Raw genomic sequence first — 57,671 nt, 5'->3', positions numbered from 1 at the left:
ATCAACGTTATTGATAACAGGCAGTGCCGGCGTGTTGAACTCTAGAGCTTCCAGAGCAACCGCTAGCTTGTCTGCTGCAGGCTTCATAAGGGCACAGTGAGACGGCACAGATACTGGTAAAGGAAGAGCACGTTTAGCGCCCGCTTCTTTACATAGTGCACCAGCGCGCTCTACTGCTGCTTTGTTACCCGCGATAACAACTTGGCCAGGTGAATTGAAGTTAACTGGAGACACAACTTCGTCTTGTGCCGCTTCTTCACACGCTTTAGCAATCGCTTCATCATCTAGACCGATGATTGCGTACATTGCACCAACGCCAGCAGGAACCGCTTCTTGCATCAGTTGACCACGTAGCTCAACCAGCTTGATCGCTTCTTTAAAGTCGATAACACCCGCACACACGAGTGCCGAGTATTCGCCTAAGCTGTGGCCTGCTAAGTTTGCAGGTTGCTCTAGACCAAGCTCTTGCCATACACGCCAGATTGCAACAGACGCGGTTAGTAGAGCTGGTTGAGTACGGAAAGTTTCATTTAGATTTTCTACTGGACCATCTTGAACCAATGCCCATAGATCGTAACCAAGTGCTTCTGAAGCTTCAGCAAATGTCTTTTTAACAACATCATACTGTTCGCCTAGGTCAGCAAGCATACCGATAGCTTGAGAGCCTTGGCCTGGGAATACGATAGCAAATTTGCTCATTGTAATTTTCCTTTAAGCAAAGCAAAAAATTGAATAAGGCACATAAGTTATGTGCCTTGTTTGTTGATTATCGCTTGGGGTTAGAATTTAACTAACGCAGAACCCCAAGTGAAGCCGCCGCCAAATGCTTCAAGTAGAAGCGTTTGACCACGTTTAATTCGCCCGTCGCGAACAGCCTCATCAAGGGCCGTTGGTACAGTTGCTGCCGACGTATTGCCGTGCTTATCAAGAGTAATCACAACTTGATCAAGTGACATCGTCAGCTTTTTAGCGGTTGCCGAGATAATACGGTAATTCGCTTGGTGTGGAACTAACCAATCAAGCTCTGACTTATCCATATTGTTCGCCGCTAATGTGTCTTTAACTAGCTTAGAAAGCTGAGTTACCGCCACTTTAAATACTTCGTTGCCCGCCATGTGCAGCCATTTGTCCGCATCACCGCCACGCTCTGGAACTTCTAGGCTTAGAAGCTCACCATATTTACCATCAGAGTAAATGTGAGTAGACAAAATACCTGGCTCTTCGCTTGCGCCAACAACCACCGCACCTGCAGCATCACCAAATAAGATGATAGTAGAGCGGTCAGTCGGATCACAGGTTTTTGACAGTGCATCCGCACCGATTACCAAAACGTTTTTACACATACCAGTCTTGATATGTTGATCAGCAACAGACAGTGCATAGACAAAGCCAGAACACGCCGCAGCTAAATCAAACGCAGGACAACCTTTGATACCAAGCTTACCTTGTACCTGACATGCCGAAGACGGGAATGTATGGCTACTGCTGGTTGTCGCAACGATGATTAAATCAATATCTTCTTTGTCGATACCTGCCATCTCAATGGCATTCTCAGCAGCGTAAAACGCCATATCCGCAACAGTTTCGTTTTCCGCTGAAATACGACGCTCTTTAATACCTGTTCTAGCAACGATCCACTCATCGCTAGTCTCTACCATTTTCTCTAAGTCTGCGTTAGTACGCACCTGAGATGGCAAGTAGCTGCCAGTACCTAAAATTTTGCTATACATGAAGACTAATAATGCCTCTCGAGTAAAACCGCTTCCAAACGATCGCTAATGCGACTGGGGACTTGTCGTTTGACCTCGTGTACTGCCTCACCAATCGCGTTGACGACTGCAGACACATCAGCACTTCCATGGCTTTTAATGACAATGCCGCGCAATCCTAACAAACTTGCGCCGTTATACTGGTCGGGGTTCAAGGTTTTTAATTCAGTAAATAGCTCAGAAAACAACATTCTGGCGATCCAACCCTTTATTGTTGAAGCCATCATGCGCGTTTTTAGCTTATCAATAAAGAGCTGAGCCGTACCTTCACACGTTTTTAAGCAGACATTGCCCACAAATCCATCACATACGACGACATCAGCAGCATCTTGAAGTAATTGATTACCTTCAATATAGCCTATGAAGTTCACAGACTGAGTATTAGACAACATTTCAGCGCATCGTTTTACAAGGTCATTGCCTTTAATTTCTTCTGCACCGATATTCAAGATAGCGACACGTGGTGCGCGACCTAAATGTTGTTCTGCTAATGCACAGCCCATGACAGCAAACTGAAAGAGTGAATCTGCGTCACTAGAAACGTTCGCCCCTAAATCAAGCATCCATGTACGATTTCCGGATGCAGTAGGCAAAGCTGAAACCAATGCAGGTCTATCAATACCAGGAAGGAGTTTGAGTCGGAAACGAGATAACGCCATCAGTGCGCCGGTGTTGCCACCACTCACACAAGCATCAGCTTGTGACTCGGCAACCAGATCGATAGCAGCACGCATAGAGCTACCCTGACTGTTGCGTAGGGCCAGTGAAGGTTTTTCAGAATTGGAAATAACTCGATCACAATGCTGGATACTCAAACGAGAATCAGGCATTCGACCTAATGAAGATAATTGAGATGTGATCGCGTTTCGATCACCTATTAGAATGACTTTTAGCTCTGGGAAATACGACAGTGCCTGCACGGCGGCAGGCACTGTTACACGAGGACCGAAGTCCCCGCCCATTGCATCAAGCGCAACGGTTAGATTTTGCAAAGGTCAACCTTACTTGTTGATAACCTTTTTGCCGCGGTAGAAACCTTCGGCAGTCACGTTGTGACGTAGGTGAGTTTCACCTGAAGTTGCGTCTACAGAAAGTGCAGCTGTAGTTAGCGCATCGTGTGAACGACGCATGCCACGCATTGAACGTGATTTCTTGCTCTTTTGTACGGCCATTGACCCTACTCCTATGTAAATTCTTAAAGATACTTACTAATAAGTTACTTCTTTAAGTTTTTTAAAACATCAAATGGATTCGGCTTTTTATCTTCCTCAATTTCTTCAGGAAGTTCACCAAACACCAAGTTATTTGAGTTAACGCTACATTTCGCATCGTCGTGCATTGCTATTTGTGGCAATCCAAGGATGAACTCGTCTTCAACTAATTGAATCAGGTCTAACTCACCGTACTCGTTCAGATCTACCAAATCGTACTCTTCCGGTGCTTCCTCTTCACTTTTCTCGCTGTAAACAGGAGTATAAGTAAATTGGACATCGCACTCATGTGCGAAAACCTCATTACAACGTTGACACTCTAAATCGACTTCGACGTTAGCTTTACCAGAGATAACGACTAATCGTTGTTCATCAAGCCCAAATGACATTGAGACTTGCGCGTCACGTTTTACGCCTTCAGTTGTTTCGGTTAAACGCTTTAAAAGACTGACTTGAATGATACCATCCATATCGAGTCGTTTTTGAGCCGTTCTTGCCGGATCAACTGTACGCGGTATTTTTTCCTTTTGCATAGGGCGCGAATCTTATCTTCCAAATCGTGTTTAGTCAAAGGAAATGGCAAAAAAAATGTACTTTCCTACCTTTCCTGTTCAGAGCATTATGAATAGCAGGCTAAGTTACGTTATCCTGAACTAAATGCTTACACGAATTGTAAATTAAAATGAGAAATTACCAACTAGTTTTAGCTTCTACATCTCCATTTAGGCAAGAGATCCTCAAAAAACTACAGTTAGACTTTGTCACAACGAAGCCTGACTGCGATGAAACGCCACTTCCAGAAGAGACTCCTCAACAATTGGTAATGCGTCTTGCTGAAACCAAAGCCAAGTCTTGTGCTGTCGAACAACCAAGCCTAGTGATTGGTTCCGATCAAGTATGTGTGATCGACGAAGAAATCATTGGCAAACCTCATACTCGTGAGAAAGCGATTGAGCAATTGTCTCGTCAAAGTGGTAAGAGCATCACTTTCTATACTGGGATAACGGTATGGAACAGCGAGACCAGTAAAGCTGACACGCGTCTCGACACCTTTGTTATGCATTTCCGCGATTTAACTGAGCAACAGATCATTTCTTATGTTGAGAAAGAGCAGCCTTATTACTGCGCGGGCAGTTTTATGTGCGAAGGGTTAGGTATTGCATTGTTTAAACAAATGGAAGGTAAAGACCCAAACACGCTGATCGGCTTACCTCTGATCGATTTAGTCGATATGCTTGAGGCACAAGGAATGAACGTGTTGTAAGCGATACTTACCACTCTGTTGGAGATACCCTACTCCTTCCTTCGTCAGTCTAGGGAATGACGGAACGCGCAATTTTATCTAATCCGCTAATGATATAGAACGTGACCTTAAAAAGTCGTCATCCTCAAGAGCGAGGAACGAGCGAGTTGGGGAGCTTCTGCAACATATGAAAACAAAAAAAGGTTGACGATATTCGTCAACCTTTTCCATTTGATGCATCTGATACTCAATTCACGAAAAATCTCGTATCTTCTTAAAGCTTACGTAAACCAGTTAAGGCTTTCTCTAACCTTCTTTCCATTGGCGCCGAGATATCGATCTTCTCTTCGCTACCTGGGTGGGTAAACTTGATGTTGGCTGCATGTAAGAACAGACGATTCAGTCCTACTTTACCCGTATAAGCATCGAAACGACGATCACCGTAACGATCATCCCAAGCTATTGGATGACCAGTATACTGAGCGTGCACACGGATTTGGTGTGTACGGCCTGTAATTGGGCTAGCTTGAATCAACGTCGCCTCTTGGAATTTCTCTAAAACCTTAAAGCGGGTTTCAGAAGCTTTACCATTCGGGTTCACTCGAACAATGCTATTCACTTCATTTTTTAACAAAGGTGCGTTGACGACTTTACAGCTGTTCTTCCATTCGCCCATCACTAAAGCGAAATAGTATTTTTGAACCGTTTTTTCACGGAACTGTGCTTGAAGGTGTCTTAGCGCCGAGCGCTTCTTAGCAACAAGCAAAATGCCAGACGTATCTCTATCAATACGGTGCACTAACTCAAGAAAACGAGCATCAGGGCGAAGAGCACGCAATGCTTCAATCGCGCCAAACTTCAAGCCGCTGCCACCATGAACCGCAGTACCTGATGGTTTATTGAGAATCAGCATGTGATCATCTTCATAGATGATGCACTGTTCCAATTCCGAAACCTTATTGAGTTTCGTGCTCGGTACGTTCTCTTCCGTTTTCTCTTCAATAGTAACGGGAGGGATACGTACTAAGTCGCCAGCTTTTAGTTTGTACTCAGCCTTAATACGTTTCTTGTTAACGCGGACTTCGCCTTTACGCACGATTCGGTAAATCATGCTTTTCGGGATGTTTTTTAATTGGTTGCGTAAGAAGTTATCAATACGCTGACCAGCCATATCTTCGTCAATGTCGACAAATTGGACTTGGGTTCTAATTTCGCTCATTGGGTTATTGTATCACTGTCACTTTTGATAATTGAGATTTTCTTAACCCTATTCTGAACTTATTTATCTAAAATCCCTGCGACTCTATCCCTAAAAGGTCATTGAAGTTCTATATTTCTTTGATTCTTCGAACAAAAAAGCACCAAGCTTCCTGCAAATTAAAATATCAATTGATAAATTATTTATAGACAGTGAGTTAGAGCTATCAAAACCCAAACAAAAACTGTTTTTTTTACCGCATTACGACAAAGCAGATTGCTGTGTTTACCGACCACTGCTATAGTTCACAGCTGCTATCAATGGATTGACTAATATTTAAACAGCTAACCATTCATAAGCAAGTAAATGAGTAGATGACTCAGATTAGACAGTGCTGCAATCGGCGTAAGACACGGTCAACTGAGTTCCTTATCGCTCTACTCACGTACACTCATGTTGAGTATTCACCGCCACATCGCGGATCATAGGCTAACTCCCTATGATGACTGACGTGCCCCAGAGCATCCCTCTCCAGCCGGGAGGCTGCACCGATAAAGCCATGGGATCTGGCACCATGAGAAACGAACTAAAGCGATAAGACCAATGATGAAAATAAGAAAAGACAATGAGAATTTCTAAATGAAAAGAATGTTAATTAACGCAACTCAAAAAGAAGAGTTGCGTGTCGCTTTGGTTGATGGCCAGCGACTGTTCGATCTAGATATCGAAAGTCCAGGTCACGAATCAAAGAAAGCGAATATCTACAAAGGACGTATTACCCGTATTGAACCAAGCCTAGAAGCGGCATTTGTTGATTACGGCGCAGAACGTCACGGTTTCCTCCCTCTTAAAGAAATTGCCCGCGAATACTTCCCTGAAGGTTATACATACCAAGGCCGCCCTAGCATTAAAGAAGTGCTAAGAGAAGGACAAGAAGTAATCGTACAAGTTGAGAAAGAAGAACGTGGTAGCAAAGGCGCTGCACTGACAACTTTCATCTCTTTGGCGGGTAGTTACTTAGTTCTTATGCCAAATAACCCTCGCGCTGGCGGTATTTCTCGTCGTATCGAAGGTGATGAACGCACTCAACTGAAAGCAGCATTAAGCACTCTTGAGCTTCCTCAAGGTATGGGCTTAATTGTGCGTACAGCGGGTGTAGGCAAAAGTGCAGAAGAGCTAGAGTGGGACTTGAACGTTCTATTGAATCACTGGGGCGCTATCAAGCAAGCTTCTGATTCAAATGCAGCTCCTTTCCTTATTCACCAAGAAAGTAACGTTATCGTTCGTGCGATTCGTGACTATCTACGTCGTGATATTGGCGAGATTCTAATCGACAGCAATACTATTTTTGAACGTGCACAAGCGCACATTCAATTAATACGCCCAGATTTCATGAATCGCGTTAAGAAATACGATGGTGAAGTACCACTATTCAGCCATTACCAGATTGAAAGCCAGATCGAATCTGCTTTCCAACGTGAAGTTCGTCTTCCATCTGGTGGTTCTATCGTAATCGACCCAACAGAAGCTCTGACTTCTATCGATATCAACTCTGCTCGTGCAACAAAGGGCGGCGATATCGAAGAAACAGCACTTAACACTAACCTAGAAGCAGCCGATGAAATTGCACGTCAATTACGTCTACGTGACCTAGGTGGTCTTGTTGTTATCGACTTTATCGATATGACTCCGGTTCGCCACCAACGCGAAGTAGAAAGCCGTCTACGTGATGCCGTTCGTTTAGATCGCGCACGTGTTCAGATTGGTCGTATTTCTCGCTTTGGTCTTCTAGAGATGTCTCGTCAACGTTTGAGTCCATCACTAGCAGAAGCAAGCCACCACATTTGTCCTCGTTGTACAGGTACTGGTGTTGTTCGTGATAACGAATCTCTAGCACTATCTGTTCTACGTCTGATCGAAGAAGAAGCTCTAAAAGACAACACTGCGCAAGTTCTTGCTGTAGTCCCTGTTCCTATCGCTTCTTACCTATTGAACGAAAAACGTCGCTCAGTAAACCACATCGAGAAGAACCAAGAAGTTAAGATCACTGTAGTTCCTAACTCTGACATGGAAACACCGCACTTTGAGGTTATCCGTGTTCGTGAAGGTGAAGAGTTCGACCTACTGTCTTACTTGCTGCCTACCAAGCTAGAAGCTCTAAAAGAAGCAGAAAGCAAAGAGCCTGCAGAACAGACTATTCGTCCTAAGAAGATCGAAGAGCCAGCTCTTAAAGGCTTCGCAGCTCCTGCTCAATCAGCACCGACTCCAGCTCCAGCTCCTAAAGCTGTAGAAGAGAAAAAAGCTGAATCAGCAGCGACTCAAGAACCAGGTTTAGTTGGTCGTTTCTTCAAAGCTATCGGTAGCTTCTTATTTGGCTCTTCAACTCAAGAAGAGAAAAAAGAAGAAGAGAAGCAAGAAGAGAAGCCTAAGAACAATCGCAACAACGGCAACCGTCAACGCCGTGATCGTAACGATAACCGTCGTCGTAACCAACGTGGTGACCGTGGTGAACAACGTGGTGAGCGTGGTGACAATCGTAACGAAAACCGTGACAACAAACGCCGTCGTAAACCAGTTCGTGATGAGAAACCTGAAGAGCAGAAAGAAACTGCTCCACAGCAAAATCGCCAGCCTCGTAAGCCTAAGCAAGACCGTCGCAATAAGTCACGTGATGAGCAGAAGCAACGCGAAGAGCTAGCACCATCTAAATTAGCAGAAGAAGGTCTACAGCTAGCGGCAGAAGCTCAAGCTGATAAACTAGAAGCGCCTAAGGCTAAGCCAGAAGCGAAAGCAGCTAAGATTAAAGAGCGTCGTCAGCGTCGTAAACTGAACAAACAAGTTCGTATTAAAGACCAACAAGCTGAAGCTTCAGAAAACTCGTCAAATGAGTCTGCTGTTGCTAAAGAACAGTCTATTGCGAAAGAACAATCAGTAGCTCAAGAGCAAAAAGTTGCGGAACAAGTAGAAGCAACTCAAGTAAACGCTGATGAACAAACAGAACAGGAAGAGCCGAAGCAACGTCGCAACCGTCGTTCTCCACGTCACCTACGTGCAAGTGGTCAACGTCGTCGTCGCGGTCGTGATCGTCGTCCTAACCCATTCCGCCTACGTAAAGGTGGTGTAGCTTCTCCAGAGATGGCTATGGGTAAAGTGATGCCTCGCTTCATTCCAAAACCTCACCATAATCAGGCAAAACCTGAAGTGGCTGAAGTTCAAGTAGCAGTTGAAACTCAAGTTGCTGTACAGGAGCAAAACGTAGCTCAAGAGACGGCACCACAAAGTAACACAGCTATTGCTGGCGGCTTTGCATGTCCTGAACTTGCGATGGGTAAAGTCATTATCCGCCGTGAAGAAGCTGAAGCACCTAAAGCTGAAAGTGTAAAAGTAGAAGAAGCTCCTGTGGTAAAAGTAGAAGCTCCTAAAGCGGCACCAAAGGCAGCGGTTGCTAAAAAACAAGCAGGTTCACCAATGACTAAAGCTCCTGGTCCTCAAGAGATCAAAGAGATTCAAGTTGTTGCGGCTCCATTCCGTACTGAGCGTTTTGTATCGAAAGGTGCAGGTAGCCAAGCAGCGTCAAATAAAGCCGGCGCAGGCATGACTAAACCTCAATACTAATGAGCTTCGCAGAGTAATCTGCAGAGAACTATCTAAGGGCGACTTATTCATAAGTCGCCCTTTTTTTATATCCACAGTTCCGATTAGTTATAATAGATATATTACTCAAAATAGGGTTCAACCTTGAACTTAATCACATTTTTGGGTAGCATTCGCGCACTTATATTTTCGACACTTAGCTATTGCCGCTCTTTTTCATCACTGTTTGGCTACGCAATACATTCGTGTCGGTAAACCCATTTTAAGCATAGCTGAGCAAACATGTTCGAATTCCCACAATTTTCAAAGCACTCTGTAAAAAATGATGTGCTTTCAGGTCTTACCGTAGCCTTAGCTCTGGTACCTGAAGCCGTAGCATTCGCCTTTGTTGCAGGCGTTGACCCAATGGTTGGTCTTTACGCAGCATTCATCGTAGGTTTAATCACTTCTGTCTTCGGTGGTCGTCCAGGTATGATTTCTGGTGCAACTGGCGCAATGGCTGTTGTAATGGTTAGCCTAGTAGCAACCCATGGCGTTCAATACCTCTTTGCGGCAGTTATGCTAGCCGGCCTTCTGCAAATTGCAGCGGGTGTATTTAAGCTAGGTAAATTCATCCGTATCGTTCCGCACCCAGTAATGATTGGTTTCGTGAACGGTTTAGCGATCGTTATCTTCTTAGCGCAGCTTGGACAATTTAAAGCACCAGACGTAACAGGTGCCTTAACTTGGTTACCAAGCGGTCAAATGACACTAATGCTAGGTCTAGTAGCCCTTACAATGGCTATCATCCACTTCCTACCTAAGCTCACTACAGCAGTACCTTCTTCATTGGTAGCTATTGTTACAGTAACAGCTTTGGTTGTAGGCCTTGATCTTGAAACTCGCACTGTTGTTGATTTCCTACGTACTATGTCTGGTGACGAAGCAGCAACACTAGCGGGCTCTCTACCAACATTCTCTATTCCAGCAGTACCGTTTAGCCTAGAAACGCTATACATCATCCTGCCTTACGCAGTGATTCTTGCAGCGATTGGTCTAATCGAATCACTACTAACGCTAACCGTACTAGACGAAATGACAAACACTCGTGGACAATCTAACCGTGAATGTGTTGGTCAAGGTATGGCGAACGTGACGTGTTCAGTATTTGGCGCGATGGGTGGTTGTGCGATGATCGGTCAATCGATGATCAACGTAAACTCAGGTGGTCGTGGTCGTCTTTCAGGTATCGTAGCGGCAGTTGCACTACTGATGTTCATCCTGTTCGGCTCTGCACTGATTGAAATGATTCCTCTAGCAGCACTTGTGGGCGTTATGTTCATGGTTGTTATCGGTACGTTTGAATGGGCAACCTTCAAGTTGGCACGTCGCGTTCCTAAGCAAGACTTCTTCGTTATCGTCCTTGTAACTGTCGTTACAGTACTAACAGACCTTGCGGTAGCAGTTGGTGTGGGTGTTGTTGCTTCTGCACTAATGTTTGCATGGCAACATGCTAAGCACATCTACGCAGACACATCGGTTAACGCTGAAGGCTCTAAAGAGTACAAAGTTAACGGTCCAATCTTCTTTGGTTCAACCGCTAACTTCCTTGAGTTGTTTGACTCATACAACGATCCACAAGATGTTATCGTTGATTTCGCAAACTCACGCGTTACTGACCACTCTGCTATTGAAGCGATCGACACGATTGCTGACCGTTACGCGGCACTAGGTAAAACACTTCACCTTCGCCACCTAAGCCAAGACTGTGTTGCTATGCTGCACAAAGCCGGTAGCTTAGTTGAAGCGAACGTTGCAGAAGACCCAATCTACAAAGTAATGTCTAAGTAAGCTTAGTCATAGCTTAAAGCTAGATTTAGAAAGGCCGACATTCAATGTCGGCCTTTTTTATATCGATGAACCTTGATACTTTATCGCCCACCAAGAACACAGCCTCTACACTATATTGAACGCAGTATCGCTTCGCTCGACTCTTCGATTAAATCCAACACTAATTCAAAGCCATTCCCCTCACCATAATAAGGATCGGGAATTTCTTGATATTGTGACTCTCCAAAACTCAAAAATAACGCGAGCTTGTATTGGAGGTGAACTGGACACTGGCTCACTAAGTCATCTAAATTCGCCTTGTCTGCCGCAAGTATCAGGTCAAACTCTTCGAAGTCATTATCTACCACTTTACGAGAAGTAATCCCTTTAAAGCTGTAGCCTCGCTTCTCTCCTGCTGATTTTGAACGTGAGTCTGGCGCATTGCCTTGATGAAAGCCAATCGTCCCAGCGGAGTCGACCGTTACATTAATATCCATCTGCTGAGCTTTCTTTCTCAGCACCGCTTCACCTGTTGGCGAACGACAAATATTCCCCATACAAACCACGAGTATCTTTTTCATCCGTAATCACCTGTTCTTCCGATGGTTTTTGCTATCGTTAAGTTAGGCTATGATAGGCGTAATCACAACTTAAAAGGATTTGTTATGTCGACCGAAGACAACAAAGAACAACGCCACAAAGCAAGACAACAGAAAGTAAAAGAGCAAGTCGATGCACGTGTTGCAGCAGCGCAAGAAGTGAAAGGACTGTTATTGGTTATTACTGGCAACGGGAAAGGGAAATCGACATCAGGTTTCGGTACGATTACACGTGCAGTCGGTCACGGTAAGAAATGTGCCGTTGCTCAGTTTGTAAAGGGAACCTGGGATAACGGTGAAAAGAACGTTCTTCAAAAACTCGATGTAGAGTTCCAAGTGATGGGTACAGGCTTTACTTGGGAAACTCAAAATAAGGCGAAAGATATTGAAGCCGCACAGCGCGTATGGAAAGAGTGCCAACGCATGCTAGCTGATGAGTCGATTGATGTAATTCTGTTTGATGAGCTGACGTACATGGTGAGCTATGGCTACATTGAATTGGATGAAGTGGTAGAAGCTCTGAATAACCGCCCTAAAATGCAATCAGTGATCATCACAGGCCGTGGAGCGCATCGAACTTTAACGGACATGGCCGATACCGTGTCTGAAGTTCGTAACGTTAAACACGCTTTTGAATCTGGTGTTAAAGCTCTGCAAGGCGTTGACTGGTAATTGCATTCAACCAGAGATCCCCGACTCGGTCATTCTTCCCTCTCGAGGATGACGACCACTAGACTGTCACGCCCTTGAACAAGGCACTAATACCTATCGTCATTCCCTAATGCGAGGGGCGAGCTTCATAGGGAATCTCTCTTGGGTATTATCGGCAGCCAAACAAAAGCGCCATTCCTCGTAATAAGGAATGGCGCTATTTATATGCTATTTATTTAAAATGGCGATTAGTTAAACAAGCCTTTGAGTAAACCATTGACTGCATCTCTAGTTTTCTCATCTTTGATCTTGTCACCGTATTTTTCTTCAAGTTTCTTAATACCGCGATCAATCTCTTTTTCAGCTTTCTGTTTCAACACATCATCAAAAACAAGCCCAAATTTCGGGTCAGCCCACTGGCCGGTTACCTTAATTGGAATCGTCACATCTTTGAGATCATCAATGCTCTTACCACCCTGGCCTTCAAGCGAACCAACAATTGACGTGCGAACCAGGAAGTCGACCGTTTCATTGATGAAGTTTGCTTTACCTTGACCTGTCACGCGTAAAAGAGGCGACTGTGCCGATAAGTCGTTCGTTGAAACCCAACCTTTATCAACCTTGAGTGTTGCTTTCATTGCACTAAAATCTGTCTTTTGAGACTCATCTTTGCTTTCGACTTTTTCGCCTTTGATCTTAGCGTAGTTTTCTCTAATCAGTTGCGCGATGTTGATGCCATTAACCGCACCATCTTCAAAGTTAATCGCAATAGTACCTACCAAGTTCTTCTTGATTCCTGTTGGCGTCAAGCTCTTACCTTTAACGTTAACATCGATATTACCGGTACCTTCCAGCGTATCGTTGTTCGCTACGTCAACCAGTAACGGTTGTACTTTTACGCCTTTAATCTTTTTCTTAGCCGTGTAAGTCGCAGGCGTCTTGCGTGCATCTAATCGTGCTGTTGCCGAGATAGAGCCTTGGTAAAGATTCGAGGTAAACGATGTCAGATCTGCGATACCACGGTTAACTAAGAACGCAGTTTTCACGTTCTGCATTTTTGCGTTGTTCGCCTTGAACTTATCGATTGTGATATTACCTTTCACATCGAGCGTTTTCAGAGCTGACAGATCAGGTTCTACTTCTTTCGCAGGAGCCGAGTTATCTGAACTTGACGTCGAAGAAGCTGTAGTATTTGAAGTTGAGCCACCAGCAGAATCAGAAGGCGCAGCACTCGCTGTTTCTGATGTATTACCTAGGCCTAAAAACTCATCTAAATCGATGTTCGGGCTATGAAGAGAAAAACGAACCTTTGGTATTTCAGATAAAGTGATGTCCGCTTTACCGTCTAGTGCGATAGCGTTAGCTTGCAGCTTCTCTAGCACAAAGCTCAAGTGACTCTTAGTTAGATCAAAGCTTAAGTCAGACAGCATATCCACTTTCATTGGTGATTGAGGAAGCGTTTCACCTTTGAATGTTGAGTCTAATGTTAACTTGTTTAGTGTAACTTTTGAGATCGCGCTATCGACAGTTAAGTCACCGCCACCTTTAAGATCAAGGTCAAGACCAGCAGCATTACCAATCACCGCATAAGTCAATTGGTTAACCTTATCGAACTCAAACGTATTTAAGCCAATCTTCGCTGACTCGATCGACGTTGCTGGATCATTGAACTTCGCATTAAGGTCAATATTTCGTAATGCGTAGCTTGCAAAGCCTTCCGCTAATTTGAATTCAGCACTGCCATTTGCAGAGAACTTCTGTTGGTTGTTTTCACCAGAAGCCGCAAACGTCGCGGTCGTCCATGTATCAACGGCAAACTCAGAAAGACTCAAAGACACATCGTATAGCTTAGTGAATGAACCTGCTTGCTTGTCGTCCATCTCAAACAATGCGTTTGAGACAGTTACACCTGCAAGATTGATCGTCCAGCCAGATGTGTCTGTAGAAGTTTGCTCTTGAGGCGCCGGTGTTGCTTCAGAACTTGTATCCGCTGCAGGTTCAGACTCCTTAGGAGCAGACACTTGTGTGAGCGCATCGATGTTCTTGCGACCATCTTTAAGCGTTTCTAAATAAAATTCTGCACCATCTAGAGTGATCTTGCCGATCTCTAGTTGATTGCTAAATAGCGGAGTAACCGAAACATCAACGCCAACCGTATCAACCTTAAACAGGTTTGGTTGAGTGAACCCTTCAGGGTTACGTAATTCAGTTTGACCAAGTTCGAAGCCAATAGATGGGAAGAATTGCCAACTGATATCACCCTCGATCACGAGCTCTAGGCCTGTGTGTTTTTGGGCTTGTTCGACAATTAATGGCTTAAATTGGTTGGGATTCACTAACAGCACTAGTGCCAGAGTTGCTGCAACGACAACAAACAGTGGTACAGCTATGAAAATGAGTAGTTTCTTCATCCGCATATTCCTTGCTTAGATTCCAAAAGAAAGTGGCACTATAAAAGTGCCACTGATTCGGTAAAAAATAAAGCTAAGTGAGTCACTTAGGCAAAATTTTATTCGATTAAGACTTCAACAACTTCGCAATATGCGCTTTTAGCACATCAATCGCAATACGGTTTTTACCACCACGAGGAACGATGATGTCTGCATGTTGTTTTGAAGGCTCGATAAACTGCATGAACATTGGGCGTACTGTTTCTTGGTATTGTTTAAGTACCGTATCCATTGTTCGACCACGCTCTTCTACATCACGCTTAACACGACGTAGTAGACAGATGTCCAACGGTGTATCCATAAATACGCTTGCGTGCATTAGTTTACGAAGACGCGGGTCTGTCAGAAGCAGAATACCTTCTAAAATGATCACTTTCTTAGGAGTAAGTGTAGTCGTTTCAGAAGTGCGTGTGTGCTCTGTGTAGCTGTATTCAGGAACTTCCACGGCATTGCCACTCATTAGCTGCTGTAGATGTTCGCATAAAAGGTCATGATCTAGTGCATTTGGGTGGTCGTAGTTAGTTTTAACTCGCTCTTCCATACTCAAGTGACTTTGGTCGCTGTAATAGCAATCTTCCGTGATAACACCAATTTGATGGTCGCCTACTTTTTCGCGCAGCTCATTATAAATCGTACTCGCGATCAGGCTTTTTCCTGAAGCTGAAGCGCCAGCGATACCTACGATGACACATTGATTATTATCAGACATTAATTTGCACCCGATATGGTTTGGTGGTGGGAAGAGATAAACCGCCTGATTATAGGGGCTAAAGCATATAGATTCTAGTCGCGATGTTAGCTAATTGCAGTCAAATTGATGATCTCAATACATTTACTTAAAACAATCGTTTGCTTTCAAATAACTTAAATACAACTATGTGCACAAGCCCTATGGCTATCCACTTAATCCAACCGTTGTTTATCTCACCCAAACATGATTTACACACCTTTGTGATCAGCCATTGCTATTCAACCATCGAGAAGTTAATCGCCTCTGGTCTCGCCTTACCAGTCCAGAACATCTTCGCAGCCACATTCTCAGCAAGCTCTAAGTAATGACGCGTGTGTTCACTATCTGGACGACGTATAACGGTTGGGCAACCTGCATCAATATCTTCACGTACATCAATGTGCAGCGGGATTTGCGCTAAGATATCGAGGTAAAACTCTTCAGACATGGCTTCCGCACCACCAGCGCCAAATATATGCTCTTTCTCGCCACAGTGGCTACAGATATGGTAGCTCATGTTTTCCACTAAGCCTGCCACTGGCACGCTCACTTTATCAAACATCGCCACACCTTTACGCGCATCGGCTAATGCCAAATCTTGAGGGGTGGTCACCACAACCGCGCCCGTCACTGGGATCTGCTGCGAAAGCGTTAGCTGAATATCACCCGTACCCGGTGGCATGTCGATAACAAGGTAATCCAACTCTGGCCAGACGGTTTCATTCACAAGCTGACCTAATGCTTTCGCCGCCATTGGACCACGCCAGATAGCTGCATCATCTTTTGATACAAGGTAACCGATAGAATGAGTAAAAATGCCGTGAGCTTCGATTGGCATCATCCATTTGTTATTCTGTACTTCTGGTTTTGCGTCTAGCTGACCAAGCATCATAGGCACAGATGGACCATAGATATCCGCATCCAACAAGCCCACTTTTGAACCTGACTTAGATAACGCAAGCGCAAGGTTTACCGAAGTTGTCGATTTACCCACCCCACCCTTTGCCGACGTCACGGCGATAATGTTCTTAACGCCCTTCAAAGGTGTCGCGACTGTTGTTTCTAGCGCAGACGGCTTCACTTTTACTTCAAACTGAAAAGCGCTAACAAGTTGCTGTTCAATCTGGGAGTGGATCCACTGTTCCAGTTCAACCGCGAGCTGATTGGCAGCAAAAGGCAAGGTAATAACAAATGACCCACGCGGATCAACCGATACAATATTTTGGTGTAGCGCCCACTCTGGGATGAGGATTGGTGACTCGAACTCATTCAACCATGAACAGAAATCTTGCTTAGAAGTAAAGTTACGCATTGGGGCTCCTTTTTTTATTTATGCTATCACCCACGAGATGAAGACTGAACCCCTAAAAAACTAGGGGAATCCTTTGTCTGATACCTTGGCGTATCACACGTTATAAAGTAGTATTACCTCTCAAAATTTATACCTATCAAAAAAGCGAATTATTAAGTATGGCAACTGATCCAAGACAACTTTTGGTAACTTGTGCGCTTCCGTACGCTAACGGCTCTATTCACCTTGGCCATATGCTTGAGCATATCCAAGCTGATATCTGGGTTCGATACCAGCGTCTACGTGGCAACACTGTAAACTTCATCTGTGCTGACGATGCTCACGGCACGCCAATTATGCTTAAAGCTCAACAGATGGGTATCACGCCAGAAGAGATGATCGCTGCTGTTAGTGAAGAGCACCAAAAAGACTTCGCTGGCTTTGATATCAGCTTTGATAACTACCACAGCACACATAGCGAAGAGAACCGTGAACTGGCTTCTCACATCTATCTAGAACTTAAAAAGAACGGCTTCATTTCTAGCCGTACTATTTCTCAGCTTTTCGATCCTGAGAAAGAGATGTTCCTACCAGACCGCTTCGTAAAAGGTACTTGCCCTAAGTGTAAGTCAGAAGACCAGTATGGTGATAACTGTGATAACTGTGGTGAGACATACAGCCCAACTGAGCTAATTAGCCCTAAATCAGCGGTTTCTGGCGCAACTCCAGTAATGAAAGATTCTGAGCACTTCTTCTTCGATCTGCCTCAGTTCGAAAGCATGCTAAAAGAGTGGACTCGTTCTGGCTCTCTACAGAATGAAACTGCAAACAAAATGCAGGAATGGTTCGAGTCTGGCCTGCAACAGTGGGATATCTCACGTGATGCCCCTTACTTCGGTTTCGAAATCCCAGGCGAGAAAAACAAATTTTTCTACGTTTGGCTAGACGCTCCTGTTGGCTACATGGCTTCTTTCAAGAACCTATGTGACAAGCGCGACGATCTCAACTTTGACGAATACTGGAAGAAAGACAGCACAACTGAGCTTTACCACTTCATCGGTAAAGACATCGTTTACTTCCACAGCCTATTCTGGCCTGCAATGCTAGAAGGCGCTGGTTTCCGTAAGCCAAACAACGTATTCGTACACGGCTACGTAACGGTGAACGGTGCGAAAATGTCTAAGTCGAAAGGCACATTCATCAAAGCAAGTACGTACTTAAATCACCTAGACCCTGAGTGTCTACGCTACTACTACGCTGCTAAGCTAAACAGCCGTATCGATGACCTTGACCTTAACCTTGAAGACTTCACTCAACGTGTAAACGCGGATGTAGTAAACAAGATTGTTAACCTAGCTTCTCGTAACGCTGGCTTCATCACTAAGCATTTCGAAGGCAAGCTTTCTGCTGAATTTGCAGAACCTGAGCTATACAACGAATTCGTTGCTGCTGCAGAGCGTATCGGTCAGCTATACGAAACTCGTGAGTTCAGCCGCGCTATCCGTGAAATTACTGCACTAGCTGATAAAGCTAACCAGTACATCGACGAAAAAGCACCTTGGGTTCTTGCAAAAGAAGAAGGTAAAGAGAAAGAGCTTCAAGAAGTTTCTTCTGTCGGTATTAACCTATTCCGCGTGCTAATGGCTTACCTGAAACCCGTTATGCCAGAGCTTGCGGCTCGCACTGAGGCTTTCCTAAACGAAGAGCTTACGTGGGAAGCGATTGCTACTCCGCTAACTGATCACGAAATCACTAAGTTCAAGGCGTTGTTTAGCCGTATTGATCCGAAGAAAGTAGAAGCAATGATCGAGTCTTCTAAAGAAGATGCAGCCGCAGAAGCCGCTGCGAAAGAAAAAGCAGAAGCTGAAAAAGAGCAAGCAAGCCAAACTGAGCTAGACAAAGAGCCAATCGCAGACGAGATTGAATTCGATGCCTTTGCAGCAGTCGATATGCGTATTGCTCGTATTATCTCATGTGAAGAAGTACCAAAAGCGAACAAGCTACTGAAGTTCCAACTGGACATCGGTGGTGAAACTCGCCAAGTATTCTCTGGTATCAAGTCAGCGTACAAACCTGAAGAGTTAGAAGGCAAACTAACTGTCATGGTAGCAAACCTTAAACCTCGTAAGATGAAGTTTGGTATGTCTGAAGGCATGATCCTAGCTGCTGGTCCTGGTGGCAGTGACTTGTGGATCCTTGAACCACACGAAGGTGCTCAACCTGGCATGCGTGTAATGTAGCTCTGGCTTCAGTCAGATAACAAGCACTCATAGCGAAATCCCTAATGCACTTTTAACTTGAATGAGTTGATAAGCATTGGGGATTTTTTATATCTACCGAAAATAAGCGTTCTCTGTTAGAGTCGCCGTCAACTATGCTATGTAGAGTAGAAATTTGTTTGCCGACAATAACGGGCTAACCAACACCTTTTACTCTTCAAACCCTTTTTAGGAATCCCCAGTGACTAACAACGAAATCTTGCGTCGTATTCAACACGCGCTAAACCTTAAAAATGCACAGATCATTAAAGCTATCGAGCAAGCTGATGTGACCGTTGCTCATGACCAAGTGATTAATTGGCTAAAAGACGACAACGACAAGTCATGCTCTAAGATGAAAGATAAAGAGTTAGCGGTATTCCTAAATGGTTTTATCAATATTAAGCGTGGCAAAAAAGAAGGTGTTCAACCTAAACCTGAAGTTGCTCTGACTAACAACATGATTTTCATGAAGCTGCGTATTGCGTTGAACATGAAAGCAGAAGATGTATTAGATATATTAGAAGTGGTAGGCATCAGCCTAAGTAAGTACGAGATTGGTGCCTACTTCCGTAAGCCAGAGAACAAGAACTACAAAGTATGTGAAGACCAACTACTTTGCGATTTTCTAAATGGCGTGCAATTTACTAACCGTCCAGACTCAGAAGAGTTTGCAGGGTAAGTTACTGCCTATTGATACGTTTTCACCAACTATCAATAAATAAAAAGCGGCGAGATAATTTGATTATCTCGCCGCTTTTTCGTTTCTTTACGTCGTTTACTCAATAAGTAAAACAACCGAACAATACTTTTATGAAAAGACTTAGCTGTCGTCTTCAGTAAAGTTTGTCGGTAACGTTGTCTTCATCTCGTTCCAAATCTGTGCGCTTGCGATACCGTAGTTACGAATCACAAGTGGTAAATTCTCACGCTCACCGCTTTCACAAATAACAAACAAGTTTTTGTAGAACTCCATGGCTAAACGACGAGCTTCTGGGTTAGAGAAGTAGTAGCTGCCAACACGGTCGTACAACTTACGAACACCATTGAAGATCAGGCCATAAATTTGGTTACCTGAATGGAATGCTAAACGTTGGAAAAGCATGTAATCATAGAAGTTAAAAGTTTTAGCAATTAAGATCGTTTGACGCTTCGCTTCATCTTTTTCTACGTCTTCTTTCACCGATTGTTTGATCTTGTCAGCATATGGCGACGATTCTAAGAATTCATCCCAAGTAGGTGCCGCAAGTAAAGATTCACAAGATTCAATTACGTTAGTAATCGTACGCTCTGAAGCCTCTTTATTTGCTTTGAATGCATAACGCATAAAGATAGGGCTGATGTTAGTACGAGCAGCAAGCAGGTCTTCTACCATTTTACTTGCGTTATCAACGTCCAACGTCATTAATGTATCAAGGATATGAAGACCTGACGTTTCCATAAACTGATTAACTTTAGTTGGCTTACCGTGTTGGATTGTCAACCAACCATCACGAGCAAGACGCTGAAGTACTTCACGAAGCGTAGTACGTGTAACACCAATCAGCTCAGAAAGCTCACGCTCTGCGGGCAAGATAGAACCTGGAGCGAAACGGCCATTCCAAATACTTTCAATGATATACTTTTCTGCAAATCCTGCCGGGCTCTTTGCCTTAATGACCATCTACACTTCAATCCAATTTAATTATTTTGTTCTAATTTACTCATCATACCACTAGTTAACACCCTGCGGAAATACCCCCAAAAAATTTTACTCACTCAAAACCCAAGTAGAGTTAAAACTCTAAAGTTCAGCACACGTTTGCACTCAAGGTTTGGATAGCAAGCGACTACAAATCATCATTTAAACAAACCATTAAAACAACAAATTCTTTTTAAAATCAATGAGATTGGTCATATTTTTAAATCTATTAATTTGCAATATTAAGTTGTAATAATCATATATAAGCCGTCGTTATTCTGTAAATTTTAATCATTTCGCTGAAATATTGATTCTAGTCGGTTTTTATCACATTTTAAGTGGTATGCTTGCGCTACTTTGATCGCGTTTCTCAACAAAAAAGAGGTATTTTTAGTGCTACAGGGGTTTTCCTGTTGACTAAATGTTATCTAAGAGTAGAGTTGCGCTCAAAAATAAGCAGTGCTTGAGTTTCTAAGGGAGTGACTTGGCAAGACCACAGAACATTACATGGAATGTAGTTTTTCTAAGTCACTGTTAGTTATAGGTTTTAACTAAATCTACAGCTCGATTCTCAAAATGTTGTATTGCTTGTCTATTCATAATCAACATAAAAGAGTATTAACATGCCGATGTCTCTCGGAAACGCTTTTATCAAAAACTTCCTTGGTAAAGCTCCTGATTGGTATAAACTTGCCATCATTTCCTTTTTAATCATCAACCCGTTTGTTTTTTTCCTAGTTGACCCATTTGTTGCGGGGTGGCTATTAGTGGTTGAGTTTATTTTCACTCTAGCTATGGCTCTAAAGTGCTACCCTCTCCAACCCGGTGGCTTATTGGCAATTCAAGCCGTCGCCATTGGCATGACTAAACCAGAAATGGTTTATCATGAGCTACAAGCAAACCTACCAGTATTACTCTTACTCGTATTCATGGTTGCTGGCATCTACTTCATGAAAGAACTACTTCTGTTCATTTTTACGAAGATCCTGCTCGGTATCCAATCCAAAATTCTACTCTCTGTCGCTTTCTGTGTCGCCGCAGCATTCTTGTCTGCCTTCCTAGATGCGCTGACAGTAATCGCCGTAGTCATTAGCGTTGCAGTGGGCTTCTACTCTATCTACCACAAGGTTGCATCAGGTAAGGGCACAACGTCTGCGCACGATCATACTCATGATGAAGAGATCTCTGAGCTAACACGTGATGACCTTGAAAACTACCGCGCATTCTTACGTTCACTACTTATGCACGCCGGTGTTGGTACTGCTCTGGGTGGTGTAATGACCATGGTAGGTGAACCACAAAACTTAGTAATTGCTAAGCAAGCGGGTTGGGAGTTCGGTGAATTTATTATCCGCATGCTGCCAGTTACACTGCCTGTTTTCTTCTGTGGTATTTTAACTTGTGCACTTGTCGAGAAATTCAAAGTGTTTGGCTACGGTGCAGAGCTGCCAAATAACGTTCGCCAAATCTTAGTTGAATTTGACAACAAAGAACGCGCAAATCGTACAAAACAAGATGTAGCTAAACTATGGGTTCAGAGTGCAATCGCAGTTTGGCTTATTGTTGGCCTTGCGCTTCACGTCGCTGAAGTCGGTTTGATTGGCCTTTCAGTGATCATCTTAGCTACAGCGTTTACAGGTGTAATTGAAGAGCACTCGATGGGTAAAGCTTTTGAAGAAGCACTGCCATTTACCGCACTTCTTGCCGTCTTTTTTGCGGTTGTTGCTGTAATCATCGACCAGGCTCTATTTAAGCCAGTAATCGATGCTGTACTTCACGTTGAAGATAAAGGCGCACAGCTCGCACTCTTCTACGTAGCCAATGGTATCTTGTCGATGGTTTCAGACAACGTATTCGTCGGTACGGTTTACATCAACGAAGTTAAAACAGCTCTGGTTGAAGGCGTCATCACTCGCGACCAATTTGATCTGCTTGCTGTTGCTATCAACACAGGTACCAACCTACCTTCTGTTGCTACGCCAAACGGCCAAGCTGCATTCCTATTCCTATTAACGTCAGCACTTGCTCCGTTAATTCGACTGTCTTACGGCCGCATGGTCATCATGGCTTTGCCATATACTCTCGTATTAGCACTTGTTGGCCTTGCCGGTATTGTGTTCTTCGTAGAACCGATGACAGCATGGTTCTATGATGCAGGTTGGATCATTCACCGTACGGGTGAAGTGGTAGCTCCAGTTATCTCCGGTGGCCACTAACCCGGATTTCTATCGCTAAACACAATAGGTGCATCTAACTAATCAAAAATATTAGTTGATTAGGAAACTTATCCAAGATAAAAAGCTCTGAGTAATCAGGGCTTTTTTATTTTATTGACAGGATTAAATTCGTGAACTTTTTTGCAATGCTCAAAGACTTCTCTAAGGGACGTTTATCTTGGCTTTTACTGCTGGCTTTTATTGTCTTTTTTGAAGCATGTGCTCTTTTCTTTCAGCACGTGATGATGCTTGGCCCTTGCGTAATGTGTATCTACGAGCGCGTTGCTATGCTCGCTATCGGCATCGCAGCAATGATTGGTGCTATTGCCCCGCATAATCCGATTTCACGTTGGCTAGGTCTACTTGGTTGGGGGTTAGGTGCGTATAAAGGGTTGATGCTTGCTTTAGAGCACGTTGACTACCAGTTTAACCCATCTCCTTTCGCTACCTGTGACCTGTTCGTGACCTTCCCTAGCTGGGCACCTCTAAACCAATGGGCTCCGTGGATGTTTGAGGCCTACGGCGACTGCAGCAAGGTTGTATGGCAGTTCTTAGAACTTTCAATGCCTCAATGGCTAGTGATTATCTTCGCGGGTAACTTGGTTGCTTTCGGTTTTGTAGTGATTTCTCAATTCGTTAAATCGAAGAATGACTAACAATTAGCACATCATGTTAAGAAACGAAAAAGTCGACATTACGTCGACTTTTTATTATCTATTAACAATGCAATTAAGATTTTTTACCACAGCACTGTTTAAACTTTTTACCACTTTCACACGGGCAAACATCATTTCGGCCGATGCCCTTAAACGGATTCACACTTTGAGATTTATTTCCGAGCATCGCTTCATCCGCTGCTAGCGCAACTTCTGTCACCATCAAATCGACTTGCCCGACGAGATCATTCAAAGTTGGCGGGGTTTCTAATCCAGCTGCTTTCATTTGCTCGATTGTCTGTTCTTCATCAATCGCCAGCATGAATGTTGTTAACATTGCTTGTAGCATGCGTAATGTGCCATCTGCGATTGACGTTTCCTGCCACTGTTCTTCAATCGTCGGCCAGACCATCATAAAACCTTCAGAAAAATCGGCTAGCTGTTCAGCAAAATTATCTGCATCAAGCACTTCTGTAAGCAAATATTCACTTCGCTGAATGAGGTTATGTTGGCGATTAATTTGCTCGGTGACTTGAGGAACGAAGTCCTGACCAGTTTCAGGAATAGCTATAGGTAACCAAGCCTCTGGATCAAGAGGTTTAGTTGCAAGGTTAGATGCAAATATAGCACCTTCTACAAACTGGGCTGTTACGTCGTTAATTGAGTCAGGAAGACTCAATAATTGATACTTCATATTACTTCACTAGTCGGTCAATTCTGTTGTCTCCATTATACCCACAAGGCTAACAATTAGTAATTATTCGTATAGCTCTATGATTAATTACACCTACCAGTAGCCACGCAAACATTATCTTTAGTTCAATTCAGCAAACTAAACTTATTTCATTTTGAAAATTTAAGTTTGAAGTGTAAAAGAGTCATTGAAATATTTAGTTATATATAGAATACATTATGAAACAACACCAAAATGGTTTTACTTTGATAGAGCTAGTCTCTGTCGTCGTTATTTTAGGCATACTTGCCGTTACCGCAGCTCCTCGCTTTCTAAATTACCAACGCGATAGCCATGAAGCTATAGCTCAAGGTGCTTTTTCTTCTTTTCGAACTGCGGTTAACCTTTACCACTCACAGTGGCTTGTTGATGGAGAGCCTGATTTTAATCAAGATGTCGATTATGGTGAAGGCAGCGTTTATCCTTCATCGACTGGTTTTCCAATCGCTGTTGATCAACTACCGATTAATTCGGGGACTGCAATTAGAGGGAGTGACTGCGCAAGGCTTTGGCGGGCGCTCATGAATACTGACCTCACCGTTAGAGATCACGGTAGCTCAGTATTCCCTTCAGAAGAACCGATCGTTGCTTGGTATACATCAGATCCAAGCTGCTATTACTACTACACTGATGGTTACTCGCTAGGCGAAGATTTACCAAGGCTCAACTACTTCCCTCTAACCGGTGAAATAACTGTTACGTCAGATTCACCTAGCTCATAGTGACAAGCTTTTAACTTGCCCGTACAATCACGCGTCTTAATTTTCGATCCATTCAGTTTCGGTAAAGCAAATGCGAGTAATACTTGGCCCTATGGAGGGCGTTTTAGACCATCTAATGCGTGAAATTCTCACAGAGATCAATGATTACGATCTCTGTGTGACGGAATTTGTGCGCGTAGTTGATCAACTTCTTCCTCCGCATGTTTTTCACCGTATTTGCCCTGAATTGCATCAAGGCTCTCAAACCATGGCTGGTGTTCCAATCCATCTCCAGCTTCTAGGACAACACCCAAATTGGATGGCCGAGAATGCTTTTCAAGCTGCTAGTTTAGGCGCTAAAGGCATTGATCTTAATTTTGGTTGCCCTGCAAAAGCGGTAAACAAAAGTAATGGCGGTGCGTCACTGCTAAAAGAACCAGAACTCATCTATCAAGTGGTGAAGTCTTGTCGAGATGCGGTGCCAGCACACATTCCCGTATCTGCAAAAATTCGATTGGGTTGGGAGCACCCGGAAGAGTGCTTTGAAATTGTCGACGCTATCGAACAAGCAAAGGCAGACGAACTCACTGTGCATGCAAGAACCAAAGTTGGCGGCTATAAAGCCAGCGAAATTAAATGGGATTACATCAATCAAATAAGAGAAAAAACGTCTCTACCTTTGATTGCTAATGGGGAAATCTGGAACTATCAAGATGGTCAAGATTGCATAGAAGCCACTGGCGTCGATTCATTGATGGTCTGTCGTGGCGCTTTCAACATTCCAAATCTTGGCAACGTCGTTAAGCACAACCACCCAAAAATGCCGTGGAATAAAGTCATCGAACTTTTGCTACGCTATTCAGAGTTTCAAATAAAAGGGGACAAAGGCATGTACTACCCCAATAGAGTGAAGCAGTGGTTTGTTTATCTAAGTAAAGGCTACCCTGAAGCGAACGAACTATTTAAAGAAATTCGCACTTTCAAGAAAGCGCCACCTATTGTGGAGCGCCTTCAGCGTTATCAAGAGGAACATCGCCAAACTGTGTGAGTTAGTTCCCCTTCTTCTCTAACATAGAAGTTCAATAGCGTGGTTAAAATACGATGCGGTCTTTACCTGTCGTCTTAGCCACGTACAACTTTTCATCCGCGTGTTTGAATATCTCTTCAAAGCTTAGGTTATTATGCTCAGCTTCAGTAATACAAACACCACCAGAGACAGTAAAACCATTAGGTACAATGTTAGCTGAGTTTGCACAGACAGCATTTTTAACACGCTCTAATGTCCTCATTAACGTTTCACGATCATCACCTTTAAGATAAACGACAAACTCTTCACCACCAAACCTTGCTGCTACATCACTACTTCGAATGCTATTACTTATCTGGCGGGACATGTAGCGAATAACATCATCCCCTTTGTCATGCCCAAAGGTATCATTAATCAACTTGAAATTATCAATGTCAAATACAGTCAAGGCGAATAACTGGTCATGCTCCACACTGCGCCAAAAAGCTTCCAATCCTCTGCGATTTAGCAGCCCGGTCATCGGATCTTTAGCTGCTAGCTCTTTGAAGTAACCACGTTCAATATTGGAGTTAACGAAGAAAAAGAGCGTTACAGAGAATAGATATACGATGATAGCGACAATCAGACTGTCTTTCTCGTAGACAAAAAAGTGCTCTACCTCTTTGGCAAAATCTAATTCGTAGTACATCGCGTGATGAGAGGTGACTCCTTCCAGTTGTATCGCGCGATAGAAAGTAGCGCTATCAACCGGATTAACCAAGGTGGTATCAATAATATCGATTCTACCGGCTAAGTGCTCATTCGAACTCGCAAGCAATTTACTGGCGTCAATCTCAACAGAAAGCATTCCTTGATGTATCCCCTTATGAAACACCGGAATCGTCATGCTTATCATACGGTCAAGAGAGTCAAATCGATACGCAGGACCCGTTAAAGTCAATTGTTCTGGATTGTTGGCGGTTCTTTGCCAATACGGGCGGCTTTTTATGGTCGAAAGTAGTTCTTTCCCTAGCTCTTTAGCAAAGTCTTCTGGCGAAGAGATCACATACCCACGAGTATCAATAAAGTGTACGCCGTTGTGATATTCATCAAGCTGGGACAAAAATGAAAGAATTGGCGCGAGAGCAATTTTTTCTGACGCACTTTTATAGCTATCACTGGTTTCATTACAAAGGGGTTCTTGACCAACCAACATATAGTCGATATCGACAGAGGGGATATCTGCGGTTTTTCCGTCAGCAAGAAGTAATACGTCAATGGGCCAAATTCGGCAAAGACCATCAACCACTTGCTTATTGTGATCAAGGAAAAGAGGGTTTCCTGATTTGTAGTAATTAGAGAAGCTGTAATCTAGAGCGGTAACAATTTTGGTCGTTCGTTTAAACACTTCTTCAATACGCTGAAACTCACTGCTGATGTCTTTTTCAACCGCATCAAAATAATTTTTTCCTATCAGCCCAAGTAACATGGTCGCGATCACAGCGGGAAAGCCGAAGACAAAGGTAAGGCTAAAGTGCCTATTTACTTTCATAGAATGTGCTCTTAGCGCTCAGTTATTTTCATTAGTTCCATTAATATTATGACATTAATCGACAGCCCTCTCGATGTAAAATAATGTAAGTTGGTATTAACGATGCACCTATCGGGTAAATAACTACTTAAAAATGAATAAAATAGATCGCAGCTAATGGTGAGAGTCGACTAATGTTGTTCATTATGATGGTTTAAGTCCCTGTTAACAAAGTGACTTATCAAACATGATTTTTTTGATGTAAATACCTATTAACGACTGACTATCGCACGATCAACCACAGACTTAGGTAGCGTCAAACCAAGCATACGAGCGGCATCTAGGTTAACTACCAACTGAGAGCTTTGAGCCGTTTTAACACTCAACTTCCCTGGTTTTTGTCCGTCCAAAATAGCGGCCACATAATCAGCGGTCTGCACCCCAACGTCATAGTAATCTAGACCTAACCCAGCTATTGCTCCCTTGCCAACATAAGACGTTGCTCCTGCAACCACGGGTGTGCCAGCTTGGTTTGCTGCATTTATAAGTCCTTCAATACCGCTTGCCACCGTGTTATCGGTTAGCGCGTAGATAACATCAGATTTTTTAGCCACGGATGCTGTTTTTTCTTCTACATCATCGATAGTCAACGCTTTAGCAGTATGCAAAGTAAAGCCAAAGTCTCGTGTAGCCTGCTTTAACAGCCCTACTAAAGCAACAGCATTTGCCTCTGCTGGGTTATAAACCACACCGACTGAAACTGCATTGGGGAGTAGCTCTTTAATAAGAGATACATGTTGGGAAATAGGTGATAAGTCAGAAAGGCCCGTGACATTTCGTCCCGGCTGCTCCAATTGTTTAACAAGTCTTGCTCCGATAGGGTCTGTCACCGCGGTGAACACAATCGGGATCGTTCGAGTCGCTGAAACCAACGCTTGAGAGGTCGGTGTCGCGATGCCAACTAATACATGAGGGTTCTCACTAACTAACTCTCTGGCTATTTTTGCTGCCTGAACGGGATTGCCACCAGCCATTTCATAAGAAAACTCTAAATTTTTACCCGGTTCGTAACCTTTTGCTCTCAATCCTTCAAGAAGTCCTAGACGTGTTGCATTCAGATCTGGATGGTCAACAACTTGTGAAACCGAAACTTTGGCAACGTTCGCCATGACATTGCTTGTCCATAGCAACAACAGACAACTTACGACCGCTGCCAATACCTTTTTTACAGAACTCATTATCGCTCCCTGAATCAAGCTCTGCTCATTATTGCTCGCTCAAAGAGAACAACATCACTATTGATATTATTACCTGTAACCATTGATGACTTGAAGTTATATTTAACAAAAACACAACAAGGCTCGAAAAATGCGTGAAATAGTGAAAGGCAGAATTTGAAAAGTAAGAAACTACATGAGTAGTAAGAGAAAAAAGGAATGAGGGGGAGCGAGATGAATAAAAACGAAGTGAAAATATTAAAGTCAAACCTGAGAACAAACCATCAATGAAGAATAGTTGCTCTCAGACAAGAGGAGAGTTGAAACTCATTAGAACCAACGTTCCATTGAGGATTTATCTAGCTGACGAAATGCGCGATTTAAAATGATCGCCAATTCTTTATAACGAGGGCGCGACTTCATTGGCTCTAACGCAAAACCCGTTTCAGTGATCTTCTCATGAAGTTCGCGATACCACGAGACTAGCGCAGGTGGAAGTTGTGTGTTTGAGCGATTACCTAACCACCACATGCCTTGAAGCGGTAAGCTGATTGCAAACAAAGCCATGACCACAGCTTGTGGCATCGCTTGGTAATTATTAAAGACCATTTGTGTAAGAACACTAATAGCAGCAATCGCAGGCATCACTTTCACGCCAAAACGGGTCGCTTTAATAATGCGCTGTTCTGGGAAGATCGCGTTTAACTCTTTTCGGACGGGCCAGAGATCCATGTACTTTTGGCCATCTTTTAAACTACTAGCTAAACCAACTCTATTGCTCATATGAGTCTCCCATTAAAAAAAAGTTGAAATCATCAACTAAAAACACAAAAATTTGACGAAAAATAATATTCTTTCAAATTTTTTTGTTATATTTGCACAATATCGCTATTATTTGCAGGCCTCAATCTCATTGTTGCCCTTATTTACAATTTAAGCAACTTTGAGAAGACTTCTGCAAGGAATGCACAAGCCTCTTTTTGATAAAGAGCGCTTTCACTTTATACGGAAATTAACGTTTTTTTGACCAAGGTTAGTACGCAAGCCTATGTGCTTCGACTATTCTTGAGATTAATTTTCATCCTTAACTGATTTCGATCAGAAAAATAAACAGGTAGTCATTAATGTCTAAGCTAGTTTTAGTTTTAAACTGTGGTAGTTCTTCTCTTAAATTTGCTGTAGTTGACGCAGTATCTGGTGACGAGCATCTAACAGGTCTTGCAGAATGTCTGCATCTTCCTGAAGCTCGTATCAAGTGGAAACTTGATGGTAAACACGAAGCTCAACTAGGTAATGGCGCAGCACACGAAGAAGCACTAGCCTTCATGGTAGAAACTATTCTTGCTTCTAAGCCAGAACTTTCTGAAAACCTTGCAGCAATCGGTCACCGTGTTGTGCATGGTGGTGAAAACTTTACTTCATCAGCACTAATCACTGATGAAGTAATTAAAGGTATCGAAGATGCAGCGACTTTCGCTCCTCTTCACAACCCTGCGCACCTTATCGGTATTAAAGCAGCTCAAAAATCATTCCCAGCACTAAAAAACGTTGCTGTATTTGATACTGCTTTCCACACGACAATGCCAGAAGAAGCTTACCTATACGCGCTTCCATACAACCTATACACAGATCACGGTATTCGTCGTTACGGTGCACATGGTACATCTCACCTATTTATTACTCGTGAGTGTGCCACGCTTCTAGACAAACCTATTGAAGAAGTTAACATCATTAACTGTCACCTAGGTAACGGCGCATCTGTTTGTGCAGTCAAGAATGGCCAATCTGTAGATACTTCTATGGGCCTTACTCCTCTTGAAGGTCTTGTAATGGGTACTCGCTGTGGCGACCTTGACCCTGCTGTTATGTTCCACCTACATGACAAACTTGGCATGAGCGTTGATGAAATCAACACAATGTTCACTAAAGAGTCTGGCCTACAAGGTCTAACTCAAGTAACTTCTGACTGTCGTTTCGTTGAAGACAACTACGGCGAGAAAGAAGAAGCTACTCGTGCAATGGACGTATTCTGTCACCGTCTAGCTAAATACGTTGCAAGCTACACTGCAACCCTAGAAGGTCGCCTTGACGCTATCGTATTCACTGGTGGCATCGGTGAAAACTCAGCGCCAATCCGTGAAATGGTTCTTAACCGTCTTGCATTCTTCGGTATCGAAGTAGATAGCGCAGCTAACCTTAAAGCTCGTTTCGGCGGCGAAGGTACTATCACGACTGAAAACAGCCGTGTACCAGCAATGGTTATCTCTACTAATGAAGAGCTAGTGATTGCAGAAGATACAGCTGAACTAGCAGGTCTTTAATCGAATTTTCTGACTAGCTTCACTCGACGCTAGTCAGATTTTTATCTAAGAAAAATGGGGCTCAACTTTTATTCCTACCCCTATATAAATGTTGGTAGGAACAGGAGTTGAGCTTTTTTCATTCCAATAGTTAAAGGTACTCCTCAATGTCCCGTACTATTATGCTTATCCCTACAAGCGCTGGTGTTGGTCTTACTAGTGTAAGCATGGGTGTTCTTCGCGCGATGGAGCGCAAAGGCGTAAGTGTTTCGTTCTACAAACCAATCGCTCAACCTCGTAGCGGTGGCGATCAACCAGATCTAACATCAACTATCATTAGCACAAACAGCGACATCAAGATTGGTGAACCAATTGCGATGACTAAAGCTGAAGCGTTGATCGGTAGTGAAAAAATGGATGTACTTCTTGAATCTGTTGTTGAGCAATACAACAAAATCAACAAAGACGCTGAAGTAACGCTAATCGAAGGCCTAGTCCCTACTCGTAAGCACCCGTTTGCAAACCAAGTGAACGCAGAAATCGCAAAAACGCTTGGCGCAGAGATCGTATTCGTTGCGACTCCTGGTACTGACAACCCTACGCAACTTAAAGAGCGTATCGAAGTAGCATGTTCTAACTTCGGCGGTACAAAAAACAAGAATATCAAAGGCGTAATCATCAACAAGCTTAATGCTCCTGTTGATGAAGCTGGTCGTACTCGCCCTGACCTATCTGAAATCTTTGATGATGCAGACAGCGCTCAGCAAGCGAACCTTGAAGTAATGCAAATCTTCAATTCTAGCCCTATCCGTGTTCTTGGCTGTGTGCCATGGAGCATCGACCTAATCGCAACTCGTGCGGTTGATATGGCTAAGCACCTTAACGCTGAAATCGTTAACGAAGGTGAAATCTCAACTCGTCGTATTAAGAGCATCACTTTCTGTGCACGTTCTCTACCGCACATGATTGAGCACTTCAAGCCAGGTTCACTGCTAGTAACTTCTGCAGACCGTCCTGACGTTATCGTTGCTGCGGCTCTTGCTGCGAAAAACGGTGTTGAGATTGGCGCAATCCTACTGACTGGCGGTTACGACATTCCAGAAAGCATTGCTAACCTTTGCGCACCAGCATTCGCTTCAGGTCTACCGATCTTCAAAGCTCAAGGTAACACTTGGCAGACGTCTCTAAACCTACAGAGCTTCAACCTAGAAGTTCCTGCTGACGATAAAGAGCGTATCGAGTTCGTTAACGATCACGTTGCAAGCCACATTGATGGCCCTTGGATTGATTCTCTATCTGAAGGTACTCAAGGCATCCGTCGTCTAAGCCCACCAGCATTCCGTTACCAGCTAACTGAATTTGCTCGTAAAGCGGCTAAGCGCATCGTTCTTCCTGAAGGTGACGAGCCACGTACAGTTAAAGCTGCGGCTATCTGTGCTGAGCGCGGTATCGCAACGTGTGTACTTCTAGGTAACCCTGAAGAAATCCGTCGCGTTGCAGCGCAGCAAGGTGTTGAGCTTGGCGCTGGCGTTGAGATCATCGATTCTGCATCAGTTCGCGAAAACTACGTAGCTCGTCTAGTAGAACTTCGTGGCGCTAAAGGCATGACTGAAGTTGTTGCTCGTGAGAAGCTAGAAGACTCAGTATTCCTAGGTACTATGATGCTTGAAGCTGGCGAAGTTGACGGCCTAGTTTCTGGTGCTGTTCACACAACGGCGAACACTATCGTTCCTCCGTTCCAGATCATCAAGACTGCTCCTGATGCTTCTATCGTATCTTCAATCTTCTTCATGCTTCTGCCTGATCAAGTGCTTGTATACGGTGACTGTGCGATCAACCCAGATCCAACAGCTGAACAGCTTGCTGAAATCGCTATCCAATCTGCAGATTCTGCTGCGGCATTCGGTATCGACCCACGCGTTGCTATGATCTCTTACTCTACTGGTGAATCTGGTAAAGGTGCAGACGTAGATAAAGTGCGTGAAGCAACCAAACTTGCTCAAGCGAAACGTCCTGATCTAGTGATCGACGGTCCTCTTCAGTACGACGCAGCAATCATGGAAAACGTAGCCGCTTCTAAAGCGCCTAACTCTCCAGTTGCAGGTAAAGCGACAGTATTCGTATTCCCAGACCTAAACACGGGTAACACGACTTACAAAGCGGTACAGCGTTCAGCAGATCTAGTGTCTATCGGTCCAATGCTTCAAGGTATGCGCAAGCCAGTAAATGACTTGTCTCGTGGCGCTCTAGTAGACGATATCGTTTACACAGTAGCTCTAACGGCTATCCAAGCAGACCAAGCAGCTCAAGCTGAAGAAAAAGTAATTAACTAATTTTTCTTTTGTAGAAAGCAAAAAACCCTAGATTCTTATCTAGGGTTTTTTTATATCTAACGCTTAAGGTTACTTGATGCTCTTAAGATTAATCTAACCTCGCCCATGGACTGATTCTAAGTCTAGCGCAGGTCCTTTCGGCACAACTTGGGTTGGGTTTATACCTGTATGGCTGTAATAATAGTGGCGCTTGATGTGATAAAAATCGGTCGTCTCTTTAATGCCTTCGACCTGGTAGAGCTCTTTTAAGTAGCCCTGAATATGGACGTAGTCTGAAATTCGCTGCTTATTACACTTAAAGTGCCCAACATAAACGGCATCAAATCGAACCAGAGTGGTAAACAAGCGCCAATCCGCTTCTGTAATCTCGTTACCCGCTAAATAGCGATGTTCGCTAAGGTGAGCGTCTACTTTGTCTAAGGCTTCAAATAACGCACCATACGCTTCTTCGTAGGCTTCTTGTGTCGTTGCAAAGCCCGTTCGGTACACACCGTTGTTAATGTTTGGGTAGATATAGTCATTCCACTCATCAATCTTCTTTGCCAGTTCCCACGGATAGTAATCATCGGTGTTGCCTGTCAGTTCATTAAACTCTGAGTTAAACATACGGATAATCTCAGACGACTCGTTACTCACAATGGTGTTAGTCTTTTTATCCCACAACACAGGCACCGTCACTCTACCCGAGTAGTCAGGTTTGGCTTGAGTGTAGATTTGATGCATGCGCGTATGGCCGAACAGAGGTTCAGGTAACCCCATTTGCCAACCATCACTCATCATGTCTGGGCAAACCACCGTCACGTCAATGTGATCGGTTAGGTCTTTAAGCTCTCGGAAGATAAGGGTTCTGTGCGCCCAAGGACAAGCCAATGATACGTACAAGTGATAACGGCCGCTTTCAGGCTGAAACTGCGCGGACGCTTTATTCTCTACCCAGTGACGAAAGCCTGCATCTTCACGAACAAACTTGCCACCGCTTTCCTTGGTGTCGTACCAAACATCATGCCAAACACCTTCAACTAACTTGCCCATATCCAAACCTCTGTCATCCATACATTTCTCTAGTATAAAAAAAGCCTACTTTTTCAAAACTAGAAGAAGTTGGCTTAGTTGTTCAAATTATTTGATGAAGCTTATTTAATATGGAGCTTTAGACACAAAAAAAGCGCGACTCTAATAACTAGTCGCGCTTAAGCCTGTCACAGGCTGAACCGTTTTAAATAGGCTCTAGACTTGTACGTGCAAGCAAGATACTGCGTGAACGTCATCGCCTTGAATAGTTGGCTTAGTTTGCGCACACGCCTCTGTTGCTTGCGGGCAACGAGTACGGAACACACAACCTGATGGTGGGTTGATTGGTGACGGTAGATCACCCTCCAGCATCTGAATGGTTTTACTGCGCTCTAAGCGAGGATCTGGAATCGGAACTGCAGACATCAACGCTTTGGTATATGGGTGCTTAGGGTCTGAGAACAAGGCATCTGATTCACCTAGCTCAACAGCATTACCTAAGTACATCACCAATACACGGTCAGAGATGTGTTTAACCACTGACAAATCGTGCGCGATGAATACCAAAGACAAACCAAGCTCTTTCTGTAGTTCTTTCAGAAGGTTAACTACTTGAGCTTGGATAGAGACATCCAGTGCAGAAACAGGTTCATCACAGATGATCATCTTAGGTTTCAAGATAAGTGCACGTGCAATACCGATACGCTGGCACTGACCACCAGAGAATTCATGTGGGTAACGGTTGATTACGTTTGGTAGTAGACCAACTTTTGCCATCATCTCTTTAACTCTGTCCTTCACTTCTTGTTTAGAAAGTTCAGGGAAGAAAGTCTCTAGAGGCTCAGCAATTATGTCGCCGACTGACATACGCGGGTTGAGTGATGCTAGTGGATCTTGGAAGATCATCTGAATCTCTTTACGAGTCTCACGACGTTTCACTTCTTGCATCTTAGTCAGGTCCTGACCTAACCACATCACTTGACCTTCAGTCGCTTCAACCAAACCGATAATCGCGCGTGCAAAAGTCGATTTACCACAACCAGACTCACCTACCACACCTAGCGTTTCGCCTTCGTAAAGATGAACATCAACACCATCAACTGCTTTAAGGTTTGATGGTTTCGCCCAAGGCCAAGCAGACTTAGCCGCAATGCTAAAATGAACTTTTAGGTCTTTAATATCTAATAGTAATTCTTTACTCATTTTGTCCAAGTCTCCCAATCTGAAAAACAAGCACGCTGACGGTCTTTAGCAAATGGCTGTAGAATCGGTGCTTCTTGCTTACAACGGTCCATTACACGGTGACAGCGGTCTTGGTAAGGACAACCTGTTGGTAGGCGAAGTAAGTTAGGTGGGTTACCTGGAATCGTCGGTAGAATTTCACCTTCGGTATCCAAACGAGGAATCGCTTTAAGCAGGCCTTCCGCATAAGGGTGGCTTGGCTCGTAGAAGATTTCATCAACCGTGCCATATTCCATTGTACGACCTGCATACATCACAAGTACTTTGTCACACGAACCAGCAACCACACCTAAGTCATGAGTGATCATGATGATTGCCGTATTGAACTCATCTTTAAGTTCGTTCAGCAATTCCATGATTTGCGCTTGAATGGTTACATCCAACGCCGTTGTCGGCTCATCAGCGATAAGCAATTTAGGGCGACACAGTAGTGCCATTGCGATCATCACACGTTGACGCATACCGCCAGAAAATTCATGTGGGTACATGGTTATACGCTTGCGTGCTTCAGGGATTTTCACCGCTTCCAGCATACGAACTGATTCTTCGAACGCTTCTGCTTTACCCATGCCTTTATGCAGCATAAGTACTTCCATCAGCTGATCACATACTTTCATGTAAGGATTCAGTGACGTCATTGGATCTTGGAAGATCATCGCGATCTGTTCAGCACGTACTTTGTTCAGCTCTTTTTCAGGCAGGTTAAGAATTTCATTGCCTTCAAACTTTGCGCTACCTGAGATGATGCCGTTCTTAGCTAGCAGCCCCATCAGTGCAAATACCGTTTGTGATTTACCTGAACCCGACTCACCAACAATACCCAGCGTTTCGCCTTGGTTAAGTGAGAAGTTCAAGTCGTTTACTGCGGTTACGATACCATCTTGCGTGGTAAATTCGACGCGCAGATCTTTGACATCTAATAAGCTCATCATTGCTTCCTTCAATCTTTTATAGCTTTTGTATTTTTATTTGCTATTTCTTTATCTGTCTTTTGGATCAAGCGCGTCGCGCAGACCATCACCTACGTAGTTAAAGCAGAACAGCGTAACTACCATGAATGCCGCTGGGAATGCCAATTGCCAAATAGCAACTTCCATTGTTTGCGAGCCTTCTTGTAATAGCGCGCCCCAACTTGTCATAGGCTCTTGAACACCAAGACCAAGGAAAGATAAGAATGATTCAGTAAGGATCATGCTCGGAATAAGTAGCGTCGAGTAAACCGCAACAATACCCAATACATTCGGTACGATATGACGTGTAATGATCTTCCATTTACTTACACCACATACGTGAGCAGCCTCGATGAATTCTTTGCTACGTAGACTCAACGTTTGACCACGTACGATTCGTGCCATATCGAGCCAAGCAATAGCACCGATAGCAACAAAGATAAGTACAATATTACGACCAAAGAATGTTACCAGTACGATCACAAGGAACATGAATGGTACTGCGTACAAGATCTCTAGGATACGCATCATCACTCGGTCAGTACGACCGCCAATGAAACCTGAAGCTGCACCGTAAAGCGTACCAATCAGTACCGCTACAAATGCGCCCATCACACCAACCATCAGAGAAATACGGCCGCCGATCATCGTACGGACGTATAAGTCACGACCTAAACTGTCGGTACCAAACCAATGATCCGCATTTGGACCAACGTGCATTGCGTACCAATCAGTATCATCGTAAGCATGCTGCGCCAACATAGGTAAGAAGATTACCGATAGCACCATGATAATTAGAATGAACAGGCTTATCATTGCCGCTTTGTTGCGCATAAAACGAATACGCGCATCCTGCCACAAACTACGACCTTCAATTTCCAAATTCTCAGAGAATTTTTCGATCGCTTCTAAGTTTTCTTTTTTCTTCAACATAACCATGCGTCCCTGCTAGTAGCGAATTTTCGGGTCAATAAGCGCTAGTAAAATATCAACGATTGCGTTGAACAAGATGAATAGGAAACCAATCAAAATGGTTACACCCATTACTAACGAATAATCACGGTTAAACGCGGCGTTAACAAACAGCTTACCGATACCCGGTAGGCCGAAGATGGTTTCAACAACAACTGAACCTGTGATGATACCTACGAACGCAGGCCCCATGTATGAAACAACAGGTAGCATTGCTGGCTTAAGCGCATGTTTAAGAACGATATAACGGTAACTTAGGCCTTTAGCACGAGCGGTACGGATAAAGTTACTGTTTAGGGTTTCGATCATGCTACCGCGAGTGATACGAGCAAAGGTTGCTACGTATAGAAGAGACATCGCGATAACGGGTAGGACGATGTACATGTACGTACCCCCGTGCCAACCACCTGCTGGGAATATATGCCAGTGTAGAGAGAATAGGTAGATAAGCGCTGGTGCCAACACGAAGGATGGCAGCACCACCCCGAGCATGGCGGTCGACATTATGGTGTAGTCGATCCAGGTATTGTGCTTCAACGCGGCTATAGTACCGACGGTGACCCCCATAATTAGCGTAAAGATAAAGGCAACGAAGCCTACCTTCGCAGATACTGGAAGTGCTACAGCGATCAGCTCATTTACTGTGTAATCTTGATATTTGAAAGATGGACCAAAATCACCCTGAAGGATGTTGGTCAAGTACGTGGTGTACTGTTCAAATACAGGTTTATCTAAGCCATATTTAGCTTCGATGTTAGCCATAACTTCTGGCGGTAATGGACGCTCGCTTGAAAACGGGTTACCCGGTGCGAAACGCATAAGAAAGAAAGATATAGTGATCAACACCAACATGGTTGGAATCGCTTCAAATATCCTTTTCATAATGAATTTAAGCATAAACTCACTCTTTCAGTCTGTGACAATTAAAATTAGAAAGACGCTACATGCGCGCCCTGCGCATGTAGTGTCTGTATCGTTATAGTTATATTAACTTTTTAGAATCTAAGCTCTTATTATTCAGCTTTGATGTAGAGATCTTTTGAGTAGATTTTATCTTCCGCATTATTAGTTGGGAAGCCACCTACATGTGGGTTAAGTAAACGCGTTTTAACGTACTGATAGATAGGAGCAATAGGCATATCGTTCGCCATTAGCTTCTCTGCTTCTAAATACAGTTCGTTACGTTCTTGTTCTGAAGTGGAGTTAATAGCCTTGTCTATCAAAGTGTCATAATCACGATTTCCCCAATGTTGGCCGCCTGTCGTATTAGCACTTACCATCAAGGTCAAAAATGTAGACGCTTCATTGTAGTCACCACACCAACCTGCACGAGCTACTTCAAAGTTGCCAGTATCTTTAGAAGATAGGTAAGTTTTCCATTCTTGATTTTCAAGTGTAACCTTAAGACCCAGTGTCTTCTTCCACATAGAACCTAGTGCTACAGCAACTTTCTTGTGATTCTCATCAGTGTTATATAAGAGGGAGAACTCAAGAGGATTGTCTTTTCCGAAACCCGCTTCTTCAAGAAGGCGCGCCGCTTCAGCATTACGTTCTTTTTGAGACATCTTGCCGTATTGAGGAAGCTCAGGTTCGAACCCAGCAGTAATTTCCGGCGTGAGGAAATACGCAGGTTTCTGTCCTTGCCCCATGATTGCACCAGCGACTATGTCACGATCAATCGCATAAGAAATAGCCTTACGTACACGAACATCATCGAAAGGCTTTTTCTTAGTGTTAAATGAGTAGTAGTAGCTACAAAGGTTACCCACAACGGATAGATCTTCTGGATGTTCTTTTTTCATACGCTTGAAATGCTCAATTGGCAGATCATCTGTAAAATCGATTTCACCAGATAGGAAACGGTTCATTTCCGCTACTTGGTTTTCGATTGGCAGGAACGTGACTTTGTTTAGAACAGTCTTATCATTGTTCCAGTATTGGTCGTTACGCTTAAGTACTAGGCGTTCGTTAACAACCCATTTATCAACAGCAAATGCACCATTACCAACAAAGTGATCTGGCTTAGTCCATTGGTCACCGTACTTTTCAACAGTTGCTTTATGTACTGGCTTAACTGTTGTGTGGCCCATCATCATTACGAAATATGGTACCGCTGTATCTAGTTCAACAACAAACGTGTTTGCATCTACAGCTTTAACACCTAGCTCACTCTTGTCTTTCTTACCCGCTACGATGTCTTTCGCGTTCACCATCTTGGTATATTCCATGTACCAAGCATATGGAGAAGCAGTGGCAGGATCGACTGCACGTTGCCAGCTGTAAACGAAATCTTCAGCTGTTACAGGATCGCCGTTAGACCATTTTGCATCTTTACGTAGGTGGAAAGTGAATGTTTTGTTGTCCGTCGTTTCCCAGCTTTCGGCTACACCTGGGATTGTATTACCTTCGCCATCTTGGTTCACTAGACCTTCTAGAAGATCACGAATTACGTGAGATTCTGGTACACCTTGAGATTTGTGTGGGTCGATAGTCGCAACTTCAGTACCGTTACCGCGAACAAGTTCCTGAACTTTTGCTAGTTCTGTACCTGCTGGAACTTCAGCAGCGATAGAAAGAGTAGAAGTGGCAGCCACTGCCAAACCAGCACCTAGAAGAAGGGCCTGAGTGATTTTATTCTTGTACATTTAATAAACTCCAAGTTTTTCGTATTGCATCCATGACTTCTTTGCTAAGTTCACTGAACGGCAGTGATTTAGATTTATTTAGCTTAAAATATAAGCATAAAAATCTAAAACCTTACAAAGATTGAGGCACACACTATCAACCATTGAAGTAATTTGCCATAAACAAGTCGCAAAAAATCGGATAATTCTCCGAAATACTCAAGGTATCAGTGTAAATATCTAATAAAATCCTAATGAATAGTGAGTTACACATAGGGATTTATTAAATAACAGCCTTTAGTGTTGATGTATCTGTGTTGATACTTTTTTTAGCATCTTATGCTAGAACACCTTTGATAAGTTAACATTAATGCCACATTAAATCTAAGTGCACATCACATATCCCCTAAATAGACTGTACTATTTGTGAGGGTTATCACTTTATACAAAACAGCATAATGCACTGCACCAAAACAGATGCAGAGCTGCACCAGTACAGAAAAAATAAGCCAAAGAATTTATATGCAACTCGAATGATTAATCATTTAATAAACACCCTATTTTTTATAAATGACTTTGTTGCACGCACAAAAAAACCGACGTTCAACGTCGGCTTTATTACCTAAGTCCTAACCTGAAATGCGTTATCACGTTAAGGACGAAACATTATGTGGGATAATTTACTTTTTCCAGCGCTCTGCAGCTTTGGTATCAGAATCGCGAGAATCAACCCAGCGAGTTGTTTCAGTGGTACGTTCTTTTTTCCAAAACGGCGCTTTGGTTTTGAGGAAGTCCATAACAAACTCGCACGCTTCGAAGGCAGCCCCTCGGTGCGCACTGGATACACCAACGTAAACAATCTGGTCACCGATATCTAGGTCACCAACACGGTGAATCACTCGCATCTTCTGAATAGGCCAGCGCGCTTCAGCTTGATCACAGATCTCGCTCAGCGACTTCTCTGTCATACCCGGATAGTGCTCTAGAGACAAACCAATCACGTTGTCGCCAAGGTTCATGTCGCGAACTTTACCAACAAACGTCACTACCGCTCCTGCAGCTGTGCCTTGAGCTAGATAATCGTATTCGTCACCCACAGAAAAATCTTCTGCCGTAACTAGTACTCTTGGATCAATAACTCGAGAGTCGTTCATGGCTAACCTCCAGTAACAGGTGGGAAGAAAGCCACTTCATCGCCGTCTTTCACTTCAGTTGTCAAAGGTACGATTGATTGGTTAAGCGCAGCCAGAAGTTTGCCCTCCTCCAATGCGATATCCCATTTGCCTTCTTGTGTTACAAGGTGGCTGCGAATCGCTTCAATAGTATTGAATTGTGCATCGACTTCTAGGCTATCGACACCGACAAGTTCACGAGTTTGAGCAAAGAACAGTACAGTAATCATGATTCCACCTTGAAGTGACCAGATTTACCACCCGTCTTCTCTAACAGGCGTACATTTTCGATAACAATGTCTTTTTGAACGGCTTTACACATATCGTAAATCGTTAGCGCAGCAACAGAAGCAGCCGTAAGCGCTTCCATCTCAACGCCCGTCTTACCCGCAAGTTTACAAACAGATTCAATGCGAACCTTGTTTTCAGACTCGATAGCTTCTAGCTGCACTTCGACTTTAGTTAGTAGTAGAGGGTGACACAGTGGAATCAAGTCCCACGTTTTCTTAGCCGCTTGGATGCCAGCAATACGTGCCGTCGCAAAAACATCACCCTTATGGTGGCTACCAGAAACAATCAGTTCTAGCGTTTCAGCTGACATTTGAACGAAAGCTTCCGCTCTCGCTTCGCGTACAGTTTCCGCTTTAGCCGATACATCGACCATGTTCGCTTCGCCAGACGCGTTAATGTGGGTAAATTGGCTCATGCTCAAACCACCTTATACAGAAAGATGTGGCATGAAGTTACAAGGACGGTGGCTAGCATCCATCTGTTGTTTGATGATCTTAGTCCAACCTGTACGGCACGCACCTGTAGAACCTGGCATCGCAAAGATAACCGTGTGGTTAGCAAAACCCGCGATTGCACGCGATTGAATCGTCGAAGTACCAATCTCTTCGTAAGACACTTGGCGGAATAGCTCACCAAAGCCTTCTACTTCTTTGTCGAACAGTGGCTTAAGTGCTTCTGGGGTGCTGTCACGAGAAGTAAAACCCGTACCACCAGTGATCATGATCGCTTGGACGCTGTCATCAGCAATCCACTGAGATACGATCGCACGGATCTTGTACATGTCATCGATAACAATTTGCTTATCAACCACGTTGTGACCCGCTTCTTTAGCATGCTCAGCTAGGTAACCACCTGACGTGTCATTTTCTTCTGTACGAGTATCTGAAACCGTTAATACTGCAATGTTCGCTGCTTGAAATTTGCTTTCTGCGTGACCCATTTGTTCACCTATATAAATTTTTCGATGATTAGACTTATTCGCCCGGCTTAAAGAAGCTGAGCGATAAAATGCTTTAGAGTATATAGCGGGTTAACCGCCGATTGACGCCAAGTTTGGAGTCATGCCGCTGTTGCCATCGTGTAAGAAGTGGCTAACGGACTTGGTTTGAAGCTGAGCCTGAATTCGATCAATGAGCTCTTGCTCTTGTTGATCTTCTTGAATTAGATCTCTCAGTTCAACACCATGGTCGCCAAACAGACATAAGTGAAGTTTACCGGTCGCAGAAACACGCAGTCGGTTACAACTCTCACAAAAGTCTTTCTCGTAAGGCATGATCAAACCGATTTCACCCTTGTAGTCTGGGTGGACAAACACTTGCGCGGGGCCATCATTAACGGCTTTGACTTTTAACAGCCAACCATTAGCAATAAGCTGGTTGCGGATCGCAACGCCAGACACATGGTGTTTATCGAACAACTCGTCCATCTCGCCAGTTTTCATCAGCTCGATAAAACGTAATTGAATAGGTTTGTCTTTGATCCAATTAAGGAAGGCTGGTAATTCCTGACTATTGAGGTCTTTCATCAATACGACGTTGACTTTGACTTGTTCAAAGCCAACCTCAAACGCTTTATCAATACCTCGCATAACCTCAGTAAACTTGTTCTCACCAGTGATCTGATGGAACATGCGCGAATCTAAGCTATCCACGCTCACGTTTATATGGGTTAAACCAGCATCACGCCATTGCCCTACTTGTTTCTCCATGCGGTAGCCATTCGTTGTGGTGGCTACTTTTTCGATGCCTGGAGTAGAAGCAACGGTATGTATGATTTCAGGAAAGTCTTTACGCAGACTCGGCTCTCCGCCAGTAATGCGGATCTTTGAGGTACCACAATCAGCAAACGCTTTAACAACGCGTTTGATCTCAGGAACACTTAAAAAAGACGAGTTTTTTTGCCCTGACGGTTTATAACCATCTGGCAAGCAGTAAGTACATTTAAAGTTACAGACGTCTGTAACCGACAAGCGCAAGTAATAAAACTTGCGATGGAATCTATCTTCGAATTGTTGCGCCACGGAACACCTTTCCAAACACGGGAGGCATAATCATTTCCAATTAAGCCCTTGTGACAACATGTCACTGGCTCTTGATGCGTATCGGTACAGCAAATACCACTGTGCGACTTAGCATGCGAGAGCTCGGAGTTATGGCAACTGCGCTTTATATTCACACGCGCAGTAGCTGAGTAATAAAATACTTAATATTTGTACGTGAATCTAGCTTTGATGACAAAAAACGAGTCACATCGGCAAAAAAAACGTATCAAACCCTCAAAATAACTCTTGTTGAGTATCTGACGAGAAGCATTTAACCTAAATTATAGTTGGTAATAATCTAACAAGAACAAAAAATGAATATTTACTCTTCAAAAAAAGTGGTCGCAATTGGTGGTGGTCACGGCTTAGGTCGTATGCTTGCGGCATTAAAAGACTTTGGTAGCAATGCGACAGGCATTGTTGCAACCACAGATAACGGTGGATCAACCGGGCGTATTCGAGATTGCCAAGGTGGCATCGCTTGGGGTGATACTCGTAACTGTATCAACCAGCTAATCACCGAGCCTTCGATCAGTTCGATGATGTTCGAATACCGCTTTCGCGGTCAAGGTGAACTCGATGGTCACAACCTCGGAAACCTGATGCTTACTGCGCTAGACAACCTTTCTGTTCGCCCATTGGAAGCAATCAACCTGATTCGTAACATGCTTAAAGTCGATGTAAATATTGTACCAATGACGGAACACCCTTCCGATCTCACCGCTTTATCAATGGACGGCCGTTGGGTAACCGGCGAAACCAACGTTGATGACATGACAGAAAAACTGCGCATGATGGACTTGTCTCCAGAAGTGCCTGCGACCAGAGAAGCCGTTGCAGCGGTCGAACAAGCAGACTGTATCGTGCTTGGTCCGGGAAGTTTTCTAACCAGTGTTATGCCGCCCCTTCTACTGCCAGAGATTGGTAAAGCGATCGCAGGTAATACTAAAGCCAAGGTGATCTTCGTTGAAAACCTGTCGCCAGAGCATGGACCTGCAGGGAAAATGACGCTACAAGAGCAATTGGAGTGGTGTGAACGTACCTGCAAGACAAGAAAGATCGACATTGTTTTGGGTAACGCGCCCCATCCGGAACTTGAAGGGCTATGGAATTGCGTGACTACTGACCTTGCCTCTCCAAATAGAGATTGGAGACACGACCGCGTAAAACTCCAACAAGCAATTAGGGATCAGTTGGTTTAAGTCAGTTTTCTGAATCTATTTACCAAACAAAAACAAAAAGGAGCACGATGCTCCTTTTTAAATTCATTGATGACAGACCACTTTAGAGCGTTAAAGCTCTGTCATTAACTGCTGGTACTCTTGGTAGGTGGATAACAAAATATCCTGCATACCTTGAAAGTCGACCTCTGTCATTGGCAGCGCTTGTTTCACTTTTGCATCTAGGCTAATCGCAAAACTACACAAAGAGTCCGCTCCAAAGCTCGCAGCACTACTCTTAAGTGCATGGCTAATATCCGCTAAATACTTAGATGTGTCTGACTCTTTATTTAGCTCTAAATGTTCGTAGTATCCCTTCAGTTCACCTAAAAATATTTCCAGTAACACTGGGACATTCTCTTGCCCTATTTCACCGGCAAGCTCATCAACTTTTTGCTGATTTAATATTATCATCATTGCTCTTTTCTTATTATTTGGTGATTACTGCTTCGCATTCCATGTTTGCAATTTTCGGTATATCGTCGATGGACTGACATCCAAGAAACCTGCCGCACGAGGAACGTTACCGTCACACGCTTTGATGGCCTGTTCGATAGCCGTTTTCTCAGTGATCCACAATGGGAAAATATCTTTTACCGTGATGTCTTCGTTCTGCTTCTCTTTTAAACGGAGACTGTTTTCAATTGGTTGGTTCAATGGCGGTGGAAGCATATTGAGAGTAATCTCTTTACCATTATTCAGTACCACTACATTTCGCAACACATTTTGTAACTGACGAACGTTCCCCGGCCACTCATATTGATTAAAGCGATCGAGTACTTCTTCAGCAAAACGTACGAACGCCTTGCCTTCTTCGACAGACATATAACCCAGCAATGAATATGCAATTTCGATGACATCGTCACCACGCTCACGCAATGGCGGCAAATGCAATGGAATCACATATAAACGGTAGTACAAATCTTCTCTAAAGCGACCTTCTTGAACTTCTTTCCAAGGGTCGCGGTTCGTTGCACATACGAAACGAACATCCACACTCTTCATCTTCGAAGAGCCGACTTTTTGAAAGGTACCAGTTTGAATGAAGCGGAGTAGCTTAGTTTGCAGCTCTAAGTCCATTTCGCACAATTCATCGAGGAACAGGGTTCCACCATCTGCAAGTTCAGCCGCGCCTTGTCGATCCGTTGCTGCCCCGGTAAAGGCTCCTTTAACGTGACCAAACAGTTCACTCTCAATCAAATCTTTAGGAATCGCTGCACAGTTGATCGCGATAAATGGCTTATCGCCACGCTTACTCGCAGCGTGAATGGCTTCAGCACATACCTCTTTACCGGTACCACTTTCACCTGTGATGAAAATACTGGCTTTGCTCGATGCGGCAGAATCGATCGTTCGGTAAACCTGCTGCATGGTTTGACTACTGCCAATAAAGCCTTGATAGTTCTGATTTCCTGGATGTTCCGAGCTATTTTTAAGTTTAGTGGCTTTGCGGATCGCGTTGTTCACCGTAATACGAAGTCGGTCGGCTTCACACGGCTTGATAAGGAAATCTTGGGAGCCATGTCGCATGGCTTCTACTGCGGTATCAATAGAGCCGTGAGCAGTCATGAAGATAACGGGAACTTCCGGATATTTTTGTTTTACAGCAAACAGTACATCCATACCCGTCATATCGGGCAGGCGTAGATCTAATAAAATGAGGTCTGGGATTCGATGGTTCAAACTCTCGATTGCATCGCGGCCAGTACCAACAATGTTAATATCAATTTCGAGCGGTGTAAGATACGATCGATATAACGCTGCTACCGACGCGGTATCTTCTACCATTAACAAATACTTCGATTTGTTATCTAACGTTTTTGATTGCATATCCTAGCCATTTATAATTTGCATTTCTTATTATAATCGCATTCCGCTTTGCATTATGCAAATTAACCACACTATTTATACTGTGTTCGTTTGCTTGCTTCAAACAATCAATGTGTTATCTATGTGGCACGAACGATGCAGTTATCTAACTGACCTTCGGGTCACCTAGCCAACTGACGTTGTTAGTGGACTTTGTGTCCACAGACGTAAGCCAGTAGAACGTTTCCTACTGGCTGTTTTTTTGCCTGAAGCACTCTCAATTCTTATGTTATGGATATAAACGCCTTAAGTTAGAAGTAAAGTTAGCTATTAGAAATAAACTGCTTTCTCAATTGTTCAATTTCATCGCGCTTCTGTGCCGCCAATTCAAATTCCAAATTCTGAGCATGCTGATACATCGCAGCTTCTAGCTTGCTGATCTCTTTATCAAGCTGTTGCGGTGTAAGTACGGCATAACTTTCAGAAGGCTCTGCCACCTTAGATAGAGGAACTTGCTTCGATTGGCGCTGCTGCTTCGACTTGGTTAGATCACCCAACTCCATAATGTCTTTGATATTACGTTTAAGCGCTTGCGGCGTAATACCTTGCTCTTCGTTATAGGCCTGCTGTTTCTCTCTACGGCGGTCGGTTTCATCAATCGCCTTTCTCATTGACTTAGTAATCGAGTCACCATATAGAATTGCTCGACCTTCCAAATTACGAGCTGCACGGCCAATGGTCTGTATCAAAGAACGCTCAGAACGTAAGAAGCCCTCTTTATCAGCATCAAGAATCGCCACCAGCGATACTTCCGGCATATCCAAACCTTCTCGAAGTAAGTTAATGCCCACTAACACGTCAAACTCGCCCAAACGTAGGTCTCTGATAATTTCTACGCGTTCAACGGTATCGATATCAGAGTGCAAGTAACGAACTTTAACGCCATGCTCACTCAGGTATTCAGTTAAGTCCTCTGCCATTCGCTTAGTTAGCGTCGTGACAAGTACACGCTCTTCTTTCACTGAACGTATTCTGATTTCAGACAATAGGTCATCAACCTGAGTCGCGACAGGCCTTACTTCGATAATTGGGTCTAACAAACCAGTAGGACGCACCACTTGATCAGCAATCTCACCATCTGATTTCTCGATTTCGTAATTGCCTGGCGTGGCCGACACAAAAATCGTTTGCGGGGCTATAGACTCAAATTCTTCAAACTTCATTGGACGGTTATCCAATGCCGAAGGCAGACGGAAACCAAACTCAACTAGAGTTTCCTTACGCGAACGGTCACCTTTATACATGGCGCCAATTTGCGGCACGGTCACGTGTGACTCATCGATAATCAACAGACCATCATCAGGCAAGTAATCAAATAACGTCGGAGGCGCTTCCCCTTCAGCACGGCCACTCAAGTATCGTGAATAGTTTTCGATACCAGAACAGAAGCCCAGCTCGGTCATCATCTCGATATCAAACTGAGTTCTTTGAGAGATACGCTGTTCTTCTAGAAGCTTATTATTGTCTTTTAAATATTGAGCTCTATCTCGCAACTCATCCTTAATCTTCTCAATCGCTTCAAGGATTTTCTCTCGTGGAGTGACATAGTGCGTTTTTGGATAAACCGTAAAGCGAGGCAGGTCTCTTTGCTTAACCGCACCAGTTAGTGGGTCAAAGATACTGATGCAATCCACTTCATCATCGAACATTTCAATTCGCACGGCATCTTGGTCAGATTCAGCCGGGAAGATATCAATCACTTCACCACGCACGCGAAATTGACCTCGTTCAAATGCGACGTCGTTTCTTGAATATTGTAGCTCCGCCAAACGGCGCAAAATATCACGCTGATCCATGACCTCACCACGACTCAAGTGAAGCATCATTTTCAAATACGATTTAGGATCACCAAGACCATAGATAGCCGATACAGAAGCCACAATGATGGCGTCTTTTCGCTCTAATAAGGCCTTGGTCGCCGAAAGTCTCATCTGCTCGATATGAGCATTCACCGACGCATCTTTCTCAATGAACGTATCCGTGGTTGGTACATACGCTTCAGGCTGGTAGTAATCGTAGTAAGATACGAAGTACTCAACGGCATTATTTGGAAAGAAGGATTTCATCTCACCATAAAGTTGAGCAGCCAACGTCTTATTCGGTGCTAACAGAATGGCAGGTCTTTGTGATTGGGAAATGACGTTAGCCAGGGTAAAGGTTTTACCAGAGCCCGTTACCCCTAATAGAGTTTGATGCGCCAAACCAGAATCTAGTCCATCTAATAATTTGGTAATTGCCGTCGGCTGGTCACCGGACGGACTGTAGTCCGATACCAAGTCAAAGAGTTTACTCATAGGTCGCCATTTCCATACTGTTTATTTAATCAGGTCATTGTCACTCTAGGAGGAGTGTCGTTGCAACTATTATCTAGAGAAATGCATCTTAAGATTAGATATCAGTTATAGCTTTTATTTTTGGAACTTGGTATTATCCGTGCCCCTGCAAGATCTCTTCAGCTAAATTACTCGATTTTTAATCCACTACTTTTCCCCAAAAAATCTTAAAATAGCACTTGTTTTACTGTTTATTTTATAATCTTAAAAAGTTATACAATCGTAATGTTTCGATATAAAACTTTTAAATACATCACGTTACCGCAGATTTTAACATTTTCAGATTTATCCCAATTATTGTTGTTAAAGTTTCACGCACATACTTATCCACAATTTTGGTGGATAACTAAAGCAAAGCTAAATCTGATAAGGCGTTCAAGAAAGTAAAGTTTTTTATCTTATTTTTTTCTGTTATTTTTTATTGACAGAAAATAGGAGTCTTATTAGAATTCGCGTCGCTAACAAGCAATTCCCCTTTAGTTCAGTTGGTAGAACGGCGGACTGTTAATCCGTATGTCGCAAGTTCAAGTCTTGCAAGGGGAGCCAAATTCAGAAAAAAGCTCAATCGAAAGATTGGGCTTTTTTCGTATATAACTGCGACTAACTTGTTCCAAGTTAATATCACACCCGAATCGTCGGACCGTGCTACCCGCCCGCGTTTAAGTCTCGACAAGGGGGCCAAATTTAAAGAAGCCGCATCACTCGATGCGGCTTTTTGCGTTTTAACGTACTCACTTTCCTAAAAGCCCTCTAAGCAACCGAGCAACAGCCTTGAGTTAGCAACAATCAATTGACTCAAAAGTTCGCTATTTACTTCAACCAATTTCGACCTTTTGGCCGAAGACAAAAGTGAAATCACTGAGTACTCAAATGATCAGACAAAGATCATTGTGATATACCGCTGCACGCTCACACCGTCAAAATCTATGTCTATACTTACTGCAGCTTTGGTAATCAATCGATTACCTGATGTTTTTTTCACCAAGTGTCTAAATCCCTAGTGATCCTTGGTTGTTATTAGGTGAGCAAAACAGGATAATATCGGGATCGGAATCTCAAGAATTAATCCATTATGACCGAATACCTTTTGTTGTTGGTTGGCACAGTGCTGGTCAATAACTTTGTGCTAGTGAAGTTTTTAGGGCTATGTCCTTTCATGGGAGTCTCCAAGAAGTTGGAGACTGCAATTGGCATGGGCCTCGCGACGACTTTCGTTCTAACGTTAGCGTCGGTATCTGCATACCTAGTAGAAACCTACATCCTTACCCCTCTGGGTATTGAATACCTGCGTACCATGAGTTTCATCTTGGTTATTGCGGTGGTTGTTCAATTTACGGAAATGGTCGTTCACAAAACCAGCCCTACCCTTTATCGCCTATTGGGTATCTTTCTGCCTCTTATCACCACCAACTGTGCGGTATTAGGTGTGGCACTTCTGAACATCAATGAAAACCACAACTTCATTCAGTCGATCATCTATGGTTTTGGCGCAGCGGTGGGTTTCTCTCTTGTATTGATCCTATTTGCTGCAATGCGTGAACGTATTGCGGTTGCTGATGTTCCAATGCCATTTAAAGGCGCATCGATTGCGATGATCACAGCTGGCCTAATGTCTCTGGCATTTATGGGCTTTACTGGGTTGGTGAAATAAGCATGAGTACCATTTTAATTGCAATCATTGCACTCGCCGTTTTAGCCGCAATTTTTGGCGCTATCTTAGGCTTTGCTTCTATCCGCTTTAAAGTAGAAGCCGATCCGATCGTTGATCAAATCGACACTATATTGCCGCAAACTCAGTGTGGCCAGTGTGGCTACCCAGGTTGTCGCCCATACGCAGAGGCGATAGCGAACGGAGACAAGATCAACAAGTGTCCTCCAGGCGGCCAAGCAACCATTGAGAAGCTCGCAGACTTAATGGGCGTAGAAGTTGAAGACTCCGCTCATGACTTAGATAACAAAGTAAAAACCGTTGCCTTCATTCATGAAGATATGTGTATCGGCTGTACCAAGTGTATTCAAGCCTGCCCTGTTGATGCCATTGTTGGTGGCACCAAGGCACTTCACACAGTAATCAAAGATGAATGTACAGGTTGTGATCTATGTGTCGCACCGTGCCCTACTGACTGTATCGAAATGATTCCAGTGGCAACAACGACTGAAAATTGGAAATGGCAGATGAACATCATTCCTGTTACTGATATCACTAACCAAGCAACTGATGCGACCGCGTCAGAGCCTAAGGCATAGGGTTAGTATGATCTCTTTAATTGAACAAATTCGCACGGGCTCTATTTGGAACTTCCCGGGCGGTGTGCACCCTGCTGAAAACAAGAAACAGTCGAATACTACTGATATCGTGCATGCAAGGCTCCCAGAAGAAATCGTTCTTCCAGTGAAACAGCACATCGGTAAGCCTGGTAATTTATTGGTTGCTGTCGGTGATGCCGTACTCAAAGGTCAACAACTGACGGCCTTAGAGACTGGTTTTACTTTGCCAGTACATGCACCAACATCGGGTGTGATTACCGCTATCGAACCACGAACCACCGCTCACCCTTCTGGCTTGAGCGACGTGTGCGTGGTTATTAAACCTGATGGCTTAGACGCTTGGATTGAAAAAAATCCAGTTGAAGATTTCTCGACAAAGACTTCTGACGAACTGCTTGATGTGATTCGCCAAGCTGGTATTTCAGGCATGGGCGGCGCAGGCTTCCCTACGGCTAAGAAACTTCAATCAGGCTTAGGTCGTACCGACATTTTGATCGTCAATGCTGCGGAATGTGAACCTTACATCACCTCTGATGACAAGTTGCTGCAAGAGCATGCCGACGAAGTATTAAAAGGCATCGAAGTGGTTGAACACATTCTTCAACCAAAGCTGACGGTTATCGGCATTGAAGACAACAAACCAGACGCGATAAAAGCACTTGAGATTGCAGCGAAAGACAAAGATATCGTCATTCGTGTTATCCCAACTAAATACCCTTCAGGTGGTGAGAAACAGCTGATAAAGACCCTTACTAATAAAGAGGTTCCGGCTGGCGGCATCCCTGCAGACATTGGTGTTTTGGTTCAGAACGTCGGCTCTCTTTACTCGATTAAGCGAGCGGTAATTGACGGCGAACCTGTGGTTAACCGCGTTGTGACATTAACCGGTAAAACCTTTAAGCAACCTCGTAATGTTTGGGCGCTATTAGGTACACCAGTACACGAGTTACTTGAAGAGTTTGGCTACAAAGCCGATAAAAAACTGCCGCGTTTGATTTTGGGTGGCCCTATGATGGGCTTCACCTTGCCACATGCCAATGTGCCAATCACTAAAACGTCGAACTGTATTTTAGCGCCAACGCGTCGTGAGATCTCTCCAAGCACTTACGAGATGGAATGTATTCGTTGTAGCGCGTGTGCCGAGGCTTGCCCCGCATCACTTCTTCCTCAACAACTGCAATGGCATGCGAAAGCCAACGAGTTGGATAAGTGTGAAGAACTGAATATTAAAGACTGTATTGAATGCGGTGCTTGTGCATTTGTCTGCCCAAGTGAAATTCCTCTTGTTCAGTACTACCGCCAAGCAAAAGCTGAGATCAAAACTCGAAAAGATGAAGCCGCTGCAGCAGAGCGCGCCAAGATTCGTTTCGAAGAGAAAAACGCTCGTATGGAGCGTGACAAAGCAGAACGTGAAAACCGCTTCAAAAAAGCCGCTGATAACCGTCGTAAAGACATGAAATCAGCCGACGGTGATGATGCGATTGCAGCTGCGATTGCTCGCGTTAAAGCGCAAAAAGCCGCGGCAGACCAAGCTCCTAATGCGGAACCAGCGGTGAAACCTGCGGTTGCGGCTGCGATTGCCAAGGCAAAAGCAAAACAAGCTGCGGCTCAAAAAGCGGATAGCGCTGAACCAGACAATTCTGAAATGTCGAAACTGCGTGAAGAACGTAAACGACAAGCTCGAGAACGTAAGGCACAACAAGCTGCAACGGATAATCCAGCAGAGAACTCTGGCGATACTAAGAAAGATGCTGTCGCTGCGGCTATTGCTCGCGCTAAAGCAAAGAAAGCTCAACAAGCGGAATCAGCGTCTGAAGCTTCAGCTGAAAGCTCTGGCGATACTAAGAAAGATGCTGTCGCTGCAGCTATTGCTCGCGCTAAAGCCAAGAAAGCTCAACAAGCGGAGTTAGCGTCTGAAGCTTCAGCTGAAAGCTCTGGCGACGCCAAGAAAGATGCTGTCGCTGCAGCTATCGCGCGTGCTAAAGCGAAGAAAGCTCAACAAGCGGAATCAGCTACTCAAACAGAAAGCGAAGCTCCAGCTGAAAGCTCTGGTGATGCCAAGAAAAACGCTGTCGCTGCTGCTATCGCTCGTGCTAAAGCCAAGAAAGCACAACAAGCAGAATCGACTTCTGAGACTCCGGCTGAAAGTTCTGGCGATGCCAAGAAAGATGCTGTCGCTGCGGCTATTGCTCGCGCTAAAGCCAAGAAGGCTCAACAAGCGGAATCTTCTACTCCAACAGCAAGCGAAGCTCCGGTTAAAAGTTCTGGCGATGCTAAGAAAGATGCTGTCGCTGCAGCTATTGCTCGCGCTAAAGCCAAGAAAGCTCAACAAGCGGAGTTAGCGTCTGAAGCTTCAGCTGAAAGCTCTGGCGACGCCAAGAAAGATGCTGTCGCTGCAGCTATCGCGCGTGCTAAAGCGAAGAAAGCTCAACAAGCGGAATCAGCTACTCAAACAGAAAGCGAAGCTCCAGCTGAAAGCTCTGGTGATGCCAAGAAAAACGCTGTCGCTGCTGCTATCGCTCGTGCTAAAGCCAAGAAAGCACAACAAGCAGAATCGACTTCTGAGACTCCGGCTGAAAGTTCTGGCGATGCCAAGAAAGATGCTGTCGCTGCGGCTATTGCTCGCGCTAAAGCCAAGAAGGCTCAACAAGCGGAATCTTCTACTCCAACAGCAAGCGAAGCTCCGGTTAAAAGTTCTGGCGATGCTAAAAAAGATGCTGTCGCTGCGGCCATTGCTCGCGCTAAAGCAAAGAAAGCACAACAAGCTGAATCTTCTACTCAAACAGAAAGCGAAGCTTCAGCTGAAAGCTCTGGTGATGCCAAAAAAGATGCAGTCGCTGCAGCTATTGCTCGCGCCAAAGCCAAGAAAGTACAGCAATCTAAGCAGGTCGAAGCAGAAGCAATCGCTCCTGAAATAGAAGTGGAAGCTGAAATTCAATCAGAACCAGTGGATCCTAAAAAAGCTGCTGTTGCCGCTGCAATAGCTCGCGCTAAAGCAAGAAAGGCACAACAAGCGAAACAGGAAGAATCAGCAGAAACACCTGAATCTGTGGTTGAACCTGTAGTTGAATTAAAGGCTGAAACTCAACAAGAACCAGTCGACCCTAAAAAAGCAGCGGTTGCTGCAGCGATTGCTCGTGCTAAAGCAAGAAAGGCGCAGCAAGAGCAAGACAAAAAGAATAATGAGGAGAAAGAGTAGTGGCCTTCTTTATCGCCAGCTCACCGCACGCGCACAATCGTAGAAGCACCCCCGATCTCATGAAATGGGTCGCTATTTGTGCATTGCCAGGTCTACTAGCTCAAACCTACTTCTTTGGATGGGGTACGCTCATCCAGTTAGTATTTGCTATTGCACTTGCGGTTACCTTTGAAGCCGCTGTAATGCTGCTAAGAAAACGTCCGCCAGTGATGGCATTGCGTGATTACAGTGCGATTGTGACCGCTTGGCTACTCAGTGTCGCGATTCCCCCACACTCTCCATGGTGGATTCTCGTCATCGGTATGTTCTTCGCGATTATCATCGCGAAGCACCTATATGGCGGCCTTGGGCAAAACCCATTTAACCCTGCGATGGTCGCTTACGTTGTTTTGCTGATCTCATTCCCAGTTCAGATGACTAGCTGGAATGCTCCTACTAGCTTAACGGCTGAAGCAACGAGCTTTGTTGACTCCTTCTTGATGATCTTTACTGGTTTCAATAATGAAGGCTTGTCTTTACAACAAGCGCGTCTTGGTATTGATGGCACCACTATGGCGACGCCACTCGATGCCTTCAAAACCGCACTAACGGCAGGTAACACCGCTTCTGAAGCTCTGTCTCAACCTCAATTTAGCTGGTTAGCTGGCGTGGGTTGGGAATGGGTAAACCTTGCTTACCTTATTGGTGGCTTAGTGCTTATCAAGCAACGCGTGATTCAATGGCATATTCCGGTAGCTTTCATCGGCAGCCTTGCGCTGTTTAGCCTGGTATTCTTAATCTTAACTCCAGGTGAAACCGCTTCGCCAACCATTCACCTATTGTCTGGCGCAACCATGCTTGGTGCATTCTTCATTGCAACCGATCCGGTTTCCGCCTCGACGACAGTGAAAGGTCGCTTGGTATTTGGCGCTCTGATTGGCGGGTTAGTCTTTATTATCCGCAGTTGGGGTGGCTTCCCTGATGGCGTGGCGTTTGCTGTATTGTTAGCCAACATGTGTGTTCCACTGATTGACTACTACACCAAACCTCGTACATACGGCCACTAAGGAGCGGATACCATGCTAAATGCAATTAAGAAAAACGGTCTTGTACTTGCGATTTTTGCCTGCGCTTCGACAGGTTTGGTGGCCGTTACTCACTACCTGACCAAAGATCAGATCAAACAACAAGAACAGGCTCAGTTACTGTCTGTGCTTAACCAAGTGATCCCACACGATCTGCACGACAACGAGCTGTTTTCGTCTTGTACTTTGGTTCAAGCAGAAGAGCTTGGTACTGAACAAGCGATGCCGGCTTACATTGCTAAACTCAATGGTGAGCCGAGTGCGATTGCGATCGAGGCGATTGCCCCAGACGGCTACAACGGCGCGATTAAAGTGATTGTTGGAATGAAGATCGACGGTACTATTTTAGGTACTCGCGTGCTTTCTCACCAAGAAACGCCAGGTTTGGGTGATAAGATTGATTTGCGTGTAAGTGATTGGATTCTTTCGTTTGCAGGCAAACAAGTGACAGATTCTAATCTTGACCGTTGGAAGGTTCGTAAAGACGGTGGTGACTTTGACCAGTTTACTGGTGCAACCATCACACCAAGAGCGGTCGTGAAGTCAGTCAAACAAGCGGTGCAATACGTTAACCAAAACAACCAAGCATTGCTTGCTCAACCTCTAAATTGTGGTGGTGAATAATGAGTGACCATAAAACACTGATCAAAAATGGCATGTGGGCCAATAACCCTGCCCTAGTACAACTCCTTGGCTTATGTCCGCTGTTGGCTGTCTCTTCGACTGTGACTAACGCTCTTGGATTAGGTATCGCTACCTTGCTTGTACTAGTCGGCTCGAACGTGTCTGTATCTTTGGTTCGAAACCATGTGCCAAAAGAAGTGCGTATTCCAGTATTCGTGATGATCATTGCTTCACTAGTAACCTGTGTTCAACTTCTGATGAACGCTTACGCGTATGGCCTTTACCTCTCTTTGGGTATCTTTATCCCGCTGATCGTAACCAACTGTATCATCATTGGCCGAGCGGAAGCTTTCGCGTCTAAAAACGAAGTTTTACCTGCTGCTCAAGATGGTTTCTGGATGGGTCTTGGCATGACATCGGTACTGGTTGTATTGGGTGCAATGCGCGAGGTTATTGGTAACGGAACTCTATTTGATGGCGCAGACCTACTCCTTGGTGATTGGGCTTCGGTGTTACGAATCCAGATATTCCAATTTGATAACAGCTTCTTGTTAGCCCTGCTACCACCCGGTGCCTTCATTGGTGTTGGTTTCTTGATTGCTTTGAAAAACATCATCGACAACCAAGCTAAATCTAGACAGCCAAAACAAGAAAAACCAGCTATTGAACGCGCTCGCGTTACCAATGCCTGATAAGTTACAGTAGCTTAAACCCTGCTGAGTAGCTCAACCGCTCAGCAGGTAAATAGATTGACCAAGCACACATAATAATGACGCTCATAAGAGCGCGTAACCGATGATAAAGCCTGAACCATTGCGGAACTTGTTATTTTAAAACGAGTAAGTTTGAAAGAACTTCGCCGGAACTCAAGCCCTAACTATTTGAAAGTAATGTCGCTATGAACAATGTAAAACGAGTAGAAATACTTGAGCGTTTAAGAGAAAACAATCCAAAGCCAGAAACCGAGCTTAATTGGAACAGCCCTTTCGAGTTGCTGATCGCAGTGCTCTTATCTGCGCAGGCAACCGATGTCAGCGTCAACAAAGCCACTGATAAGCTGTACCCTGTGGCGAATACTCCACAGGCTATTTTCGACCTAGGTGTCGACGGCCTAAAAGAGTACATCAAGACCATCGGCCTATTTAATTCGAAAGCAGAAAACACCATCAAAACGTGTCGTATGCTGCTTGACCTACATAATGGTGAAGTACCGGAAGATCGTGCTGCGTTAGAAGCCCTTCCAGGTGTAGGCCGCAAAACAGCAAACGTAGTGTTAAATACTGCATTCGGTTGGCCAACCATTGCCGTTGATACTCACATCTATCGTGTATCAAACCGCACTAAGTTAGCAATGGGTAAAACGGTCGATGATGTTGAAGCTAAGCTGCTCAAAGTCATCCCAAAAGAATTCAAACTGGATGTCCACCATTGGCTCATTCTTCATGGACGTTACACCTGTGTCGCGCGTAAACCGCGCTGTGGCAGCTGTATAATTGAAGACCTATGTGAGTTCAAGGAAAAAACCGACGTCTAGGCTAGCTCTAAGCGAATGAAGCTAAGAAGCTAAGAAGCTAAGAAGCTAAGAAGCTAAGAAGCTAAGAAGCTAAGAAGCTA

49 protein-coding genes, 1 tRNA gene and 1 riboswitch (1 of these 51 running past the window's edge) are annotated in these 57,671 nt (G+C 44.1%); of the genes, 21 read left to right on the top strand and 29 right to left on the bottom strand.

Features of this window, described 5'->3' with window-relative positions; all coding sequences use genetic code 11:
• From fabD to yceD, 5 genes are all read right to left on the bottom strand, one after another.
• Positions 1 to 699: the 5' portion of an ACP S-malonyltransferase gene (gene fabD / locus ACED28_RS09540; protein ID WP_371694418.1), read on the bottom strand. Its footprint begins 225 nt before the window's first position; the window shows 699 of its 924 coding nt (coding positions 1-699); its start codon is at positions 697 to 699; its stop codon lies off the left edge, out of view.
• An 80-nt stretch (positions 700 to 779) separates the two neighbouring features.
• Positions 780 to 1,730 carry a beta-ketoacyl-ACP synthase III gene (locus tag ACED28_RS09535; RefSeq protein WP_010437276.1) on the bottom strand — a complete coding sequence of 317 codons (951 nt, stop codon included), beginning with the start codon at positions 1,728 to 1,730 and terminating at the stop codon, positions 780 to 782.
• A 5-nt stretch (positions 1,731 to 1,735) separates the two neighbouring features.
• Entirely contained in the window at positions 1,736 to 2,761 is a 1,026-nt protein-coding gene (gene plsX / locus ACED28_RS09530; protein ID WP_371709729.1) for a phosphate acyltransferase PlsX, read from the bottom strand.
• Between the two features lie 9 nt (positions 2,762 to 2,770).
• A complete protein-coding gene (rpmF, locus tag ACED28_RS09525; RefSeq protein WP_004737376.1) occupies positions 2,771 to 2,941 on the bottom strand; it encodes a 50S ribosomal protein L32 in 171 nt (56 codons plus the stop codon).
• A gap of 44 nt (positions 2,942 to 2,985) precedes the next feature.
• On the bottom strand, positions 2,986 to 3,513 hold the full coding sequence (yceD, locus tag ACED28_RS09520; RefSeq protein WP_004733994.1) for a 23S rRNA accumulation protein YceD: 528 nt from the start codon (positions 3,511 to 3,513) through the stop codon (positions 2,986 to 2,988).
• Positions 3,514 to 3,662: 149 nt separating this feature from the next.
• Between yceD and ACED28_RS09515 the strand changes: the two genes are divergently transcribed.
• Entirely contained in the window at positions 3,663 to 4,244 is a 582-nt protein-coding gene (locus ACED28_RS09515) for a nucleoside triphosphate pyrophosphatase (protein WP_371709728.1), read from the top strand.
• Positions 4,245 to 4,497: 253 nt separating this feature from the next.
• Here the strand turns inward: ACED28_RS09515 and rluC are convergent, their stop codons facing one another.
• Entirely contained in the window at positions 4,498 to 5,442 is a 945-nt protein-coding gene (gene rluC / locus ACED28_RS09510) for a 23S rRNA pseudouridine(955/2504/2580) synthase RluC (RefSeq protein WP_371709727.1), read from the bottom strand.
• A gap of 618 nt (positions 5,443 to 6,060) precedes the next feature.
• On the opposite strand from rluC, the gene rne reads away from it, so the two are divergent.
• The gene (rne, locus tag ACED28_RS09505; RefSeq protein ID WP_371709726.1) at positions 6,061 to 9,036 is read left to right on the top strand and encodes a ribonuclease E; all 2,976 of its coding nucleotides are present in this window, start codon (positions 6,061 to 6,063) and stop codon (positions 9,034 to 9,036) included.
• A 261-nt stretch (positions 9,037 to 9,297) separates the two neighbouring features.
• Positions 9,298 to 10,845 (top strand): SulP family inorganic anion transporter, encoded by a 1,548-nt coding sequence (locus tag ACED28_RS09500; RefSeq protein ID WP_009848614.1) that lies wholly within the window; start codon positions 9,298 to 9,300, stop codon positions 10,843 to 10,845.
• 110 nt (positions 10,846 to 10,955) lie between these two features.
• Here the strand turns inward: ACED28_RS09500 and ACED28_RS09495 are convergent, their stop codons facing one another.
• Entirely contained in the window at positions 10,956 to 11,405 is a 450-nt protein-coding gene (locus ACED28_RS09495; protein WP_017099041.1) for a low molecular weight protein-tyrosine-phosphatase, read from the bottom strand.
• A gap of 84 nt (positions 11,406 to 11,489) precedes the next feature.
• Between ACED28_RS09495 and cobO the strand changes: the two genes are divergently transcribed.
• Positions 11,490 to 12,095, top strand: a complete 606-nt coding sequence (gene cobO, locus ACED28_RS09490; RefSeq protein ID WP_029224060.1) for a cob(I)yrinic acid a,c-diamide adenosyltransferase — start codon at positions 11,490 to 11,492, stop codon at positions 12,093 to 12,095.
• Between the two features lie 227 nt (positions 12,096 to 12,322).
• On the opposite strand, the gene ACED28_RS09485 is transcribed toward cobO, so the two are convergent.
• The 3 genes from ACED28_RS09485 to apbC all read right to left on the bottom strand — a co-directional run bounded on the left by ACED28_RS09485 (position 12,323) and on the right by apbC (position 16,566).
• Entirely contained in the window at positions 12,323 to 14,485 is a 2,163-nt protein-coding gene (locus ACED28_RS09485; protein ID WP_371709725.1) for an AsmA family protein, read from the bottom strand.
• A 106-nt stretch (positions 14,486 to 14,591) separates the two neighbouring features.
• Entirely contained in the window at positions 14,592 to 15,233 is a 642-nt protein-coding gene (gene udk, locus ACED28_RS09480) for a uridine kinase (protein WP_004734002.1), read from the bottom strand.
• A 256-nt stretch (positions 15,234 to 15,489) separates the two neighbouring features.
• Positions 15,490 to 16,566, bottom strand: a complete 1,077-nt coding sequence (gene apbC, locus ACED28_RS09475) for an iron-sulfur cluster carrier protein ApbC (protein ID WP_009848619.1) — start codon at positions 16,564 to 16,566, stop codon at positions 15,490 to 15,492.
• A gap of 158 nt (positions 16,567 to 16,724) precedes the next feature.
• On the opposite strand from apbC, the gene metG reads away from it, so the two are divergent.
• Positions 16,725 to 18,785, top strand: coding sequence for a methionine--tRNA ligase (metG, locus tag ACED28_RS09470; protein WP_371709724.1), 2,061 nt, complete (start codon positions 16,725 to 16,727; stop codon positions 18,783 to 18,785).
• A 220-nt stretch (positions 18,786 to 19,005) separates the two neighbouring features.
• Complete coding sequence (locus ACED28_RS09465; protein ID WP_017099045.1) at positions 19,006 to 19,485, top strand: DUF1456 family protein; 480 nt, start codon at positions 19,006 to 19,008, stop codon at positions 19,483 to 19,485.
• A gap of 141 nt (positions 19,486 to 19,626) precedes the next feature.
• Here the strand turns inward: ACED28_RS09465 and fadR are convergent, their stop codons facing one another.
• Positions 19,627 to 20,466, bottom strand: coding sequence for a fatty acid metabolism transcriptional regulator FadR (gene fadR, locus ACED28_RS09460; RefSeq protein WP_009848622.1), 840 nt, complete (start codon positions 20,464 to 20,466; stop codon positions 19,627 to 19,629).
• A 641-nt stretch (positions 20,467 to 21,107) separates the two neighbouring features.
• Between fadR and nhaB the strand changes: the two genes are divergently transcribed.
• Both nhaB and dsbB read left to right on the top strand, forming a co-directional pair.
• Positions 21,108 to 22,700 (top strand): Na(+)/H(+) antiporter NhaB, encoded by a 1,593-nt coding sequence (gene nhaB, locus ACED28_RS09455; RefSeq protein ID WP_009848623.1) that lies wholly within the window; start codon positions 21,108 to 21,110, stop codon positions 22,698 to 22,700.
• A 131-nt stretch (positions 22,701 to 22,831) separates the two neighbouring features.
• Complete coding sequence (dsbB, locus tag ACED28_RS09450) at positions 22,832 to 23,356, top strand: disulfide bond formation protein DsbB (RefSeq protein WP_009848624.1); 525 nt, start codon at positions 22,832 to 22,834, stop codon at positions 23,354 to 23,356.
• A 73-nt stretch (positions 23,357 to 23,429) separates the two neighbouring features.
• Here dsbB and ACED28_RS09445 read toward each other — a convergent pair whose 3' ends face one another.
• On the bottom strand, positions 23,430 to 24,050 hold the full coding sequence (locus tag ACED28_RS09445) for an SEC-C metal-binding domain-containing protein (protein WP_012603553.1): 621 nt from the start codon (positions 24,048 to 24,050) through the stop codon (positions 23,430 to 23,432).
• Positions 24,051 to 24,268: 218 nt separating this feature from the next.
• Here ACED28_RS09445 and ACED28_RS09440 point away from each other — a divergent pair, with 218 nt between their 5' ends.
• Both ACED28_RS09440 and dusC read left to right on the top strand, forming a co-directional pair.
• A complete protein-coding gene (locus tag ACED28_RS09440) occupies positions 24,269 to 24,811 on the top strand; it encodes a prepilin-type N-terminal cleavage/methylation domain-containing protein (RefSeq protein ID WP_009848626.1) in 543 nt (180 codons plus the stop codon).
• Between the two features lie 70 nt (positions 24,812 to 24,881).
• On the top strand, positions 24,882 to 25,838 hold the full coding sequence (dusC, locus tag ACED28_RS09435; protein ID WP_017099046.1) for a tRNA dihydrouridine(16) synthase DusC: 957 nt from the start codon (positions 24,882 to 24,884) through the stop codon (positions 25,836 to 25,838).
• A gap of 43 nt (positions 25,839 to 25,881) precedes the next feature.
• On the opposite strand, the gene ACED28_RS09430 is transcribed toward dusC, so the two are convergent.
• From ACED28_RS09430 to yfbV, 3 genes are all read right to left on the bottom strand, one after another.
• The gene (locus tag ACED28_RS09430; RefSeq protein ID WP_017102829.1) at positions 25,882 to 27,348 is read right to left on the bottom strand and encodes a sensor domain-containing diguanylate cyclase; all 1,467 of its coding nucleotides are present in this window, start codon (positions 27,346 to 27,348) and stop codon (positions 25,882 to 25,884) included.
• Between the two features lie 251 nt (positions 27,349 to 27,599).
• Positions 27,600 to 28,565: an ABC transporter substrate-binding protein gene (locus ACED28_RS09425; RefSeq protein WP_371709723.1), complete on the bottom strand. Its 966-nt coding sequence runs from the start codon at positions 28,563 to 28,565 to the stop codon at positions 27,600 to 27,602.
• A 309-nt stretch (positions 28,566 to 28,874) separates the two neighbouring features.
• Positions 28,875 to 29,327: a terminus macrodomain insulation protein YfbV gene (gene yfbV, locus ACED28_RS09420; protein ID WP_017099049.1), complete on the bottom strand. Its 453-nt coding sequence runs from the start codon at positions 29,325 to 29,327 to the stop codon at positions 28,875 to 28,877.
• 341 nt (positions 29,328 to 29,668) lie between these two features.
• Between yfbV and ACED28_RS09415 the strand changes: the two genes are divergently transcribed.
• Both ACED28_RS09415 and pta read left to right on the top strand, forming a co-directional pair.
• Complete coding sequence (locus ACED28_RS09415; protein WP_017099050.1) at positions 29,669 to 30,865, top strand: acetate kinase; 1,197 nt, start codon at positions 29,669 to 29,671, stop codon at positions 30,863 to 30,865.
• A 146-nt stretch (positions 30,866 to 31,011) separates the two neighbouring features.
• Positions 31,012 to 33,177 carry a phosphate acetyltransferase gene (pta, locus tag ACED28_RS09410; RefSeq protein WP_029224061.1) on the top strand — a complete coding sequence of 722 codons (2,166 nt, stop codon included), beginning with the start codon at positions 31,012 to 31,014 and terminating at the stop codon, positions 33,175 to 33,177.
• Between the two features lie 93 nt (positions 33,178 to 33,270).
• Here the strand turns inward: pta and ACED28_RS09405 are convergent, their stop codons facing one another.
• The 11 genes from ACED28_RS09405 to moaA form a co-directional block, all read right to left on the bottom strand.
• A complete protein-coding gene (locus ACED28_RS09405) occupies positions 33,271 to 34,209 on the bottom strand; it encodes a glutathione S-transferase family protein (protein ID WP_371709736.1) in 939 nt (312 codons plus the stop codon).
• A gap of 195 nt (positions 34,210 to 34,404) precedes the next feature.
• Positions 34,405 to 35,391 (bottom strand): murein tripeptide/oligopeptide ABC transporter ATP binding protein OppF, encoded by a 987-nt coding sequence (gene oppF / locus ACED28_RS09400; protein WP_017062172.1) that lies wholly within the window; start codon positions 35,389 to 35,391, stop codon positions 34,405 to 34,407.
• Positions 35,388 to 36,359 carry an ABC transporter ATP-binding protein gene (locus ACED28_RS09395; RefSeq protein WP_009848635.1) on the bottom strand — a complete coding sequence of 324 codons (972 nt, stop codon included), beginning with the start codon at positions 36,357 to 36,359 and terminating at the stop codon, positions 35,388 to 35,390. Before ACED28_RS09395 ends, oppF begins: the two co-directional genes overlap by 4 nt.
• Positions 36,360 to 36,410: 51 nt before the next feature.
• Entirely contained in the window at positions 36,411 to 37,313 is a 903-nt protein-coding gene (gene oppC, locus ACED28_RS09390; RefSeq protein ID WP_009848636.1) for an oligopeptide ABC transporter permease OppC, read from the bottom strand.
• Positions 37,314 to 37,328: 15 nt separating this feature from the next.
• Complete coding sequence (oppB, locus tag ACED28_RS09385) at positions 37,329 to 38,249, bottom strand: oligopeptide ABC transporter permease OppB (protein ID WP_371709722.1); 921 nt, start codon at positions 38,247 to 38,249, stop codon at positions 37,329 to 37,331.
• A gap of 116 nt (positions 38,250 to 38,365) precedes the next feature.
• Positions 38,366 to 39,997 carry an ABC transporter substrate-binding protein gene (locus tag ACED28_RS09380; RefSeq protein ID WP_371709721.1) on the bottom strand — a complete coding sequence of 544 codons (1,632 nt, stop codon included), beginning with the start codon at positions 39,995 to 39,997 and terminating at the stop codon, positions 38,366 to 38,368.
• A gap of 659 nt (positions 39,998 to 40,656) precedes the next feature.
• The gene (gene moaE / locus ACED28_RS09375) at positions 40,657 to 41,130 is read right to left on the bottom strand and encodes a molybdopterin synthase catalytic subunit MoaE (protein ID WP_009848639.1); all 474 of its coding nucleotides are present in this window, start codon (positions 41,128 to 41,130) and stop codon (positions 40,657 to 40,659) included.
• A gap of 2 nt (positions 41,131 to 41,132) precedes the next feature.
• Complete coding sequence (gene moaD, locus ACED28_RS09370; protein ID WP_009848640.1) at positions 41,133 to 41,378, bottom strand: molybdopterin synthase sulfur carrier subunit; 246 nt, start codon at positions 41,376 to 41,378, stop codon at positions 41,133 to 41,135.
• Positions 41,375 to 41,854 carry a cyclic pyranopterin monophosphate synthase MoaC gene (gene moaC / locus ACED28_RS09365; RefSeq protein WP_004734026.1) on the bottom strand — a complete coding sequence of 160 codons (480 nt, stop codon included), beginning with the start codon at positions 41,852 to 41,854 and terminating at the stop codon, positions 41,375 to 41,377. Before moaC ends, moaD begins: the two co-directional genes overlap by 4 nt.
• Before the next feature lie 12 nt (positions 41,855 to 41,866).
• Positions 41,867 to 42,379 carry a molybdenum cofactor biosynthesis protein B gene (gene moaB / locus ACED28_RS09360; protein ID WP_010437177.1) on the bottom strand — a complete coding sequence of 171 codons (513 nt, stop codon included), beginning with the start codon at positions 42,377 to 42,379 and terminating at the stop codon, positions 41,867 to 41,869.
• Between the two features lie 90 nt (positions 42,380 to 42,469).
• Positions 42,470 to 43,459 carry a GTP 3',8-cyclase MoaA gene (gene moaA, locus ACED28_RS09355; protein ID WP_009848642.1) on the bottom strand — a complete coding sequence of 330 codons (990 nt, stop codon included), beginning with the start codon at positions 43,457 to 43,459 and terminating at the stop codon, positions 42,470 to 42,472.
• Positions 43,448 to 43,600, bottom strand: a riboswitch (molybdenum cofactor riboswitch). It overlaps the preceding gene by 12 nt.
• 194 nt (positions 43,601 to 43,794) lie before the next feature.
• Here moaA and ACED28_RS09350 point away from each other — a divergent pair.
• Positions 43,795 to 44,682: a YvcK family protein gene (locus ACED28_RS09350; protein WP_371694430.1), complete on the top strand. Its 888-nt coding sequence runs from the start codon at positions 43,795 to 43,797 to the stop codon at positions 44,680 to 44,682.
• A 90-nt stretch (positions 44,683 to 44,772) separates the two neighbouring features.
• Here the strand turns inward: ACED28_RS09350 and luxU are convergent, their stop codons facing one another.
• The 3 genes from luxU to uvrB form a co-directional block, all read right to left on the bottom strand.
• Positions 44,773 to 45,117 (bottom strand): quorum-sensing phosphorelay protein LuxU, encoded by a 345-nt coding sequence (luxU, locus tag ACED28_RS09345; RefSeq protein WP_009848644.1) that lies wholly within the window; start codon positions 45,115 to 45,117, stop codon positions 44,773 to 44,775.
• 24 nt (positions 45,118 to 45,141) lie between these two features.
• Complete coding sequence (gene luxO / locus ACED28_RS09340) at positions 45,142 to 46,530, bottom strand: quorum-sensing sigma-54 dependent transcriptional regulator LuxO (RefSeq protein WP_371709720.1); 1,389 nt, start codon at positions 46,528 to 46,530, stop codon at positions 45,142 to 45,144.
• Positions 46,531 to 46,832: 302 nt separating this feature from the next.
• Complete coding sequence (gene uvrB / locus ACED28_RS09335) at positions 46,833 to 48,863, bottom strand: excinuclease ABC subunit UvrB (protein WP_371709719.1); 2,031 nt, start codon at positions 48,861 to 48,863, stop codon at positions 46,833 to 46,835.
• Between the two features lie 509 nt (positions 48,864 to 49,372).
• Between uvrB and ACED28_RS09330 the strand changes: the two genes are divergently transcribed.
• The 8 genes from ACED28_RS09330 (at position 49,373) to nth (ending at position 57,591) form a co-directional block, all read left to right on the top strand.
• Positions 49,373 to 49,448 (top strand) — tRNA-Asn (locus tag ACED28_RS09330).
• A 526-nt stretch (positions 49,449 to 49,974) separates the two neighbouring features.
• Entirely contained in the window at positions 49,975 to 50,553 is a 579-nt protein-coding gene (gene rsxA, locus ACED28_RS09325) for an electron transport complex subunit RsxA (protein ID WP_004734039.1), read from the top strand.
• 2 nt (positions 50,554 to 50,555) lie between these two features.
• Positions 50,556 to 51,149, top strand: a complete 594-nt coding sequence (gene rsxB / locus ACED28_RS09320; RefSeq protein ID WP_017103577.1) for an electron transport complex subunit RsxB — start codon at positions 50,556 to 50,558, stop codon at positions 51,147 to 51,149.
• Positions 51,150 to 51,156: 7 nt separating this feature from the next.
• Positions 51,157 to 54,369 (top strand): electron transport complex subunit RsxC, encoded by a 3,213-nt coding sequence (gene rsxC, locus ACED28_RS09315; RefSeq protein ID WP_371709718.1) that lies wholly within the window; start codon positions 51,157 to 51,159, stop codon positions 54,367 to 54,369.
• Positions 54,369 to 55,415: an electron transport complex subunit RsxD gene (gene rsxD / locus ACED28_RS09310; protein WP_371709716.1), complete on the top strand. Its 1,047-nt coding sequence runs from the start codon at positions 54,369 to 54,371 to the stop codon at positions 55,413 to 55,415. Before rsxC ends, rsxD begins: the two co-directional genes overlap by 1 nt.
• 12 nt (positions 55,416 to 55,427) lie before the next feature.
• Complete coding sequence (gene rsxG / locus ACED28_RS09305; RefSeq protein ID WP_048662060.1) at positions 55,428 to 56,057, top strand: electron transport complex subunit RsxG; 630 nt, start codon at positions 55,428 to 55,430, stop codon at positions 56,055 to 56,057.
• Positions 56,057 to 56,749 carry an electron transport complex subunit E gene (locus ACED28_RS09300; RefSeq protein WP_017088559.1) on the top strand — a complete coding sequence of 231 codons (693 nt, stop codon included), beginning with the start codon at positions 56,057 to 56,059 and terminating at the stop codon, positions 56,747 to 56,749. Before rsxG ends, ACED28_RS09300 begins: the two co-directional genes overlap by 1 nt.
• Before the next feature lie 206 nt (positions 56,750 to 56,955).
• Positions 56,956 to 57,591, top strand: a complete 636-nt coding sequence (nth, locus tag ACED28_RS09295; RefSeq protein ID WP_010437137.1) for an endonuclease III — start codon at positions 56,956 to 56,958, stop codon at positions 57,589 to 57,591.
• Positions 57,592 to 57,671 lie beyond the last annotated feature (80 nt).

Source organism: Vibrio sp. 1F253, assembly GCF_041439295.1.
Taxonomy (GTDB): Bacteria; Pseudomonadota; Gammaproteobacteria; order Enterobacterales; family Vibrionaceae; genus Vibrio; species Vibrio tasmaniensis_A.
This window is presented reverse-complemented; position numbering and strand designations above follow the sequence as displayed.

Coding starts and splice junctions, on each gene's coding strand:
- ACED28_RS09535 (WP_010437276.1), bottom strand. CDS start 1,730: ATGTATAGCAAAATTTTAGGTACTGGCAGCTACTTGCCATCTCAGGTG.
- rpmF (WP_004737376.1), bottom strand. CDS start 2,941: ATGGCCGTACAAAAGAGCAAGAAATCACGTTCAATGCGTGGCATGCGT.
- yceD (WP_004733994.1), bottom strand. CDS start 3,513: ATGCAAAAGGAAAAAATACCGCGTACAGTTGATCCGGCAAGAACGGCT.
- ACED28_RS09515 (WP_371709728.1), top strand. CDS start 3,663: ATGAGAAATTACCAACTAGTTTTAGCTTCTACATCTCCATTTAGGCAA.
- rluC (WP_371709727.1), bottom strand. CDS start 5,442: ATGAGCGAAATTAGAACCCAAGTCCAATTTGTCGACATTGACGAAGAT.
- rne (WP_371709726.1), top strand. CDS start 6,061: ATGAAAAGAATGTTAATTAACGCAACTCAAAAAGAAGAGTTGCGTGTC.
- ACED28_RS09500 (WP_009848614.1), top strand. CDS start 9,298: ATGTTCGAATTCCCACAATTTTCAAAGCACTCTGTAAAAAATGATGTG.
- ACED28_RS09495 (WP_017099041.1), bottom strand. CDS start 11,405: ATGAAAAAGATACTCGTGGTTTGTATGGGGAATATTTGTCGTTCGCCA.
- cobO (WP_029224060.1), top strand. CDS start 11,490: ATGTCGACCGAAGACAACAAAGAACAACGCCACAAAGCAAGACAACAG.
- ACED28_RS09485 (WP_371709725.1), bottom strand. CDS start 14,485: ATGAAGAAACTACTCATTTTCATAGCTGTACCACTGTTTGTTGTCGTT.
- udk (WP_004734002.1), bottom strand. CDS start 15,233: ATGTCTGATAATAATCAATGTGTCATCGTAGGTATCGCTGGCGCTTCA.
- apbC (WP_009848619.1), bottom strand. CDS start 16,566: ATGCGTAACTTTACTTCTAAGCAAGATTTCTGTTCATGGTTGAATGAG.
- metG (WP_371709724.1), top strand. CDS start 16,725: ATGGCAACTGATCCAAGACAACTTTTGGTAACTTGTGCGCTTCCGTAC.
- fadR (WP_009848622.1), bottom strand. CDS start 20,466: ATGGTCATTAAGGCAAAGAGCCCGGCAGGATTTGCAGAAAAGTATATC.
- nhaB (WP_009848623.1), top strand. CDS start 21,108: ATGCCGATGTCTCTCGGAAACGCTTTTATCAAAAACTTCCTTGGTAAA.
- ACED28_RS09445 (WP_012603553.1), bottom strand. CDS start 24,050: ATGAAGTATCAATTATTGAGTCTTCCTGACTCAATTAACGACGTAACA.
- ACED28_RS09440 (WP_009848626.1), top strand. CDS start 24,269: ATGAAACAACACCAAAATGGTTTTACTTTGATAGAGCTAGTCTCTGTC.
- dusC (WP_017099046.1), top strand. CDS start 24,882: ATGCGAGTAATACTTGGCCCTATGGAGGGCGTTTTAGACCATCTAATG.
- ACED28_RS09430 (WP_017102829.1), bottom strand. CDS start 27,348: ATGAAAGTAAATAGGCACTTTAGCCTTACCTTTGTCTTCGGCTTTCCC.
- ACED28_RS09425 (WP_371709723.1), bottom strand. CDS start 28,565: ATGAGTTCTGTAAAAAAGGTATTGGCAGCGGTCGTAAGTTGTCTGTTG.
- yfbV (WP_017099049.1), bottom strand. CDS start 29,327: ATGAGCAATAGAGTTGGTTTAGCTAGTAGTTTAAAAGATGGCCAAAAG.
- ACED28_RS09415 (WP_017099050.1), top strand. CDS start 29,669: ATGTCTAAGCTAGTTTTAGTTTTAAACTGTGGTAGTTCTTCTCTTAAA.
- pta (WP_029224061.1), top strand. CDS start 31,012: ATGTCCCGTACTATTATGCTTATCCCTACAAGCGCTGGTGTTGGTCTT.
- ACED28_RS09405 (WP_371709736.1), bottom strand. CDS start 34,209: ATGGGCAAGTTAGTTGAAGGTGTTTGGCATGATGTTTGGTACGACACC.
- oppF (WP_017062172.1), bottom strand. CDS start 35,391: ATGAGTAAAGAATTACTATTAGATATTAAAGACCTAAAAGTTCATTTT.
- ACED28_RS09395 (WP_009848635.1), bottom strand. CDS start 36,359: ATGAGCTTATTAGATGTCAAAGATCTGCGCGTCGAATTTACCACGCAA.
- oppC (WP_009848636.1), bottom strand. CDS start 37,313: ATGTTGAAGAAAAAAGAAAACTTAGAAGCGATCGAAAAATTCTCTGAG.
- oppB (WP_371709722.1), bottom strand. CDS start 38,249: ATGCTTAAATTCATTATGAAAAGGATATTTGAAGCGATTCCAACCATG.
- ACED28_RS09380 (WP_371709721.1), bottom strand. CDS start 39,997: ATGTACAAGAATAAAATCACTCAGGCCCTTCTTCTAGGTGCTGGTTTG.
- moaE (WP_009848639.1), bottom strand. CDS start 41,130: ATGAACGACTCTCGAGTTATTGATCCAAGAGTACTAGTTACGGCAGAA.
- moaD (WP_009848640.1), bottom strand. CDS start 41,378: ATGATTACTGTACTGTTCTTTGCTCAAACTCGTGAACTTGTCGGTGTC.
- moaC (WP_004734026.1), bottom strand. CDS start 41,854: ATGAGCCAATTTACCCACATTAACGCGTCTGGCGAAGCGAACATGGTC.
- moaB (WP_010437177.1), bottom strand. CDS start 42,379: ATGGGTCACGCAGAAAGCAAATTTCAAGCAGCGAACATTGCAGTATTA.
- ACED28_RS09350 (WP_371694430.1), top strand. CDS start 43,795: ATGAATATTTACTCTTCAAAAAAAGTGGTCGCAATTGGTGGTGGTCAC.
- luxU (WP_009848644.1), bottom strand. CDS start 45,117: ATGATGATAATATTAAATCAGCAAAAAGTTGATGAGCTTGCCGGTGAA.
- luxO (WP_371709720.1), bottom strand. CDS start 46,530: ATGCAATCAAAAACGTTAGATAACAAATCGAAGTATTTGTTAATGGTA.
- uvrB (WP_371709719.1), bottom strand. CDS start 48,863: ATGAGTAAACTCTTTGACTTGGTATCGGACTACAGTCCGTCCGGTGAC.
- rsxA (WP_004734039.1), top strand. CDS start 49,975: ATGACCGAATACCTTTTGTTGTTGGTTGGCACAGTGCTGGTCAATAAC.
- rsxB (WP_017103577.1), top strand. CDS start 50,556: ATGAGTACCATTTTAATTGCAATCATTGCACTCGCCGTTTTAGCCGCA.
- rsxC (WP_371709718.1), top strand. CDS start 51,157: ATGATCTCTTTAATTGAACAAATTCGCACGGGCTCTATTTGGAACTTC.
- rsxG (WP_048662060.1), top strand. CDS start 55,428: ATGCTAAATGCAATTAAGAAAAACGGTCTTGTACTTGCGATTTTTGCC.
- ACED28_RS09300 (WP_017088559.1), top strand. CDS start 56,057: ATGAGTGACCATAAAACACTGATCAAAAATGGCATGTGGGCCAATAAC.
- nth (WP_010437137.1), top strand. CDS start 56,956: ATGAACAATGTAAAACGAGTAGAAATACTTGAGCGTTTAAGAGAAAAC.